Genomic DNA, 46,997 nt, shown 5'->3' with positions numbered 1-46,997 from the left:
TCGGGCTTGCGGGCTCATCGGCATGTCGCGAGCCACACCCAGCTATAAGCCCCGCCTGCCGGCCAAGGATGCGCCGGTGGTCGAGGCGATGAGGGAGTTGTCGGCCCAGTACCCCCGCTACGGCTACCGGCGCATCCGCATCTTCCTGCGCCGACGCGGCTTCGAGCTGAGCTGGTCGCGCACGCATCGGTTGTGTCGCCAGGCGGGCCTGCTGGTGCCCAGGAAGCGTTCGCGCAGGCGGATTGCGTCCAAGCGGCCGCGCGTGCACTCGCCCTTCAAGGCCAACATGGTCTGGGCCTATGACTTCGTCTTTGACACGACAGCCACCGGCCAGCAGCTCAAGTGCCTGACCGTCATCGACGAGTACACCCGCGAGTGCCTAGCCATCGACGTGGCCGGCTCCATCCGCTCCAAGCGCGTGATCGAGGTGCTGTCGCGGCTGGTGAGCGTGCACGGTGGGTGCTCCGCTGTTCGTTCGGACAACGGGCCGGAGTTCGTCAGCCTGGCGATTCTGGAATGGATCGCCGGCGCAGGCATCGCGACCGTGCTTAACGATCCTGGCAAGCCCTGGCAGAACGGCGCCGACGAGAGCTTCAACGGCAAGTTCCGCGACGAGTGCCTGTCCGTCGAATGGTTCCGCTCGCGCCGCGAGGCCAAGGTCGTCATCGAGTCCTGGCGTCAGCACTACAACGAGGTGAGGCCGCACAGCAGTCTGCAATACTTGACCCCGATGGAGTTCAAGCAGCAACTCCATCAAAACCTGCAACCCGCCGTCTTCTAGGAATTACTGTCTCGGAGTTCCCCAGCAGGTCAGATTCAGCGCGGCGGTGGCTACCAAATCTGGGTGCCTGATGCGAGGAACGCGATTCCTCTGAGCGCTGTGAAAACGCAACCTACGCCATGGACGGAACCATGATGCACAACTCTCGTTACTCGCTCTGGCTTGAAGTTGCCAATGAGTTGGTGACGCTGCATGAGTTCGCCTACTCAGGCGAAGGGCCATTCGCTAGCTTCGCGAACTCTCCGTGCATGCCTACGGGAATCGAGGCAGCAGATTGGATTCGAAAAAAGTGCCAAACCGGTCGGTGGTACTGGTGGGATAAAACGTCGCTCGCAGCGAAGGCGCACGAACCACTGCACAGCATGTTGCGTGTCATCGGAGATGGTGGCGGTCGTTACGAAGACTCCGAAGTGGGCAAAGAGATGCTTGCCAGGATTCGGCGGCTAGATGCCCGAATTGCGGAGGTGGCCGCAGCGTAGCAATGGGCTGAGGCTCCTCGCGCGTATTGGCCGGGTCGATGGCTACAAGATGGATGCATGCCCAACCCTTCCCCGCCTGGTACCTCTACACCCTCGATGCCGATGAGCCCGTCCACTTGCTCACCGACGAGGGCCAGCCCTCGCCGGAGCTGAGCACCGAGCCTGCGCGGCTCCTGGCCGAGCTGGCTGCAGCCATCCACGCCACGGCCTGGCGACTGGGCGAGCCCGCTGCGGGTGCCGGAGCAGTGCATCGCGCTGCAGCGCTGGCGGCGCTGAGCTGGCCCCCCTGAATGACCGGACGCAGCCCATCGCTTATCTTACGGATTGGAATAGGACTGTGAGTATGACTAGGCATACGGACACGATCGAGGTGATCACCACGGATCAGCGCCGCAGGCGTTGGTCGCTGGCCGAGAAGGCTGCGCTGGTGAAGCGCACGTACGAGCCGGGCATGAGCGTATCGCTCGTGGCCCGCCAGGAGGGCGTCTCTGCCAGCCTGCTGTTCCAGTGGCGCAAGCTCGAACGGCAAGGCGCTCTGACCGCCGTCTCCGCCGGCGAGGCCGTGGTGCCCGCATCGGAGTTGGCCGCGGCCCGCGCGGAGATCGCCAAGCTGCAGCGCGTACTCGGCAAGAAGACCCTGGAGAATGAGATCCTCAAGGAAGCAGTGGAGTACGCCGCCGAAAAAAAGTGGATTGCGCGCTCGCCCTTGTTGCCCGGGGGCGAGGAATGACGCGCGTGTGCGAGGCCCTGGGCGTTGCGCGTTCGAACGTCCATGCGCGTGGCAGCAGGCCTGCGTCGTGGGTCGACGGCCGCACGCAGCGTACGCCCACCGATGACGACCAACTGTTGGCGGAGATCCGAGAGGAGATCGCCACGTTGCCCAGCTACGGCTATCGCCGAGCTTGCGCGCTGGTGAATTGGAAGCGGGAGAGCAGCTGCGAGGCATCCCGGGTCAATCCGAAGCGGGCCTACCGGGTGATGCTCGGCGACGGCCTGCTGCTGCCCAAGGCACCGAAACGTCGCCACAGCAGCCGCCCTCACAAGGGCAAGGTCGAGGTTCAGGCGAGCGATCTGCGCTGGTGCTCCGACGGCTTCGAGATCAAGTGCGAATCTGGCGAGACGGTGACGGCGACGTTCGCGGAGGACTGCTGCGACCGCGAGATCCTGGCGTACCGCGCGTGGAACGGCAAAGGGCTGCTTGGCGAGCCCGTGTGCGAGATGCTCATTGAGGCGGTGGAGAAGCGCTTCGGCGTCGTCGAGGCGATCCCGGCGACCCATACGTTGGAGTTCCTCAGCGACAACGGCAGCGCCTACATCGCGCACTCGACCCGCAGCCTTGCCCGGGCACTGGGGCTCAAGCCGATCAACACGCCGGTCTGCAGCCCGCAGAGCAACGGCATGGCCGAGAGCTTCGTGAACACGTTCAAACGGGACTACGTGGGCCGGATAGGGACAGGATGTCTACCTGACCAGGGGCAGTCCAGTCCAATTGGCGGTGCCATCGGCTACTTCGGTGGCAGCTATGCGTCAGTTGGAATTGCGACCGACGTTGGCCTCTTGCCTCCAGGCACCCCTCGGTGAGTGACACAAGGATTGAACATGAAGTCCAACACGAACGAATTGTTGCTGCGGCTGGAGAACGCCGATTGGTTCTGCAACGCTGGTCAACCTCTGGAGCCGAGTCCTGATGTGGTGCGGGTCAGTACCTGGGCAGAAGCCCTTGAAGTCTGTGCGACGCAGGCATCTGATGACGCTCGCTTGGAGGCTCAAAATGAGTTGACCGTGCAACTGTCAGCTCGCCACAGCGCGGTCTTTAAGTTATGGAACACCAAGGTGGCAGAGTTCAAACCGTTGGTGGGCAAGCTCATGGACAAGAAGCTGGCGATGCCTGCAGTGCAAGCCCGAGTTCCCAATGAGGCCGGAAAGACCTTCCTTGGTGCGCTACGTTGGGAATTGCTCGGCATGTGTATGGTTCATGAGTACGAGGACGTTGTGAGCATCACCAAATACTGCGAGCTGTTCGAGTACTGGTTCTTGGTCGGGCACTTCCCATGCGGTTGGATTGGCGAGGTGCCAGACGACATGGAAGGCGCCTTCGCGATGGGCAAGCTGGCCGTCCTGTAGTTCGGCTTGGCGGCGTGCAGCCGGGTCAAGGCTGGCCGTGAGGCCACCCGAAGAGCTTGGCCTTGAAGCGGCATCACGCCACCCGACGCTGGCCGTGTGCGGTGCCTGGCCGTTGAAGGCCTGGCACCGCTGACGGTAGAGGGCGACTCGCCCCCTTCCCCAGGAAGGGCGGGGGGATGGGCTGGAGCCGCTGCCGAGAGGACAGCGGGCAGCACCGGCCGGCGTCGGTGCTGATGTGAAGGAGCGCCCGCCCCAGCGGGCCGACGCAGCGCCGGGACCGCAGAATACGCAGTGGGCGTGAGGTCCGCCGCTGCCGAAGCGCAAGCGCAGGAAGCCACCCTGGATGGCGGCGAAGCGTCCAGCGCAGAGCCAGGGCAACGGCAAGTTGAACAGGCGCTCGACAGGGGAGCTTACGCATCCACCTGGCGGACGGGCATACGCTGATAGATGAGATGGATTACTACGGCCGCACGACCTGGCACCAGGACCAGGGTCGGTACATTTAGGTCCGGAGGAGGAAATTGATGAGTAGTGTTGAAAGCGTAGCGACAGAGCTGCGGAGCAGTGGAGCAGAGCTGGTTACGGCGCTGCAGTCCACCAAGGAGATTAAGCGGCAGGCCTTCGAGCGCCTGGATCAGGCGTCCAGAGAGTTGGCGCGGCTGTTGAAGGGGTCCGAGCAGTTGCCGCGGCAGATAGTGAACGACCTTTACGTCACTGCAAAGATCCTTGAGAACGAAGCCCCGTACTCGAAGGACAGCGCGGCTGTGGGGCAGATGGCCTCTGCGCTTTATATGACCTTCGATCTCATCCTTCTCGGTGAGTCGCACGAGGACCGCCGCCCGGGTGTTCCACGAATTCGATAGGGGCGATTTACCCGCCGGGCGGCCTAGCCCGGCACTCCCGATGGGCGCGGTAGCGCTCCCTTCCCGAAGAGAGTGAACAATCACCGGTCCTGTGCAATCCGCCCCCCGAAATGCGGGCCAAAGCGTGATTTGCCATGCCGAATTGATTCGCCCATCGCCTATGCTCTCGACATAAGAATCCGGCCATTCAGACGCCCTCAGGGTGCACACCCGCCCAACTCACCTTCAAGGTGAGCACAGTCGCGGGTCCAGGCCGAGTCCAATACGAGGGATCACTTGAAAACCGCTTACCTGATCATGGCGCACACTGCGCCTGTGCATCTGCGCCGCCTGGTGGAGTCGTTGCGCCACCCGGACGCCTGCATCTTCATCCACATCGACGCCAAGGCCGACGCCGCGCCTTTTCTGTCGCTGACAGCACCCAACGTGCGTTTCTGCGATCAGCGGGATCGCGTCAGGGTCCACTGGGGGGACTATTCCCAGTTGGAGGCTACCTACGCCCTGATGCGAACCGCCCTGGCCGCGTCTGAACACTTCGACCGATTGGTGCTGTTGAGCGGTATGGATCTACCAATCCGGCCTGCCGCCGAACTTCATCGATTCTTCGAGGAGCACGCCACAGCGGAGTTCATCAACCTGGTGCAGATCCCCAACGTGGCAGCCAACAAGCCCGAGACACGCCTGACCGACCGGTGGTTCCGGCCCACACTGCCAGGCAAGATTCTTCGGCGGCTGGTGCGCCACGGCGTGCTTCCGTCCTCACGGGATTACCGCCCCGCCTTTGGCGACTTGAAACCGTTCGCAGGAAGCCAATGGTGGGCCCTGACGCGGGCCTGCAGCGAGCACGTCCTTGCACAAGTGGCCGCTCGACCCGCATGGGTACGTTTTATCAAGGGTACCTCCTGTGCAGACGAGACCCTGATCCAGACCCTGGTGGGGAACTCCCGCTTCGCAGCAAATGCGGTCCGGGCGCTCACCTATACCCGCTGGCGCCCAGGAGCGTCCAGCCCGGACATGCTTGGCCGCGAGGATATGCTCCAGTTGCTGCAACAGCCGGAACATCCCGCGAGCAGCGTGTATGGCGGCGGCCCCATCGTCTTCGCGCGCAAGTTTGATGAGGCCACCTCTGCAGAGGCCTTGGAATTGATGCGAGCCACCTTTGCCGACGCCCATCCGCACGTGACGCATTCAGCTCCCCGCACGCCAACACTGGAGCCGGAACTGACCTGAGCCTCAACCCTTACCGGAAATCATCCAGCTGAATCCCATGCCGATGCAGCTTGTCATAAAGCGTCTTCCTCGGCGTCCCCAGCAGCTCCATCGCTGCTGGCACCTTCCCTTGAGTCCGCCTGAGCGCCTGCTCGATCAACGCTTTCTCCACCAGCTCCATCTGCCGTGCCAGATGCAGGCTCGGTAGATCCCTCAGCGCGGCCTGGCTGTCCAGGTCATCCAGTGCCAGCACAAACCGGTCGGCCGCATTGCGGATCTCCCGCACATTCCCCGGCCAGTCATGCGCCATCAGCTCCCGCAGCTTCTCCGGCGTCAGTTCCGGGGCAGGGCGCTCATACCGCGCACAGGCCTGCACCACAAAGTGTTCAAACAGCAGCGGAATATCCCCCCGCCGCTCCCGCAGTGGGGGCAACTGCAAGGTCGCGATGTTGAGCCGGTAATAGAGGTCGTTCCGGAATTGGCCCTTGTCCCCCAGCTCCTTCAGATCCGCCTTGCTCGCGGCAATGAAGCGCACATTGATCGGCAGTTCTTCGTTGGACCCCAGCCGCTCGATGCGCCGCTCCTGCAGCACCCGCAGCAGCTTGATCTGCAGCGGCACCGGCATGGTCTCGATCTCGTCCAGCAGCAAGGTCCCACCATTGGCATGTTCAATCTTGCCAATGCGCCGCTTGGCCGCCGACGTGAACGAGCCCGGCTCATGCCCGAACAGCTCGCTTTCAAACAGTGCCTCCGGCAAGCCCCCGCAATTGATCGCCACAAAATGCCGATCCCGCCGCGGGCTCTGGTCATGCAGGCACCGCGCCACCAGCTCCTTGCCGGTACCGGTCTCCCCCAGAATCATCACGTCCGCCGACGTCCCCGCCAGGTTCAACACCTGCCGCCGCAGTTGCTGCATCGCGGCCGACCGCCCCAGCAGCGCCGCCTCGATCCCGCTGGCCCGCTGCAACTGCGCGCGCAGCTCTTCTGCGGAATGCCGCAGCATGCGCAGGTCCAGCGCCCGCATCACTGCATCCAGCAGGCGCTCGGGCGCAAACGGCTTCTCGATGAAGTCATAAGCGCCGGTGCGCATGGCCTGCACCGCCATCTGCACGTCCCCGTGCGCGGTGATGAGGATCACGGGGATGTCCGGATCCGTGGCCCGCACATGGTCCAGCAGTGCACGCCCGTCCATGCCAGGCAGCCGCACATCCGTCACCACGATGACCTGTGCACCAGGCTGGATGTGGGGCAACGCCTCCTCCGCACTGCGGCAGGGCTGCACCTCCAGCCCCTCCAGTTCCAGCGTTTGCGTCAGGCTCACCCGCACCGGCAGGTCGTCCTCCACAAACACGACCTTGTAGCCCTCAAACATGGACAGTCTCCTCGGCATCCCAGGTGTCGACCGCCAGGTCGAACTCCAGGCTCATGCCCGGGTCCAGCCGCCGCGCGCGCAGCGTGCCACCAAACTCGTGCACGATCTTTGATGAAATCACCAAACCAAGCCCCAGGCCTTCGCCGGCTGGCTTGGTGGTGAAGAAGGGTTCAAACAGGCGCGGCAGTAAGGCTTCGTCTAGGCCCGGGCCGCTGTCCTGCACCTTGATGAGCACCCGCTGACCACTCTCCAGCGATTCAATGCAGACCCGCAGCCGCATCTCCCGCCCGGGCTCGGCCTCCGGTTCGGCGTCCTGCAGCATGGCATCCAGCGCATTGGCGAACAGGTTGACCAGCACCTGTTCCAGTCGATTGGCCTCGGCCCGCACACGCAGGCCCTCCGGCACATCCACGTCAAACCACAACGCCAGCCCCTGCGTGCGGTGCTCCAGCAGCAGGTAGGCATTGCGGACACTGGTCAGCAAGGGCGACGCGCCATCCACCCGCTCCGCCTTGCGAGCAAAGCTCTTGAGCTGCCGGGTGATGCGGCCCATACGTTCCACCATCTCGTCCATGGACCGCAGGTTGTCCGCCACCGCTTGCGTACGGCCAGCTTCCAGCAAGCGCTGCGCGTTGCGGGCCAGCGCTCGCAGTGCCGTCAGGGGCTGGTTCACTTCATGCGACAAGCCCGCCGACATCTGCCCCAGCACCGCCAGCTTGCTGGCCTGCAACAGCTCACCTTCGGTCTGCTCGCGCTGCGTGATCTGTTCCTTCAAGGCCTCGTTGGAATGGCGGAGTTCCGCCGTGCGGTCATCCACCGTGCGTTCCAGGCGGGCATGGGCATCCTGCAGTTCCGCCTTGGCCAGAAATAGCTGGCGCACCGCACGCCGGCGTGCCGCCAGGTAGAGCAGCAGCATGCCAATGGCCGCACCAAACGCTGCGCCACTCCAGGCGGCCAGCCGCGCTTGGCGGCGGACTTCAGTCAGGTCGGACAGCGCCAGCAGCCGCAGGCCCAGCGGCAGCAGTTGCCGTTCCTGCGCCAGCACCGTCGTGTTGGCCGGCGCTGGTGCCTGCACCAGCATGCTGTTGTAGGCCTCCAGCACCGCCGGCAAGCCCAGGTTGGGGCCCACCGCCTGCGGATACCGCGCGCTGGCCTGCAGAAGATCCCGCTGGGTCGCATCGGCCTCGCTCAGCACGGCGTACTTCCAGGCCTGCACGCTGCTCATGATGACCACGCCCTGGTCGTCCGCCACCAGGATGCGTTCCCCCTGGGAGCGCAGGCCCAGGTCCACCCAGGTGGCCTCCAGCGGCGCCAGGTTGAGCTTGACGACGATCACGCCCAGCAGGCGCTGCTGGCGCCGCACCGTCTGCAAAAGGAAGAAGTTGATGCTGCCCGTGGCTTGCCCATCCACCGGGCTGGCGTCCGCCGCAAAGAAGTGATGGCGGTCCTGGCTGATGGCTTGCGACAGGCGCGACGGGGGCAGCAGCGGTTCACTGGCGGCCAGCACCTGACCATCGGCATCCGCCACAAAGATCTGGGTGGTGCCGGCCCGCACGCTCACCCGGGCCAGGGACTGGCTGACCTGGTGGCGTAGCGCCTCGTTGTCCGGCGCCTGCATCAGGCGGCCCACGCTGTCGTCAATGGCCAGCAGGCTGGGCAGATAGGCGTGGCGGCTCAGCTCGGTGGAGAGATTGGCCGCATACAGCTCCAGGCGCTCGGTGGCCAGGGCGGAGAGCTGGTCCAGGCTGGCGCGCTCGCTCAGGCGGTGGCCCAGCACCAGGCCCAGCATCATGAGAACGCCGGTGAAGTAGAGGTAGAAGCTGGGCCGGCTCAGATGGAGCGAGGCACGTTGCCTGAAGGTGGAGAGCGAGAACACGGGTCCGGATCGGGGCGCAGTGGCCGGGCGGTGAAGCGCCTTGGGGTAATTGCTAGGACGGGCGGAGATTGAAAGCGGATGATGAGATGGCGGGCAGCGGTGTGGGCGAGCAGGCAAACGCGGCAGGGGCCGAAAAGGCCGCCCAGTGTGCCCAAAGTGCCCCTCTCCGTGCGAGCCCTCGCCCTGAAATTTGTAGCTGGCGGGGAATCGCCCAGATGTCGAGGCGGTTTGTGCGGATTTTCGCCCAGCGCACGCTCACGGAGACTGCGCAAATCGCACTGAGTCCGGTCCCTCGGCAGCCATGGAGGCTGATGGGGGTCAGTGAATACCCTTGAAACGGAGAGGCTGGCACGGGGGTTGCACCCTCGGTCCGGTCGTTGGCAAACGCCTTCCTCAAACAGATTGCTGGGGCCTTATGGAGATACTTATTCAGCAGATCATCAATGGTCTGGTGCTGGGCAGCATGTATGCGCTGGTGGCACTGGGCTACACGATGGTCTACGGCATCATCAGCCTCATCAACTTCGCGCACGGCGAAGTGCTGATGGTGGGCGCCATCGTGAGCTGGACGGTGGTCACCGCGCTGGGTGACCTGGGCTTGCCGGGCTGGCTGCTCATGATCATCGCGCTGGTCTGCGCGGTGGGGGTGTGCTCTCTGCTCAACTACGCCATCGAGAAGATCGCCTACCGGCCGCTGCGCAACGCACCCCGGCTGGCACCGCTGATCACCGCCATGGGCATGTCGCTGCTGCTTCAGACGCTGGCCATGATCATCTGGAAGCCCAACCCCAAGTCCTTCCCCCAGCTGCTGCCCAGTGACCCGATCCCCATCTTCGGCGCCACCATCACCATGACGCAGATCCTGATCCTGGTGGTGACCGTGGTGATGCTCGCCAGCCTGGTTTTCCTGGTCAACCACACCCGCATGGGCCGCGCCATGCGCGCCACCGCAGAAAACCCCCGCGTGGCCTCGCTGATGGGCATCAAGCCCGATGCTGTGATTTCGCTGACCTTCGTCATCGGTGCTGCCCTGGCGGCGGTGGCCGGCATGATGTGGGCGGCCAACTACGGCACCGTCACCCACACCATGGGCTTCACGCCCGGCCTGAAGGCCTTCTGTGCGGCCGTGCTGGGTGGGATCGGCAACCTCTCCGGCGCCATGCTGGGCGGGGTGCTGCTGGGTCTGATCGAGGCCATCGGTGCGGGCTACCTGGGTGACCTGACCGGCGGCGTGCTGGGCAGCCACTACTCGGACATCTTCGCCTTCCTCTCCCTCATCCTGGTGCTGACCCTGCGTCCTTCGGGTCTGCTGGGTGAGCGCGTGGCGGACCGCGCCTGAGGACCAAGCCATGCAAAAACAACAGAACAAGCTGATCGTCTTCCTGATCGCCGGTGTGCTGCTGCTGGCCCTGCCGCTGTTTGCGCAGCAGATGGGCAACGCGCCGGTGCGCATCATCGACCTGGCCCTGCTGTACGTGCTGCTGGCCCTGGGCCTCAACATCGTGGTCGGTTACGCGGGCCTGCTGGACCTGGGGTATGTGGCCTTCTATGCGGTGGGCGCCTACCTCTTTGCGTTGCTCAACAGCCCGCACCTGACGGAGAACTTCGAGCACATCGCCGCCGCCTTCCCGCAGGGCCTGCACTTGCCCTTGCTGGTGGTGATCCCGCTGGCCGCACTGGTGGCCGGCATCTTCGGGGTGCTGCTGGGGGCGCCGACGCTGAAGTTGCGCGGTGACTACCTGGCGATCGTGACGCTGGGCTTTGGCGAAATCATCCGGGTGTTCCTGAACAACATGGAATACCCGCTGAACGTGACCAACGGCCCGCGCGGCATCGGCCAGATCGACGGTATCCACTTCCTGGGCTTCGAGTTCAGCCGGGCGCACGAGATCCTGGGCTTCAATGTGCAGTCGGTCTCGATGTACTACTACCTGTTCCTGGCGCTGGTGATTGGCTCGGTGGTGATCTGCTACCGGCTGGAGAACTCCCGCATCGGCCGCGCCTGGATGGCCATCCGCGAGGACGAGATTGCTGCCAAGGCCATGGGCATCAACACCCGCAACATGAAGCTGCTGGCCTTCGGCATGGGCGCCACCTTCGGTGGTGTGGCGGGTTCGATGTTCGGTGCCTTCCAGGGCTTCGTGTCACCGGAATCCTTCAGCCTGCAGGAGTCGGTGATGATCGTGGCGATGGTGGTGCTGGGCGGCATTGGCCACATCCCCGGCGTCATCCTGGGCGCGCTGCTGCTGGCGGCACTGCCGGAAGCACTGCGGTATGTGGCCGGGCCGCTGCAGCAGATGACCGATGGCCGCCTGGACGCGGCCATCCTGCGTCAGCTGCTGATTGCGCTGGCCATGATCGTCATCATGTTGGTGCGTCCGCGTGGCCTGTGGCCGGCGCCGGACCATGGCGAGATCCTGCGCAAGCAAACGGCCCCGGGCGGCCCTGGTCCGGATGGCCCGGCGGCAACGCCCACGGCCGCTCAATGATCACCGGCAGGAGCAAGACATGACTGAAACCGTACTGAAAGTGGCCGGTGTCTCCAAGCGCTTCGGTGGCCTGCAGGCGCTGTCCGAGGTGGGGTTGGACATCAAGAAGGGCCAGGTCTATGGACTGATCGGCCCGAACGGTGCCGGCAAGACCACCTTTTTCAATGTGATCACTGGCCTGTACACGCCAGACGCTGGCAGCTTCGAGTTGGGTGGCCAGGCCTACCGGCCTCAAGCGGTGCACCAGGTGGCCAAGACCGGCATTGCGCGCACCTTCCAGAACATCCGGCTGTTTGCGGACATGACGGCGCTGGAGAACGTGATGGTGGGGCGACATGTGCGCACCCATTCCGGCCTTTTCGGCGCCGTGTTCCGCACGCCCGGCTTCAAGGCCGAGGAAGCCGCCATTGCGGCCCGCGCGCAGGAGCTGCTGGACTATGTGGGCATCGGCCGTTATGCCAAATTCAAGGCGCGTACGCTCTCTTATGGGGACCAGCGCCGCCTGGAGATTGCCCGTGCGCTGGCCACGGACCCCAAGCTGATCGCCCTGGACGAACCGGCGGCCGGCATGAACGCCACCGAAAAGGTGGTGCTGCGCGAGCTGATCGACCGCATTCGCAATGACGGCCGCACCATCTTGCTGATCGAACACGACGTGAAGCTGGTGATGGGCCTGTGCGACCGCGTCACGGTGCTGGACTACGGCAAGCAGATCGCCGAAGGCACACCGGCCGAGGTGCAGCGCAACGAGAAGGTGATCGAGGCTTACCTGGGCGCCAACGCGGCGCATGCGCACTGAACCGGCGTGAGGGATGCGCCGTGAATGACAAGGAAACGAACAAGATGGCAGACAACATCCTGCTCCAGGTCCAGGGGCTGAAGGTCGCCTACGGCGGCATCCAGGCCGTCAAGGGCGTGGATTTCGAAGTGCGTGAGGGCGAGCTGGTGAGCCTGATTGGCGCCAACGGTGCGGGCAAGACCACGACGCTGAAGGCCGTGACGGGGCTGCAGGCGCTGCAAACCGGCGACGTGAAGTTTCTGGGCCAGTCCATCCGGGGGCGGGGCGCCTGGGACCTGGTCAAGCAAGGGCTGGTGATGGTGCCGGAAGGCCGGGGCACCTTCACCCGCATGACCATCACCGAGAACCTGCAGATGGGCGCCCACATCCGGCGCGACAAGGAAGTGCCGGCAGACATCGACAAGGTGTTTGCACTCTTCCCGCGCCTGAAGGAGCGTCGCAACCAGTTGGCGGGCACGATGTCCGGTGGTGAGCAGCAGATGCTGGCTATGGGCCGTGCGCTGATGGCGCGACCCAAGCTGCTGCTGCTGGACGAGCCGTCGATGGGCTTGTCCCCCATCATGGTGGACAAGATCTTCGAGGTGGTGAACGACATCCACCAGCAGGGCGTCACCGTGCTGCTGGTGGAGCAGAACGCCAGCCGCGCGCTGGAACTGGCCAACCGGGGCTATGTGATGGAGTCCGGGTTGGTGACCATGCAAGGCGATGGCAAGACGCTGCTGACCGACCCCAAGGTGCGGGCCGCTTATCTGGGTGAATAGGTTGGGGTGAGACCCACCATGAAGAAAGGGCTGCCCGTGTGAACGAGCAGCCCTTCTTGTCTTCTACCGCGGACCTACCGCCGATCTGCCGCTGATCTACCGCCGTTTCAGCGGCGTGCCAGCGCCGTCTGGGCGCCTCATCAGCGGCGGATTTATCAGGCCTGTGCGGCGGGCTTGACCAGCAGCGAGCGGGCCCAGACATCGGCTTCGCGGGCCGGCGTCTGGCCGCTGGCCTTGACGCGGTCCAGCAGCTCGGCCACGCGGATGCGGATCTGGGCGACCTCGTTCATCACGGCGGTTTCTTCACCTTCGTTGCGGTACTCACGCGCCACGCTGATGATGCCGCCAGCATTGACCAGGTAATCCGGCAGGTAGGTGATGCCGCGGGCCTGCAGGGCATCGCCGTCCGCAGCGGTGGCCAGCTGGTTGTTGGCGGCGCCGGCAATCAGGCGGGCACGCAGGGCCGGGATGGACTGACCATTGAGCACGGCACCCAGGGCGCAGGGGGCCACCACATCCACATCGGCCGCCAGGATGTCGCCCACGCTCACCGCGGTGGCGCCAAACTCGGCTTGCGCACGGCTGACCTTCTCGGCGTTCACATCAGCGACGACCAGCCTCGCGCCGGCCTTGTGCAGGTATTCCGCCAGGTGCCAGCCGACCGCGCCCAGGCCTTGCAGGGCCACGCGCACGCCTTCCAGGGACTCACGGGCCAGCACACGCTTGACGCCTTCGTCGATGGAGACAAACACGCCAAACGCGGTCTTGGGGCTGGGGTCGCCACCGAAGGCACCTTCGCGCGGGATGCCGGAGACGTACTGGGTGGTGGCCATCATGCCGGTCATGTCGGCGGTGGTGGTGCCGACGTCTTCAGCCGTGATGTAGGCGCCGTTGAGCGACTGCACGGCGCGGCCGAAGGCGGCGAACAGGGCCGGGCGGTCGATGGTGCCGGCCGGCTTGATGATGACGGCCTTGCCACCGCCGAAGGGCAGGTTGGCCAGGGCGTTCTTCAGGCTCATGCCCTGCGAAAGCCGCAGCGCATCGTTGAGCGCGGCCAGCTCGTTGTCGTAGCTCCAGAAGCGGCAGCCACCGAAGGCCGGGCCACGGGCGGTGCTGTGCACGGCCAGGATGGCGCGCAGGCCGGTCTGCGGATCGGCGGCCAGCACGACTTGTTCGTGCGGTGCCTGGTCGGGCAGGCCGAACAGCGAGGTGGGGAGGGAGTCAGGGGTGCCTGCAGCCAGGGCGCGGGCGATGTCGGTGGGAGCGTTCATAGGGAACCTGCACTTGTGATGCTTGAAGAGAATGGCTGGCACGCGGGGTGGCACAGCCGGTTGGGCCTCCTGCGCTTGTGGCGAGGGAGGTTGCGTCAGTGTAGGAGATCAGCCTGCGTCAATGGCGCATTCAAGTGGCCACTTCAGGGCCTACTTCAGGGCTTACTTCATGGACCCCTCAAGGGCCCATGAAGGCATCGGCGCGGAGCGTGACCACCAACGTGTCGCGGTAACCGGCGTGATGGGGTTCCAGCGGCTGAATGGGCGTGGTTTCGTGAATCACCCGCTCGTCGTCCAGCAGCAGCAGGGTCCATGGCTCCATCATCGTGAAACGCTGGCCACGCGGGCCATCCGCCTCGAAGACCCGGGATTCACCACCCTTGATGCCGTTGCGCCCCATCATGAAGACCGCCACCAGGTCCACACCGTCCCGGTGGGCGCCCTCCGGCGTGGGGCGGCCAATGCCTCCGGCCGTGTCGATACGGAACTGGTGAGCCTCGACGAACCACGGCCGCACGCCCTTGAGCCTGTCGGCAACGCTGGCCAGGCCCAGCAGCAGGCGCGGCCAGATGGGCAGGTCGATGGCCGCCGGCGCCATGGGCTCGAACATGCGTTCAATGCCGCCGTGCAGCGCGTTGTAGTCCAGCGGTTGCCAGTGCGCCCGATGCGGCGCCAGACGGACCGCCGGGTCGGCCTGGGCATCCACCACGAAGCTGGAGTGGCGGCGGAAACGGTAGTGGCCGCCGTCACGCAGATAGGCGTCCGCAGGCAGGTCGTTCCAGAAGCCCTGCAACTGGCGCAGATCATTCGCCTGGCAGTGCAGCCAATGCGTCAGGCTCTCGGGCGCAATGACGGTGTGCCCCAGGTCCGAGAGCTGCTGCTCGAACTGGGCGGCGCTGGAGTAGGGCGGCGGGAAATGCTTCATGTCAGGCAGTATGGCGCGGCGCGCCGCGCGGCGCATGTCTTGAGATGCGAAGCGGGGCTTGCTTGTGCGGCCAGCAGGTGCGTTGGATCAGGCGGGGTGCTTGTCGGCCTCGGAGGTGAACGCGTCCGCGTAGAACTCCTCGGCGGGCAGGCCGCGCTGGGCCACGAAGTCCCGCTGGGCGGACTCGACCATGATGGGCGCGCCGCAGGCATAGACCTGATGGCGGGAGAGGTCCGGCAGGTCCGCCATCACGGCCTGGTGGACCAGGCCGGTGCGGCCCGTCCAGCCATCTTCCGGCTTCGCATCCGACAGCACCGGCACATAGGTGAGCGAGGGCAGGGCCTCGGCGGTCTGGCGCGCCCAGTCGTCCAGATACAGATCCGAGCGCGAGCGGCAGCCCCAGTACAGATGCACCGGGCGGGTGATGCCTTCGTCCTGCAAGCGCTCGACGATGGCCTTGATGGGCGCAAAGCCGGTGCCGGAAGCCAGCAGCACGATGGGCTTGTCGCTGTCCTCGCGCAGGAAGAAGCTGCCGAACGGGCCTTCCATGCGGAGGATGTCCTTTTCCTTCAGCGCCGAAAACACGTGGTCGGTGAACTTGCCGCCGGGCATGTGGCGGATGTGCAGCTCGATGGCCGGCGGCGTGCCCAGGCGGCTGGGTGCATTGGCCATGGAGTAGCTGCGCCGGGCCCCGTCACGCAGGATGAATTCGACGTATTGGCCGGCGCGGTATTGAAGCTGCTGGTTGGCGGGCAGCTGCAGCTTGATGACGGCGACGTCCGGAGCCGGCAACGCCTTGGTGATGACCCGGCTGGGCAGCTTCAGCACCGGGAATTCACCGGCCCCGGGCACTGTGCGGGCCTCCACCGTGCAATCGGTATGCGGGCGGGCGCAGCAGGTGAGCACAAAGCCCTGCGCCTCTTCCTCGGCAGAAAGCGCCTTGCTCTGGTGCTCACCATGCGTCACCTGGCCCTCGACCAGCTTGCTCTTGCAAGAGCCGCAGGCGCCGTCCTTGCAGCCGTAGGGCAGGCCGATGCCTTGGCGGATGGCGGCGGCCAGCAGGGTTTCGTCGGGATCGACGGAGTAAGCGCGGCCGCTGGGCAGGACGGTGACCTGAAAACTCATGATGGACAACAGGCCGGCGGCAAACCGGCCGAACAGGGAGAGGGAGGAAGATGGAGCGTCCCCGAGGGGGATGCCTCGGGGAATCCGGTATTTTGCCTGAGCCTGTCATCAACGGGCAGTGGCGGGCAGTGATGGGTAGTGATGGGCAGTAGCGAGTGGCAGCAGGCGGCGAGAGCAGGCGCGGAGGGCAGCAGGCGGGCAGGTCGGCGACGCGCCACCCCCTGCCTCTACACTGCATGGCCACTTCCCGCCGCCATTGCTGCGCCGTTTTCATGCCTGTCTCCTCTCCCTCGCGCGCGTCCCGCCAGCGCCGCCAACGTCTGTTGATCATCGGATGCGGGGACGTGGGCCTGCGTGTGGTGCGCTTATTGAAGCGGCGGTGGCAGGTATGCGCTCTGACCAGTTCCCCGGACAGGGTGGCGGCGTTGCGCGAGCTCGGCGTGGTGCCGCTGGTGGGCAACCTGGACGACGCGGCCACGCTGGGGCGCCTGGCCGGCCAGGCGGACCGCGTGCTGCACCTCGCACCACCTGCGCGAGAGGGGCTGCAGGACGAGCGCACCCGCCGGCTTCTGGAAGCCCTGTCTCGCGGCTCGGCACCTGCTCATTTGGTCTATGCCAGCACCACCGGTGTCTATGGCGACTGTGCAGGCGAGCGGTTCGACGAGACCCGCGCGGTGAACCCCCGCAATGACCGCGCCTGGCGGCGGGTGGATGCCGAGGCGCAGTTGAGGGCCTGGGGCCGCCGCACCGGCAGTGCCGTGACGATTCTGCGGGTGCCTGGCATCTATGCGCTGGACCGGGTGGGTGGGGACCCGCGTGAACGCGTCGCGCGAGGCACGCCGGTGCTACGCCGCGAGGACGACGTCTATACCAATCACATCCATGCGGATGATCTGGCGCGGGCATGCGTGCTGGCCTTGCTGCGAGGCCGGCAGCAACGGGTGCTGCATGTCAGTGACGACAGCGAAATGCTGATGGGGGACTACTTCTCGTTGGTGGCGTCCTTGGCAGGGCTGCCCATGCCCGAACGCTTGAGCCGGGAGGAGGCGCAGCAGCGTTTCTCCGCCATGCAATGGAGCTTCCTCGGTGAATCGCGACGCCTTGATAACCGGCGGCTCACGCACGAGCTCGGGCTTCGCCTGCGTTACCCGACGCTGCGGGAAGCCCTGGCTGCAGGGGGTGTGGCCTGACCGGGCACCAGCACCGCCTGTCAGCACCGCCTGCCAGCATCGCCGCTCAGCGGCGCCTCAGCGCCGACGGCCACCCCGCCAATAATTGATCATCAGCCACGCCCCCAGCATGCCGCCCAGATGGGCAAAGTGGGCGATGCCGGTGACGCCGGAGATGCCTAGCAGCAATTCCAGTGCGCCGAAGATGGCCACAAAGACCTTGGCCTTCATCGGGATGGGCGGGAACAGCGGCATGATGACCCGGTCCGGGAACATCAGCCCGTACGACAACAGCAGGCCGAAGAGCGCGCCGGAGGCGCCCACCGTGGGGCCGTTGGTGCCGACGATCAGGGTGAAGACCAGTTGCGCGGCTGCCGCAGTCAGCGCGCTGGCGACCAGCAGCTGTGCGTAGCGCTTGCCACCCCATACGGTTTCCAGTTCCGAACCAAACATCCACAGGCCCAGCATGTTGAAGAACAGATGCAGGGTATTGCCGTGCAGGAATGCGTAGGTGAGGGGCTGCCAGAAATTGAACTGGCCGGAGTTCAATGGCCAAAGTGCCATGCCGAACTGCAAGGGTGCCAACTGGGCCGGGGCCAGGTTGAACAGGCAGAACAGGCCGACACAGATCAGCATGAACGCCTTGGTGACCGGTGGGATGAAAGGCATTGGTCCGATATCTCCTACTCGCCGGGAAATCCGCCGCCAGTGTAGCCGCGTGTACAAGCCCGGTCGGGTCGCCGTGCGCGCGCTCGGTGCGGTATGGGAAGAGGCGGGGTTCGGAACTTCGCAGAAAGGCCGGCCGTATGGGGAGGTGCCGGGATGAGCTGAGAAAGCGCGAGAAGAGCCGTGAAGTATCGGGGAGGGGGGGGCGTGGCCGGGAGAGTGACCTGGGAGGTGGTCTGCAGAATGGCCAGGAGATTGGCCTGCAGATTGGCTTGAATTGCCAAAAGCAGAGGGGCTGTGCCCATGCTCAACTGCTGATGTAGTTGGTGCCCGGAGCCGGACTCGAACCGGCACACCTTGCGGCGGGGGATTTTGAGTCCCCTGCGTCTACCGATTTCGCCATCCGGGCTACATCAGAAAAGAAAGGCATTATGCCACGCAAAGCATTCGGCTCACTGAGAGAATGCGCCCATGAGTGATGCAAAAGCTTTCGAGGGCCCCAGCTACCCGACGCTGGAGGACGTGATCGGCAATACACCGATGGTGCGCTTGCAGCGCGTGCTGGGGCCGGAGCTGGCCGCTCGCGGCAATGTGCTGCTGGCCAAGCTGGAGGGCAACAACCCGGCTGGCTCTGTGAAGGACCGCCCCGCCATCAGCATGATCCGCCGCGCCGAGGAGCGTGGGGAGATCAAGCCCGGCGACACCCTGATCGAGGCCACCTCCGGCAATACCGGCATCGCCCTGGCCATGGCCGCCGCCATCCGCGGCTACCGCATGGTGCTGATCATGCCGGAGGACCTGTCGGTCGAGCGGGCCCAGACCATGAAGGCCTTCGGCGCGGAACTGCTGCTCACCCCGCGCTCCGGTGGCATGGAATACGCCCGCGACCTGGCCGAGCAGATGCAGCGCGACGGCAAGGGCCGCGTGCTGGACCAGTTCGCCAACAACGACAACCCCCGCATCCATTACGAGTCCACCGGCCCTGAAATCTGGCGCGATACGCAAGGGCGCGTCTCGCACTTTGTCAGCGCCATGGGTACCACCGGCACCATCACCGGCACCTCGCGCTTCCTCAAGGAGCAGAACAGCGAGGTGCGCATCATCGGCGCCCAGCCTGCCGAAGGCTCGCGCATCCCAGGCATTCGCAAGTGGCCGCAGGCCTACCTGCCCAAGATCTACCGCCCGGAAACCGTCGATGAACTGGTGCTCGTGAGCCAGTCCGACGCCGAAGACATGGCGCGCCGCCTGGCGCGGGAGGAGGGGCTGTTTGCCGGCATCTCCGCCGCTGGCGCCTGCTGGGTGGCGCTGCAGATCGCGCGGCAGGTGTCCAACGCGACCATCGTCTTTGTGGTGTGTGACCGGGGGGATCGATATCTCTCCACGGGCGTCTTTCCTGCGTGACCCTTGGCCAAGCCTTGCCAGACCTTTGTCTGACCTTGTCGTCAGCGGCCCTTGATGCCCTGCATGCCCCCGGACCTGTGAGGAACCTGCCATGAGCTTCCGCTTCTGCCCCCAGTGCGCCACGGAACTGCAATGGATCGAGCGGCCGGAAGATGGCGGCCCCAAGACACGGCTGCGTTGCCCCGCCTGCGACTTCTCGCACTGGGACAACCCCACGCCTGTACTGGCGGCGGTGGTGGAATGCGTGGACCGGGAGGGCCAGGTCTTGCTGGCCCGCAATGCCGCCTGGCCCATGCCGTTCTACGGCCTGATCACCGGCTTCATGGAAGCGGGCGAGACGCCGGAGGCGGGCATCCGGCGGGAGGTGCTGGAAGAGACCTCGCTGGAGCCGCTCGGCTGCACGCTCATTGGCGTCTACGACTTCCAGAAGAAGAACCAGGTCATCATTGCCTACCATGTGCCGGCCCGTGGCGACGTGCATCTCTCGCCGGAGTTGGTGGACTACCGCCTCACGCCTCCCGAACAGCTGGAGTGCTGGCCTGCAGGCACCGGCCATGCGCTGGCCGACTGGCTGAAGGGTCGAGGCCTCACACCGCGCTGGATGCCGCCGCGCTCTTAAAATCTGCACATCGGCGACAAGGACAGATCCATGGATATTCACAAGGAACTCGATACCCGCGGGCTCAACTGCCCGCTGCCCATCCTCAAGGCCAAAAAGGCCCTGGCGGAGATGGAGAGTGGCCAGCTGCTGAAGGTGGTGGCGACCGACCCTGGCTCCAACCGTGATTTCCAGGCCTTTGCTCGCCAGACGGGCAACGAGTTGGTGGAGCAGAGCACGGTGGGCGAGGAGTTCGTTCACGTGCTGCGACGCCGCTGATCCGCTGCACCTACGCAGCGGCCCGGCGCCTAGCCAGACTTGCCGCAAGAATGACAAAGGCCACGCACTGCGTGGCCTTTTTTCGTTCAAGCTGTCTAGGCTGAACCGGCTGAACCGACCGAGGGCGTCAGATCTCCAGCGCCTTCAGATAGGCGCGGAAGCTCGCGCCCAGTTCCGGGTGATCCAGCGCCAGTTCGACGTTGGCCTGCAGGAAGCCTTCCTTGCTGCCGCAGTCGTAGCGCTTGCCTTCATAGCGATAGGCGAACACCTTCTCGCGGCGCAGCAGCGCGGCAATGCCGTCCGTCAACTGGATCTCACCGCCCACGCCGCGCGGCTGCGTGGCGATCTCGCGGAACACGCCCGGGGTGAGGATGTAGCGGCCGGCCACGCCCAGGCGGGACGGCGCATCTTCCGGTGCGGGCTTCTCGACCATGTGCGAGAGGTCCATCAGGCGGTCGCTGATGGGCGTGCCCGCCACAATGCCGTAGCGCTTGGTCTGCTCGGCCGGCACTTCCTGCACCGCCAGGATGGAGGCCTGCCATTCGGCGAACTGGTCCACCATCTGCTTGAGCACAGGGGGCTTGCCCACCATCAGGTCATCCGCCAGCAACACGGCGAAGGGCTCGTTCACCACCACGCACTGGGCGCAGAGCACCGCATGGCCCAGGCCCAGGGCCTTGGGTTGACGGATGTAGATGCACTCCATGTCGTCCGGCTTGATCGAGTGGACCAGGGACAGCAGTTCGCGCTTGTTGGCGTTCTCCAGTTCGGTTTCCAGCTCGAAGGCCGTATCGAAGTGGTCAGGAATGGCGCGCTTGTTGCGGCCGTTCACGAAGATCATTTGCCGGATACCGGCCGCGTAGGCTTCTTCCACCGCATATTGGATCAGTGGCTTGTCCACCACCGGCAACATTTCCTTGGGCTGGGCCTTGGTGGCGGGCAGAAAGCGCGTCCCCAAGCCTGCGACGGGAAAGATTGCCTTGTTGATCAGGGCCATTTACGTAAACTCCCACGGTTGTTGCGCTGGCATTGTTGCATGGCAGCATTGCAAGAAAGTCAAACAAACATCTCCAAACCCCTCATGTCAGTGCTGATCCTGGAGCCGCTGGAAGCGGACATTCTGGAGTGGCTGGCCGAGCGCCACCAGCTTCAGCTTATGCCGGAGTTGGTGTCGGACCCGCTGGCATTGAGGGATGCGGTCGCGCAGGCCAAGGCAATTCTCTTGCCCGCCTCTGTGGCGCTGGATGTGAACCTCATCCATCACGCCCCGCGCCTACGGGCTGTAGGCCGCATCAATGCGGGTGCGGAGAACATCGACATGGAAGCGTGTCGACTTGCAAACATCGAGGTCGTGCGCGCACCGACCGCCACGGCATCGGCCGAAGCCGAGTTCATCGTGGGGGCGCTGTTGTCGCTGTTGCGGCGCGTACCGATTGAAACACTTGATGGGTCATTGGTCGGCCGCGAACTCGGTTGTGCCACCGTCGGCCTGGTTGGCCTGGGCCCTTCGGTGCGCCAATTGGCGACCGTGCTGCCAATCTTTGGTGCGCGCGTGATCGGTTATGACCCCGGGCTGCACCATGCTGATCCTTTATGGGCGCAGTGGGGCATCGAGCCCTATGGGCTGCGCGAGCTGATGCAGGCCTCGGACGCCGTGAGCGTTCAGTTGGCCTACTTCCCGCGTTATCGCGGCCTGATGGGGGAGCGGGTGCTGGGTTATTGCAAGCCCGAGCAGGTGCTGGTGTCCACCTCGCACTCCGCGCTGTTTGATGAGCAGGCACTCGCCGAGGCGCTGCAAAGCGGCCGGTTGCTGGCCGCATGGCTGGACCTGATGGAGCCGGGCCTGCTGGAACCCGGCCGTCCGCTTCACGGGGTGCCCGGCCTGCAGGTCACGCCGCGTCTGGCGGCCACCACGCGGGAATCCCGCATGCGGGCCGCCTGGAGCGTGGCACGGCGGATCTCGGAGATCCTGTCCGTGCCGGAGCCCCATGGCGACTTCAGGCCGACGCTGCCAGGCGTTGAACCTGATCTTGCAGCCGAACCACGGTGGCGCTGAAGTCGGCAATGCGCTGACGTTCCTGTTCCACCACGGCCGCCGGCGCACGCGCCACAAAGCTCTCGTTGCCCAGCTTGCCTTCCGCCTTGGCGATCTCGCCCTGCAGGCGGCTGATCTCCTTGCCGATACGGGCCTGCTCGGCCGCCACATCCACTTCCACCTTCAATGCCAGGCGGGCCTGGCCGTGCACCAGCACCGGCGAGGTGGCGCTGGCGCGGTTGAAGGCGGCCTCGTCCTCGATCAGCTCCACCGTCTCCAGCTTGGCCAGCACCCGCAGCACGGGTGCGGCTTCACGGATGAATTCCAGCTGCCCGGTGGCCAGCAGCGGCACGCGGTCCGAGGGGCTCAGGCCCATCTCGCCCCGGAGGCTGCGGCAGGTGCTCACCACCGACTTGAGCTGCTCCACCCAGGCCACGGCCTGCGGGTCAATACGCTCCGGCGCGGCGATGGGGTAGGCGGCCGTGACCAGGTAGTCGGTCTGCTTGCGGCCGGCGATGGGGGCCACCGTCTGCCACAGCTCTTCGGTGATGAAGGGCGCGATCGGGTGCAGCAGGCGCAGCACCGTCTCCAGCACGCGGATCAGCGTGCGGCGGGTGCCACGCTGAGCGGCCTCGTTGCCGGCGGCCTGGGCCACCTGCAGCTGGACCTTGGAGATCTCCAGATACCAGTCGCAGTATTCGTCCCACACGAAGGAGTAGATGGCATTGGCCACCTGGTCCAGCCGGTAGTCGGCGAAGCCCTGGGCCACCGCCTGTTCCACCTTCTGGAGTTCGCTGACGATCCAGCGGTCCGCCTGGCTGAACTGCAGGTAGCCATGAGCGGCACCGCCGGGGGCGCACTGCTCCTTGGTGTGCTCCATCAAGCCACAGTCCTGGCCCTGCGTGTTGGTCAGGACGAACTTGGTGGCATTCCAGAGCTTGTTGCAGAAGTTGCGGTAGCCCTCGCAGCGCTTGCTGTCGAAGTTGACACTGCGCCCCAGCGTGGCCATGGCGGCAAAGGTGAAGCGCAGCGCGTCCGCGCCGTAGCCGGGAATGCCGTCCGGGAATTCCTTCTCGGTGGCCTTGCGCACCTTGGGCGCGGTCTCGGGCTTGCGCAGGCCCTGGCTGCGCTTGTCCAGCAGCTCGGGCAGGGCGATGCCGTCGATCAGGTCCACCGGGTCCAGCACATTGCCTTCGGACTTGCTCATCTTCTTGCCCTGCGCATCCAGCACCAGGCCGTGGATGTACACATGGCGGAAGGGCACCTGGCCGGTGAAGTGCTTGGTCATCATGATCATCCGGGCCACCCAGAAGAAGATGATGTCGTAGGCGGTCACCAGCACGGAGGAGGGCAGGAACAGGTCCTGCTCCACGGTCTTGTCCGGCCAGCCCAGGGTGGAGAAGGGCACCAGGGCGGAGGAGTACCAGGTGTCCAGCACGTCCTCGTCACGGCGCAGCGCGCCGGTGTAGCCCGCGGCGTCGGCCTTGGCGCGGGCTTCAGCCTCGTCATGCGCGACGAAGATCTGCCCGGTCTCGCCATACCAGGCCGGAATCTGGTGGCCCCACCAGAGTTGGCGCGAAATGCACCAGTCCTGGATGTTGTTCATCCACTGGTTGTAGGTGCTGACCCAGTTCTCCGGCACGAACTTCACTTCGCCATCGGCCACCACGTCGATGGCCTTTTGCGCAATGCTCTTGCCGTCGGCGCCAGGCTTGCTCATGGCGACGAACCACTGGTCGGTCAGCATCGGCTCGACGATCTGGCCGGTGCGGGTGCAGCGCGGCACCTTCAGCTTGTGCTTCTCGACCTGGACCAGCAGGCCTTGCGCTTCCAGCGCTGCCACCAGGGCCTTGCGGGCCGCAAAGCGGTCCATGCCGCGGTAGGCCGCCGGGATCTCGTCCAACGTGTCCACCACCGTCGCATCCAGCGTGAAGATGGTGATCATCGGCAGCTTGTGGCGCTGGCCGACCTGGTAGTCGTTCGTGTCATGCGCCGGGGTGACCTTCACCACGCCGGTGCCGAATTCCTTGTCCACGTATTCATCGGCGATCACCGGCACCAGACGGCCGGTGATGGGCAGGCGGACCTGGCGGCCGATGAGGTGCTTGTAGCGCTCATCTTCGGGGTGGACCATCACGGCGGTGTCGCCCAGCATGGTCTCGGGCCGGGTGGTGGCCACCACCAGCGACTCATCGCCTTCCGCCATCGGATAGCGGATGTGCCAGAGCGAACCATCTTCCTCTTCGCTTTCGACTTCCAGGTCGGAAACGGCGGATTTCAGGATGGGGTCCCAGGACACCAGGCGCTTGCCACGATAGATCAGGCCTTCATCGAACAGCTTGACGAAGGTGTCCACCACCACCTTGGACAGTTTCTCGTCCATGGTGAAGTACTCATGATCCCAAGAGACCGAGGCCCCCATGCGGCGCATCTGCCGGGTGATGGTGTTGCCGGACTGCTGCTTCCACTCCCACACGCGGGCGACAAAGTTCTTGCGGCCCAGGTCATGGCGGCTCTGGCCCTGGCCTTGCAACTGGCGTTCCACCACGATCTGGGTGGCGATGCCGGCGTGGTCCGTGCCGGGCACCCATAGCGTGTTGTCGCCGCGCATGCGGTGATAACGCGTCAACGAGTCCATGATGGTCTGGTTGAATGCGTGCCCCATGTGCAGCGTGCCGGTGACGTTGGGGGGCGGCAGCTGGACGCAGAAGGATTCGCGGGCGGGGTCCAGCGTGGGCTTGTAGAGGCCCTTGGACTCCCACAGGGGGCCCCAATGGGCTTCCAGGGCGGCAGGTTCGAAGGACTTCGCGAGTTCGGTCATGAGGGCGCGCGCCAACACCTTTTCAGGCGGGCGTCTAGGCTTTGAATTCGAGTGGACGGACATTGTAGAGGGCGAGCCTGGCGCTTCCCGCTGCAACGAGGGTGGGGCCGACCCATACCGCGGCGGCATAACAGCTAGTGCGGGTGTGCGCTAGCCGCCCGCAATGGGCCGGCTCCAGAATCGCGCCCGATATTGCATCCAACGATAAGCGCCGTACAACGTCCGCGGCCTCCCGCACGGACCCGCCACCAGGCGCGCTGAGCACCGCCCCATCGGCGCCGACGCAGACAAGGAGACAGTGATGATCGAAGCCCTGCCAGGAGCGGCTCCTGCGGTGTGTGCACCGCCATCAGCCCGGTCGTTGATGAAGGCGTCCGCGCTGGACCTGACCGGTCGCGAGGTCCAGTTGCTCGGGCTGCTGGCCCAGGGCTGGCCCAACAAGCGGATCGCCGAGCACCTGTCGCTCACCCTGGGGACGACCAAGCAATACCTGAACCGTCTGTTCAGCAAGCTGGGTGTCGAGAATCGCGGGCAAGCCGTGCAGGCGGGCCGGCAACTGGAACTGCTGTCCTGAACCGCGCGCGGCCGCTGGCCGGGTTTTCCCCTGGACGGCACGTCTGTGTGGAGGTGGGTGCGCATGATGGATCTGGCACAGGGTGCTGAATACGGGGCGGAGATCGACCGCAAGGACCTGATCGAGGGCCTGGGCAAGGGCTTGCGGGTGATGGAGGCGTTTGATGACGACCATCCCCGGCTCACGCCCACCGAGGTGGCGCGGCTGACCGGGCTCACCCGCACGGCGGCACGCCGCTATCTGCTGAGCCTCGTGCACTTCGGTTATGCCGGGACCGACGGCAAGCTGTTCTGGCTGACCGCCCGCGTGTTGCGCCTGAGCCAAAGCTACCTGGGCGCCTCCCGGCTGCCCCGCCTGGTCCAGCCCTTCATCCAGCGCATTTCCATGCAGTGCGGCGAGACGGTCAACGTCAGCATCCTGGACGGGCATGAGGTGGTGTACGTCGCGCGCAGCAACTCACCGCGTGTGGTCTCGGTGGGGTACCAGCCGGGGTCGCGCATTCCCGCCCATGTGGTGGCCCCAGGCGTGGTGCTGCTGGCCGCCATGACGGAACCGGAGTCCGAGCAGTGGCTCGCCCGGCACGACTTCCGCGCCTTCACCTGCCACACCGTGGTGGCCCCGGAGGCGTTTCGCCAGCACGTGCGGGCGGCGCGGGCGCTGGACTTCTGGATTGCCTCCAAGCAACTGGACCCGGGCCTGTGCGGCATCGCCACCGTCTTGCGGGACCGCAAGGGCACCTGCAAGGGCGCCGTGAGCATGACACTGCCGGCGGCCACCTACAGCGAGGACGAGATGCGCGCCAAGCTGCTGCCGCTGCTGTTCGACACCGCCCAGACACTGCGCCCGCTGCTCTGAACTCGTTCTGAAACGTTGTTTTGAAACAGCGTTTCATCTCCGGTATTACCCGCGTTTCGAGCGATGATCGCGCAAATCGAGCGTTTGTCGCTCGTTTTGGGCGGCAGGTTAGTTCCGCTCGGCCCCGCAGATCGCTGAAATAGCTCCCAGACCCCCGGTGTGGAGGTCCTACAAGAGGAGACAGGATGAACAACAGATCTCAGCCCAAGCATGGCTTGCAGTGCGGCTTCACGGGCGGGCGCCAGCGCGCCATCAGCGGCGGCATTTCCCATGGTGGCGCCCCGTGTCGCCTCCCGGTCCGCTTCGCCACCCTGTCCATGGGGCTGGCCCTGCTGGGGGCCGCCACGGCGGTGCAGGCGCAAAGCACGGTGACCATCTATGGCTCGCTCGATCAGTACCTGAACTACATGCGCAGCAGCTCGGGCGCCCGGATCAAGTCGCTGAACGACGGTGAATTCCTGCGCAGCCGCTTTGGCGTGCGCGGTACGGAAGACCTGGGCGATGGCCTGAGCGCCAAGTTCCAGCTCGAAGGGGGGCTGGGTGCCGACACCGGCACCCTGGCCGACACCTCGCGTTTCTTCGACCGCCAGACCTGGGTAGGCCTGGCCGGCAAGTTCGGCGAGGTGCGCATCGGCCGGCAGAACAGCGCGGTCTTCTACCGGGGTGACTACATCGACTACAACGCCCGCACGCTGGGCTCGGTGGTCAACACCTTCGGGGTGCCGTCCCGGTTCGACAACGACGTGGCCTACATCTCGCCGCGCGTGGCGGGGTTCCTCTTCGAGGCCCACTACGCCCTGGGCGAGTCCGGCAAGGTCTCCAGCCAGGCGGTCTATCAGGCGGGGCTGGAATACCTGAACGGGCCGTTCCGGGTCGGATATGCGGGCCTGCGTGCCAACCCGCCGGCCACCGCCCCGATCCGCACCAAGGTCAAGTACGACAACTTCTATGGCAACTACGACTACGGTGCGGGCAAGGTCTACCTGGTCTACATCCGCAGCAACAACAGCGCCGCTACCGCGGTGAGCAACAACGCCGGCACGGTGCTGGGCAACACTGGGGTGCTGATGACCGGCACGGTGGCGGACGTGAATCGCTACTACGACATCTGGCAGATCTCGGCGGACTACAACGTCACGCCGCAGCTGCGGGTGGGCGCGCTGTGGGGGTCCATCAAGGACACCGGCCACGATTCCCACGGCATGACCGGCGCTGCGGTGGGGGGCTATTACTCGCTGTCCAAACGTACCACCCTGATTGCCGCGTGGGAGATGCTGGACAACGAGGCCAATGGCGGCTTCCGTCCGGCCGGTTCCGCCGGGGTGTCGCCCAACTTTGCCACGCCGTTCGACGTCAACGGCCGGCGGATCAGTGGCGTGCAACTGGGCATCCTGCATCGCTTTTGATGGCGCATGAGAGTGCTTTCACTGGCGGCGCTGACGGTGCTGGAGCTCTCCCCGGTGGACATGGTGCTGTGTGCGGCGCAGGCCGGTTATGCAGCCGTCGGGCTGCGGCCGGTGGCGGGAACCCCGCAAGAGCCGCAATGGTCCTTGCTGGGGGACACGCCGCAGCGCCGGGATGTGCGGGCCGCCCTGGCCGATACCGGGGTGAGTGTGCTGGACGTGGAACTGCTGCGGCTGCATCCGCAGACGGATGTGGCCACGGCGGAGCCGCTGCTGGAGACCGGTGCAGCGCTGGGCGCGGCCTTTGTGATCGTGGCGGGCCACGATCCCGAACGGCAGCGCCTGGCGGACAAGCTCGGCCAGCTGGCGCGTCTGGCCCGGTCCTACGGCCTGCGGCCGTGCCTGGAGCCCATGCCCTGGACGGCGGTGCGGGACTTCTCCCAGGCGCTGGCCCTGGCGCAGGCCTCGGGCAGCGACGACGTGGGGGTGCTGGTGGACCCGCTGCATTTCGACCGGGGCGGCAACCATTCGGAGCAGTTGCTGTCCGTCCCCGCCCAGCGGCTGCCGTACTTTCAGTTCTGCGATGCGCCGCATGAGCGGCCCGCCACCACCGAGGCCCTGATCCGGCAGGCCCGAGAAGCCCGGTTGCCGCCCGGCGATGGCGAGCTGGACCTGCTGGGCATCCTCAGCGCGGGCCCGCCGGGCGTGCCCTTGAGCCTGGAGGTGCCGATGGCGGGCGGCGCGGGCACGGCCCTGGCGCGGGCCACGCAGGTGCGGCAGGCGGCGGCGCAGTGGCTGCTGCGGCATGGGCTGGCGGTCTGACCCACAAGGAGACATCGCTTCATGACGATCTCTGGCAGTACCCGTGTGTTCCTGATCCTGGGCGACCCGGTCGCGCAGGTCCGGGCGCCGGAAGCCTTCAACCACCTCTTTGCCCGGCACGGCATTGACGCCGTGCTGGTGCCCGCCCAGGTGCCGGCTTCCCGCCTGCATGAATTCATGCGCACGACGCTGGCTGCCCAGAACATCGGCGGCTTCTGGCTGGCGATTCCGCACAAGACGGCCGCCATCCAGGTGCTGGACCACTGCGACCGGCTCGGCCAAAGTGCCCAGGCCGTCAATGCGGTTCGGCGCAACGCGGACGGCACGCTCGAAGGGGCTCTCTTCGATGGGGTGGGTTTCACCAAGGCGCTGGACCACTTCGGTATTTCCATCACGGGCAGCCGGGTGCTGGTGGTGGGGGTGGGCGGCGGCGGGGTGGCCATTGCCACTTCGCTGGCAGCGCGCGGGGCGCGGGCGGTGGCGCTCTTTGATACCGCCACCGGCCGCACGGCTGCCATCGCCCAGCGGCTGACGGAAGCCTTCGGGGTGACGGTGACGCCGGCACCATCCGCCGAGCCGGCCGGCTACGACCTGGTGGTGAACGCCACGCCGCTGGGGCTGCAGCCCGGGGACCCGTTGCCCTTCAATGTCGATCACCTCGATGCCGACACCGTGGTGGTCGACATCCTGATGAAAAACCAGCCCACGCCGCTGCTGCGCGCCTGCCAGCGGCGTGGCACGACCGCGCATCCGGGCTTCGAGATGCTGGTGCAGCAGGTGCCGGAGTACCTGTCCTTCTTTGGTTATGACGAGGCGGCCCGGGCGGTGCAGGCGGACCCGTCCGAGGTTCGCCGCCTGCTGGCGGGCCCATGAATCCGTGGAACAGCGCGGAGATCGGGCGCTGAGACCGCGCCACAAGCGCAGGCGGTGAGGCCAGGCGATGAGATCTGGCAAAAAGACCTGACAAGAAGACCTGGCCATGAGACCAGGCGAGGACACACAACAAGGAGACCACCATGGAGACAACCATGAACATGCATCGGAACACTTTGCTGCGCGGCCTGCTGGCTGGCGTGGCCACGGCCGCCATGGCCACCGCAGGCCTGATGCCGCTGGCCGCGCAGGCCCAGCAGGCCATCAAGATCGCCGTGCTGCAGGAACTCTCCGGCGCGGGGGCGACCGCCGGCACCAATGCCAAGAACGGCATCGAGCTGGCGGTCAAGGAGATCAATGCGGCCGGGGGCATCCTGGGCAAGAAGATCGAAACCATGGTCACGGACACCCAGTCCAACCCGGGCGTAGCCAAGGGCCTGGCCACCAAGGCGGTGGATGACGAGGTGTTTGCCGTGCTGGGCCCGACCTTCTCCGGCTCGGTGCTGGTGAGCATGGCCGAGACACGTCGGGCCCGTATTCCCAACTTCACCGGCGGCGAGGCGGCCACCATCACCCAGCAAGGCAACCCCTACATCTTCCGCACCAGCTTCACCCAGACCACGGCCATGCCCAAGCTGGCGCGCTACATCGCGCGCGGCCTGAAGGCCAAGACGGTGGCGGTGATCTACGTGAACAACGACTTCGGCAAGGGCGGCCGGGATGCCTTCGTCAAGGCGGCGGATGCCAACGGCCTGAAGGTGGTGGCGGACATCTCCTCGGAGTCCGGCCAGGTGGACTTTGCAGCGCCCGTGCTCAAGGCCAAGCAAAGCGATGCCGACGTGCTGTTCGTCTACACCAATGAAGAGGAGTCCGCCCGCGCGCTGCGCGAACTGCGCAAGCAGGGGTGGACCAAGCCCATCATCGGCGAGACCACGCTGGTGGGCCAGAAGGTGATCGACCTGGCCGGCGAGGCCGCCAATGGCGTGAGCGCCCATGTGGGCCTGACGGTGGATGCCCCCAGCCCGGTGATCCAGGGCTTCAAGGCGCGCTTTGAAAAGGAATACCGCTATGTCTCGGACCACAACGGCATGAAGGGCTACACCTCCGTGTTCATGCTCAAGGCGGCCATCGAGAAGGTGGGCAAGCTGGACCGGGAGGCGGTGGCCAAGGCGCTGCATGGGCTGACCATTGCCGTGGCCAGCCAGCCCGGCGTGCTCATGGACGTGACCATCGACGAGAACGGCGATCTGGACCGTGAGAGCTACCTGGTGGAGGTGAAGGGGGGCAAGCAGGTGGTCAAGGAGACGCTGCCCGCCCTGGGCAAGAAGAGCTGACGGCCGGGACGGCATGCGATGGCCGACTTTCTTCAACTGCTGTTCTCCGGCATGGCCACCGGGAGCATCTATGCCATGGCCGCCCTGGGCTTCACCCTGCTGTGGCAGGCCTCGGGCACCATCAATTTCGCGCAGGGCGAGTTCGTCATGCTGCCGGCCTTCGTGATGCTGATGCTGCTGGGCGCTGGCCTGCCGCTGTGGGCCAGTTTCATCGCCACCTGCGTGATGGCGGTGGGGGTGCTGGGCTGGGGCTTCAAGCGGGGCATCGCCGACCCGCTGCTCCGGTTCGGCCTGATGCCGGTGGTGGTGGCCACCTTCGGCCTGGCGATTGCGTTGCGCAATGGCGTGCGGGCCGGTTATACGGCGGAGGCGCATCCGTTTCCTGCGCTCTTCCCGGACCGGCTCTTCCACCTGCTGGGGGCCACCTTCACGCTGGCCGACCTGGGCACCCTGGGCATGGCCCTGGTGCTGGTGGTGGGCACGCAGACCTTTCTGGCGCGCACGGTGACCGGCCGGGCCATGCAGGCGGTGGCGCAAAACACCGACAGCGCCACCGTGCTGGGCATCAACGTGCCGCGCATGGTGCTCTACACCTTCGCGGTGAATGCCCTGCTGGCCTGCGCCACCGCGCTGCTGATCGCGCCCAGCTACCTGGTCAAGTTCGACATGGGAGAGCCGCTCGGCACCAAGGCCTTCTTCGCCGCTGTCATCGGCGGCTTCAACAATTCCCGCGGTGCGCTGCTGGGCGGGGTGATCGTGGGCGTGGCCGAGAACCTGGCGGCCGCCTACATCTCACCGGCCTACAAGGACGCCGTGGCCCTGGTGGTCTTCATGCTGGTCATCCTCTTCAAGCCGCAAGGCCTGCTGGGGCGGCGCGAAGAACGGAAGGTGTGAACCCCATGCGCAAGAACATGTTCACGTGGCTGGGGCCGCTGGCCGGGCTGGCGGGCCTGGCCGTACTGGTCGCGGTGCCGCCCTTTCTCAAGAGCTACGGGCTTTATCTGCTGAGCTACTGGCTGGTCTTCGTGATTGCCAACATGGGGCTCAACCTCACGGTGGGTTATGCCGGCCAGAAGTCCCTGGGTCATGCGGCCTTCCTGGGCATTGGCGCCTATACGGTGGCCATCCTGCTGAAGGCCGGGATCAGCTTCTGGCTGGCCTTCCCGGCGGCCATCGTGGGCTGCTTTGTGGTGGGCATCGGGCTGGGCTTCCCGGCGTTGCGGGTGCAGGCCATCTATCTGGCCTTCACCACGTTGGGGTTCAACTCGGCCGTGTGGCTGGTGATGCGCAACGAGGAGTGGCTCACCGGGGGCACCTTCGGCATCAACGGCATCGCCCGGCCGGGCCTGTTCGGTTTTTCGCTGGAGGGAAACCTGGCCTATTACTACTTCATCCTGGCCACGGCCGTGCTGCTGGCGCTGCTGCTGTGGCGGCTGCTGCGGTCACCGTGGGGCAAGGCCTTTACCGCGCTGCGGGACAACCCGATCCGGGCGGAGAGCCTGGGCATCCATGTGCAGCGCTATACGCTGCTGTCGTTTGCCATCGGTGCGGCCTATGCCGGGGCGGCCGGGGCGCTGTTCGCGCCACTGGTGCAGTTCATCGAGCCGGCCCCCTTCACAGCCGGGGCATCGATCATGATGTACCTCATGGTGGTGGTCGGCGGGGCGGGCTACTTCTGGGGGCCGCTGCTGGGTTCGGCGGTCGGGGTGTTGCTGCCGGAATGGCTGCGGTTTGCGCAGGGCTGGTATCTGTGTGCCTTCGGGGCGGCGGTGATCGTGTTGATGCTGTGGCTGCCGGACGGGCTGCTGAGCCTGCCGGACCGCTTGCGGGCCCGGAAGCGGGCCCGGGCGGCGGCGCTGGCACGGGCGGCCAGCGCCGCCAGCGCACCTGTGGTGCCGGCGGGAGGTCGCCCATGACCCCCGCCACCGTGGCGCCGTTGCTGAGCGTCAGCGATCTGCGCAAGTCCTATGGGGCCATTCGTGCTGTCGACGGGGTGAGCTTCGAGGTGATGCCGGGTGAGATCTTTGGCGTCATCGGGCCCAACGGCTCCGGCAAGACCACCATGTTCAACAGCGTGCTGGGCCAGATCCGGCCCAACAGCGGCACGGTGGCGCTGCAGGGGCGGGACATCACCGGCCTGTCGCCGCTGGCCTTGAACCACCGCGGGGTGGGGCGCACCTTCCAGACCCTGCAGGTGTTCGGGAAGATGAGCGTGCGGGACAACCTCCTGGTGGCTGCCCAGGAGCACAAGGGCAGCGCCTGGGGGCGGCTGTTCTCGCCCGGGGACTCCGGCCTGGGGGCGAAAGCCGACGCGCTGATCGAGAAATTCCGCCTGGGGCACGTCGCGCATCAGCGGGCCGGCGAGCTGAGTTATGGCCAGCAAAAGCTGGTGGACATCGCCATGGCCTTCATGAGCGAGCCGGTGCTGGTGCTGCTGGATGAGCCTTGTGCCGGCGTGAACCCCAGCCTGGTGGGCGGCATCAGCAGCCTGCTGAAGGAACTGAACCGCGAGCATCAGGGCAGCTTCATCGTCATCGAGCACAACATGGACTTCGTCATGGACCTCTGCCACCGCATCCTGGTGATGGTGGAAGGGCGGGTGCTCGCCGTGGGCACGCCCACGGAGATTCGACGCAACAAGGCGGTGCTGGACGCCTACCTGGGGAACTGAGCATGCAGGACGTTGCCATCGAATTCGAGGATGTCGTGGCCGGCTACGGCGATTTCATGATCCTCAACCGGCTCAGCCTGCAGGCCGCGCGCGGCAAGATCACCTTGCTGCTGGGCCCCAACGGGGCGGGCAAGTCCACCGTGCTCAAGACGCTGTTCGGCATGCTGCGGATCCGGCAGGGGCGAGTGCGGCTCTTTGGTACCGACATCACCGGGGTCGGCGCGAAGGCGCTGCTGGTGCAGCATGGGGTGGCCTTTGTGCCGCAGGGGCGCAATCTGTTCGGCCAGCTGACGGTCTGGCAGAACCTGGAGCTGGGTGGCATTACCCTGGGCATGAAGACCACCCGGGCCCGGATTCCTGAAGTGCTGGACCGCTTTCCCCGCGTCAAGGAGCGGCTGGGCAGCCAGGCCAGCGCCTTGTCCGGCGGGGAGCAGAAGCAGCTGGAGATTGCGCGTGCGCTGCTGCTGCGGCCGCGGGTGTTGTTGATTGACGAGCCGTCCATCGGCCTGTCGCCCCTGGTGGTGGCCGATGTGTTCACGCTGCTGCGCCAGTTGGCAGAGCAGGGCACCACGGTGCTGATGGTGGAGCAGAACGTGAAGAGCGCGCTGAAGATGGCGGACGAGGCCATGGCGCTGGAGTCCGGGCGGCTGGTGTTGCACCGGCGTGCAGAAGAACTGCTGGCCGACCCGGATATCGAGCGCCTGTTCCTCGGGGGCGCGCAGGCGTTGGCGCAGCAGGTGGCCTGACCGCCTCCGGCGTAGGGGGTGATCAGCAGGTGATCAGCAGCTAATGAGCAGCTCATGAGCAGCTGATTGGCATCCGATTGGCGACGGGATCGTGACCTGGAGACCGACCATGGAACTGAATCTGGAACGCGAAGGCCTGCAGGCGGGCCTGAACCCGCTGGGCATGGAAGGCGTGGAGTTCATCGAGTACACCACGGCGCGGCCGCAGGCCTTGGGGCGGCATCTGGAGGCAATGGGCTTTCAACTGATCGCTCGCCACCGCTCCCGGGAGGTGCTGCTGTACCGGCAGGGCGGGATGAACGTCATCGTCAATGCCCACGGGGCGGAAGCCTCGGGCGGGGATGCCGCGCACCCGGCGTCCCCCAGCATTGCGGCCCTGGCGTTCCGGGTGCGGGATGCGGCCAGTGCCTATCGCCAGGCCATCGAGCGCGGCGCCTGGGCGGTGCCGACCCAGGTGGAGGTGATGGAGCTCAACATCCCCGCCATCCATGGGGTGGGCAGCAGCCGCATCTACTTCGTGGACCGCTATCGCGAATTCTCGATCTATGACGTGGACTTCATCCCGATTCCCGGCGTGGAACGTCACCCGCCTGCGCTGGCCGGGTTGCATCTCTTCGGCGCTGTGCAATACATCGCCGAGAACCGCACCAATGACTGGACCGAGTTCTATGCCGAGCTGTTTGGTTTCACCGACCTGCCGGATGAGCAGCGCTTTGGCATCCTGCCGCGGGGCCGGGTCTTGCGCAGCCCGTGTGGCAGCTTTCATCTGCAGTTGATCGAGCCCTGGGTGGAAGAGCCCGAGTTCGGGCTGGACGAGTACTACGCACGGCTGGGGCTCGGCACGCCCGATGTAATGGCGGCCGTGCAGGCGCTCACGGCGCGTGGTGTGCGTTTCTTCGATGCGGACGCCGCTGCCGTCGGGCCCCGAGGCGCGCTGACCCATACCGAGCTGGGGTCCGTGTCGTTCGAGCTGGTGCCGTCCTCGGCCTCTACCCCACCGGGGGCAGTCCCGCCGAACACAATCCCGCCGAGCACAATCCCGCCGGGCACGCTGGCGTCGGGCGACCAGGCCCCCGGCGCCGCCGTCCCATCGGCGGGGAGGGCGTCGCCATGAGCCGTTTTACCGGCAACACCGATGACTTCGGCATGGACACCATCACCCTTGCCGGGCCGCTGGAGACCAAGCTCCAGGCGGTGCGCCAGGCGGGTTTCACGCAGATCATGCTGTCGGCCCGCGACCTGGTGCACCACCCGGACGGGGTGGAGGCGGCCGTGGCGGCCGTGAAGGCCAGCGGCCTGCGGGTGACGGGGTTCCAGGTGCTGCGGGATTTCGAAGGCCTGGGCGGCGAACTGCGGGACTACAAGTGGGACGTGGCCAAAGGCATGCTGGCGATGTGTGCGTCCGTGGGCAGCCGGCTGCTGCTGGTGTGTTCCTCCACGTCCGCGCACGCCACGGCCCATCTGGACGACATTGCCCGAGACCTGCGCCGGCTGGCCGTGCTGGCGGTGCCCAGCGGCATCCGCATTGCCTTCGAGGCGCTCTCGTGGGGGCGCACGATCAACGAGTTCCCCACCGCCTGGGAGGTGGTGGCCCGGGCGGACATGCCCAACCTCGGCCTGGGCCTGGACTCGTTCCACACCCTGGCCACCCGGACCTCGTTGGACGGGCTGGAAGCCGTGGACCCCGAGAAGATCTTCCTGGTGCAGCTGGCCGACTTCATGTGGCGGGAGATCCGTTCCGTGGAGGAGCGCATCGAGACGGCGCGCCATTTCCGGGTGTTCCCCGGGGAAGGCGCCCACAGTGCGCAGTTGGCGGACCTGGTGCTGCGCCTGTCGCGGCTGGGCTATCGGGGCGACTACAGCTTCGAGGTTTTCAATGACGACTACCAGCAGATGCCGCCACCCCTGGTGGCCCAGCGTGCCTACCGCTCGGCTCTCTGGCTGGGCGAAACCATCCTCCGGCGCGCGGTTCCTCTACCAGGACAGATGCGGTTGAAGCGGTCATGAGGCGCCCATAAACCGGCTCATACAGCGACGCCCATACATCTGCGTGTAGCAGCGCTCCTGTAGCAGCGCCCATACGGCAGCGCCCATACGGCAGCGCTCATACGGCAGCGTTCATACGGCAGCGTTCATCCAGCGCGGCCATGAGGAGGGCTGGGCCGCGCGCCCCCGGCGGCGAAACAAAACGAAAAACAGCGATACGGCGCTGAGATGCCCCCGGCGGCGTCAGCGGGAATGATGCAGACATGTTTTCACCGCCCGGACACCCGGGCTTTACCAAGGAATCTCAACATGCATCTGTTTCGTCGCTGGAGCCGCCACCATGAACGTCATCGTCACCACGGCTTTGATGGCCGGTTCGGTCCTTTCGGCCCTCACTTTGACGCTGGCCCCTGCGGCCAGCTGCCTCCCGGCCCCGCTGCCGGTGTCTGGCCCTTCTCGGCTTTCGCTCACTGGCATGGACATCGCCATGGCGCAGGCCACCACCACGGTCACCACGGTCATGGGCACGGCTTCGGTCCAGGCCTGGGTGCCGACGGCCACCGCCACAAGCGCCTGCAGGCCCGCATCAGCGCCTTCCTGGACCTGAGCGAGAGCCAGCAGGCCACACTGGCCCAACTGCTGGACCAGGTTCGTGCCCGCCGCCGGGCCCTGCGTGGCCTGGCCGGTGGCCAGGACGTCGGCCGCCTCGTGGAAGGCGACACCTTTGCCCGGGACGCCGCCCAGCAACTGCTGGAGGCCCAGATCGACGCCCTGCGCAGCGCCGTGCCCTCGCTGGTCCAGGCGCTGGGGGACTTCTTTGATTCGCTGGACTTCGACCAGCAGCAGGCCTTGCGCTTCATGATGCGGCGCATGCGTCGCCGGGCGGGCCGTCGCGGTGATGGTGGCCGGGGTGGCGACCGAGGTGAACACCGCGGTGACCACGACGCTGACGGCCTCGGCCCGTTCTGACATGAACGGGACCACGGATCGCCACGGGTCCGGCATCAGCGCACTGCTCACTGGCGACAGCTGCCGCCAGCCCCCCGGCCGCCTGGTGCCCGCCATCGACCGCAACCGCTGCGAGGGCAAGGGCGACTGTGTGGTCGTCTGCCCCTACGGCGTCTTCGAGATCGGTGTGCTGGCCCGCGAGGACCGCACCGGGCTGCGCCTGGTGGGCAAGCTCAAGGGCATGGCCCACGGCTGGCGCCAGGCTTTCACCCCCAACGCCCAGGCCTGTCGGGCCTGCGGCCACTGCGTGACCGCTTGCCCCGAACGGGCCATCACCCTGGTGCGCGCCGGGCACAATGGACGCCAAGATGCATCGACTGCTGTTGATTGATGACGACGAGGCCCTGGCCGGGCCGCTGGCGCAATACCTCGCCCGCTTCGATTTCGAATTGGGCGCGGTGACTCGCCCGAGCCTGGCCTTGCAGCGCCTGGCCGCCGAACCCTTTGATGCGCTGATCCTGGACGGCATGCTGCCGGAAATGGACGGCTTTGCCTTCTGCCGGCAGATTCGCGCCAGCCAGGACCGGTGGCGGGACATCCCCATCCTGATGCTCACGGCCCGGGGGGACCTCACCGACCGGGTCGTCGGCCTGGAGCTGGGGGCGGACGACTATCTGGCCAAACCCTTCGAGCCGCGTGAGCTGGCGGCTCGCCTGCAGACCATCCTGCGGCGCACCCGGCTGACACCGCCCTTGGCGGCCGTACCCGCTGCGCCTGCGCAGAATGGGGCCGCGGGGACGATGCGCTTCGAGGGCCTGGACATCGACACCAGCCGCCGCGAGGTGCGCACCCCGCAAGGGGTGGTGGAGCTGACCAGCACGGAATACGAGCTGCTGGCCTTGCTGGCCCGTGAGCCGGGCCGTGTATTCACCCGCGACGAGATCCTCAACCGACTGCGTGGTCAGGAAGCGGATCTCTATACGCGGGCGGTGGACATCCTGGTGAGCCGGCTGCGCAAGAAGCTCGAGCCCGTGGAGCCGGTGAAGACGCTGCGAAATGCGGGCTACTGCTTTGCGTTGCCGGAGCGGGCAGCGTGAGGTGGACAGCATGAGGCCGAATCGCCGTGACGGCGGCCGCGAAGGCCGTGGAGGCCCTGGTGGCCGCGGTGTCGCTGGTGATTCCGCGGTCCCTGGAGACGCTGGTGACGCTGGTGAGGTGGGTCATGCGCCCGAGGCGCGCGAGGCGCGTGGTTTCTCCAGGCGTCTTCGCGAACGGCGCCTGCGCCAGCTGCAGTGGCTGGCGCACATGGAACGATGGGAGGACTGGCCCCATGGGGATGGCGCGCCGCCGCATGCGGGTGGCTTCGACCCGCGGACCATGGACCCGCGCATGCACTACCGCAGTTGGCGCTGGAAGATGCGTGCGCGCCACCGGTGGCACCAGCGCTGGCACCGGCATCACGCGGAGTTCAAGCATTCGCTGGGTGCGCGGCTGATTGCCATCTTCATCGTGCTGGCCGTGCTCAGCAGCCTGGTGGTGTGGGGCGCCATCAGCCACGCGTTCGGATTGATCCTGGCCGTGCCACTGCTGCTGCTGCTGACCGGCCTGGCCTATGGCGGCATCCGCCACATGGTGCGGCCGCTCAGTGCACTGGCCGTGGGGGCGGAGGCGTTCGGGCGGGGCGAGCTGGACCACCGGGTGCCGGTGTTTCACCGCGATGAGATCGGTGACCTGGCCATGCGCTTCAATCAGATGGCTGCCGACATCCAGGCGATGCTGGACGGCAAACGCGCCTTGCTGCTGGCCATCAGCCATGAACTGCGCAGCCCGCTCACACGGGCGCGTCTGCATGCGGAGCTGGTGGAGGAGGGCGCGTCGAAGGAATCGCTGCTGGATGAGTTGGGCCAGATGCGGGATCTGATCTCCGCCTTGCTGGAAAGCGAACGGCTGGGGAGCGGCCATGCGGCCTTGCAACTGGCCCCCTGCGATCTGGCCACCCTGGTGCGGGCGCTGGCCCAGCCCGGCGTGACGCTGGACATCCAGCCGGATCTGCCCCCCGTATCGGCCGACCGCATGCGCATCCAGCTGCTGCTGCGCAACCTGGTGCACAACGCCTTGCGGCACAACGAGCCCGCGCAGGGGCCGGTGGTGGTGTCCTTGCGCGCAGACGGTCAGGGAAGTGGCGCGGTGCCAGGCGGCATGCCCGACGCCCGCGCTGCAGGTCTCAGGCTGACGGTGCGCGACCACGGCCCCGGCGTTCCGCCGGAAGCCCTGTCGCAACTGGGGCAGCCCTTCTTCAGGCCGGATGAAGCCCGCACGCGCGCCGAAGGGGGTGTGGGCCTGGGCCTGTCCCTGTGCCGGCTCGTGGCCGAGGCACACGGGAGCCGGTTGGTGCTGCGCAATGCGGCACCGGGCTTCGAAGCGTCGGTGGTGCTCCGCCCGATGCGGGACGAGATCACATGAACAAATGTTCCCCGGCGTTCTCGCCACCGAGGACCACATAGTTCACCTTGCGCAGGTCGCCCAGCGAGGTGCCGCCCGCGTAGGAGATGGAGCTTTGCAAGTCCTCCTCCATCTCACGCAGCGTGTCCGCCAGCTTGCCCTTGACGGGTTCCAGGATGCGCTTGCCCTCGACGTGCTTGTACTCACCCTTGTTGAAGTCGGAGGCGGAGCCGTAATACTCCTTGAACAGCTTGCCGTCCACTTCCACCGTGTGGCCCGGGGACTCCTCATGGCCGGCGAACAACGACCCCACCATCACCATCGCGGCGCCAAAGCGCACGCTCTTGGCGATGTCGCCGTGATGGCGGATACCGCCGTCGGCAATGATGGGCTTGGTAGCCACCCGTGCACACCACTTCAGCGCCGAGAGCTGCCAGCCGCCCGTGCCAAAACCGGTCTTGAGCCGGGTAATGCAGACCTTGCCCGGGCCGATGCCCACCTTGGTGGCGTCCGCGCCCCAGTTCTCCAGGTCGATCACGCCCTCCGGCGTGCCCACATTGCCGGCGATGACAAAGGTCTGCGGCAGCTTCTGCTTGATGTGGGCAATCATGCGCTGCACGCTGTCGGCGTGGCCGTGTGCAATGTCGATGGTGATGTAGTCCGCGCCCACGCCTTCGGCGGCCAGGCGGTCGATGAGGGCGTAGTCCGCCGGCTTGACGCCCGCGCTGATCGAGACGAACAGGCCACGCTCACGCATGTGGCGGGCATAGGCGACGGCGTCCAGGTCGAAGCGGTGCATGACGTAGAAGTAGCCGTTGGCCGCCAGCCATTCGGTGATGGATTCGTCCACCACGGTCTTCATGTTGGCGGGCACCGCCGGGAGCTTGAAGCGCCTGGGGCCGAACGCTACCGAGGTGTCGCATTCGCTGCGGCTTTCCACGCGGCACTTGCGGGGAAGCAGCAGGATGTTGTCGTAGTCAAAGATTTCCATGGTCCAAAGTCGCAAATTCGGGATGCGTTGATGCAGTGCATACCCTGAGCTGCGAGCGCTTGACTTGGGACCGGAGAAGACCGGCCCCTAGATTTGGGCCCGGTGTCCCATTCTACGCATCTCGACGGTGCACGCCCGCAGCCCCGGTCTTGGCCCTGGGCCGGACCCCGAGAACGGCGCTCACAGGGCGGAATGCCAGGCTGCCAGCCAGGGCCGGGTGCCGTTGGTGCACTGCACCAACGTGGGGCTGGGCATGTCCCACTAGTGGGCCGGGGCCCGGTGCTCGCTAAAATCGGCATCTTGGGCCCGCTCCGGGCCGACATCAGCACAGCCAACATGTACTCCGTCGTCATCAGCGGTACCGGCCTTTACCAGCCGCCCCATGTCATCACCAACGCCGAACTGGTGGAGGCCTTCAACCGCTACGTGGATCTCCAGAATGCCGAGCATGCCGAGGCCATCGCCGCCGGCAGCCGCGAGCCGCTGGTCTACTCCAGCGTGGAGTTCATCGAGAAGGCCTCGGGCATCAAGCAGCGCTATGTGATCGAAAAGGCCGGTGTGCTGGACCCGACGCGCATGTACCCGCGCTTCGAGGAGCGTGGCGACGACCAGCTCTCCCTGATGGCCGAGATCGCCGTGGACGCCGCCCGCAAGGCGCTGGCGGCCGCCGGCCGCAAGCCGGAAGAGGTGGACGCCGTGTTCTGCGCCGCCGCCAACATGCAGCGCGCCTACCCCGCCATGGCGGTGGAGATCCAGGCAGCGCTGGGCGCGGGGGGGTATGGCTTCGACATGAATGTGGCCTGCTCCTCGGCCACCTTCGCGCTGGAACAGGCCTACAACGCCGTCCGCTCCGGGGCCTCGAAGTGTGTGCTGGTCGTCAACCCGGAGATCACCTCCGCCCACCTGGAGTGGAAAGACCGCGACTGCCACTTCATCTTTGGCGACGTGTGCACCGCCGTGGTGGTGGAACGTGCCGACACCGCCACCGGTCCCGAGCAGTGGGAAATCCTGGGCACCCATTCGGCGACCCAGTTCTCCAACAACATCCGCAACAACTTCGGCTTCATGAACAAGGCCGAGGACAGCGACCCGGATGCGCGTGACAAGACCTTCCGCCAGGAAGGCCGCAAGGTGTTCAAGGAGGTGGTGCCCATTGCTGCGGCCCATATCGAGAACCACCTGGCCACGCTGCATGTGCTGCCGACCGATGTGAGCCGGTTCTGGCTGCACCAGGCCAACCTGGGCATGAACCAACTGGTGATCAAGAAGCTGGTGGGGGGCGAGGCCGGCGCCCAGATCGCGCCGCTGATCCTGGACACCTACGCCAACACCGCCTCGGCCGGCTCCGTCATCGCCTTCCACGAACACCGTGCCGACCTGCGCACGGGTGACCTGGGGGTGATCTGCTCCTTTGGCGCCGGTTATTCGGTGGGCAGCGTCATCGTCAAGAAGCGCTGAGGAAGCGCTGCACTCACCCGCCGCGGTCGCCCGCCCACCATGACGAGGGCGGCGCCGAGGCGGGCCGCCCCGGCACCAGCGGTACCGCCGAGGCCGCCGCCCCCGGCAAGGCGCCGGAGGCTGCTGGCACGCCCGGCAGCAGGGCGCCGGTCGCCGGATCGGTGGTCGGCTCCGTGGGCATGGGCCCCAGGGTCTTCAACCCGGCATCACCAGCAAACTCCTCGAAGACCCAGTCCGGACCATTCGGACCTTCCACCTGCACCACGCCCTCGGCGGGCGGCGCAATCTCCGACGGCGAGAAGCCCTTGAGCGCCACCTGCATGTAGTCGATCCAGGCGGGCAGGGCGATACCGCCGCCCGACTCGCGGTCGCCCAGGCTGCGCGGCTGGTCATAACCAATCCACACCACCGTGGCCACATGGCGCTGGAAGCCGGCGAACCAGGCGTCCACGGCGTCGTTGGTCGTGCCGGTCTTGCCGTAGAGGTCATACCGCTTGAGGGCCGCGCTGGCGCGGTAGGCGGTGCCGCGCACCGCCACCTCATGCAGCAGCGAGCCGGTGATGAAGGCATTTCGCTCGCTGATGGCGCGGCGTTCCTCAGTCAGCTTCTCCGGCTCGGCCTGGAACAACACCTGGTTCTGCGCGTCGGTGATCTTGGTGATCAGCAGCGGCTTGAGCAGGTAGCCGCCATTGGCGAACACCGAGTAGCCGCTGGCCATCTGCAGCGGGGTGACCGCACCGGAGCCCAGCGCCAGGGTCAGGTTGGCCGGCTGCTTGTCCACGTCAATGCCGAACTTGCCGGCCCAGGCGCGCCCGCGCTCCGGCGTGAGCTGCTCCAGCAGGCGGATGGTGACCATGTTCTTGGACTTGGCCAGCGCCTGGCGCAGGGTCATGAGGCCGTCGTACTGGCCGTCGGAATTGCGCGGGGACCAGTCGCCAATGGTGATGGGGGCGTCATCCACCAGCGTGGCGGGACTGGCGCCCAGCTCCAGCGCCCCGGAGTAGAGATAGGGCTTGAAGCTGGAGCCCGGCTGCCGCCAGGCTTGCGTGGCATGGTTGAACTGGTTGCGGGCAAAGTCGAACCCGCCCACCAGGGCCAGCACCTTGCCACTGTCCGGTTCCACGGAGACGAGGGCGCCCTCGGCTTCCGGTGGCTGCGTCACCACCCAGGCTCCCTTGGGGAACTCCTTGGTGGGCGCGCCCTTGAGCACGCGGATGATGGCGCCGCGCTGGATGCGCAGATTGGGTTTGGCCTTCTCGGAGAGGGCGGAGAGCACGCTTCGCACGCCTTCGCCCTTGATCTCGATGTCTTCGCCGTCCTGCAGCGTCGCCCGGATGCGGTTGCTTGCCACCTCGGTCACCACGGCGGCGCGCAGGTCGTCGTTGTCCGGGTGGTCGGCCAGGGCCTGGGTGACCGCGTTGTCCAGTTCGGTGTCGCTCAGGTCGGTCGGCAGGTCCACCGTGTCTTCAGGGCCGCGCCAGGGCTTGCGGCGTTCATAGTCCAGCAGGGTGCGGCGCAGCGCCTTGTAGGCGGCCACCTGGTTGTCCATGTGCAGCGTGGTGGTGACGTTGATGCCACGGCTGTAGGCGTCTTCGCCATATTGCGCATGCACCACCTGACGAACCATTTCAGCGGCGTACTGGCCGTACGGCAGCCGCTGCTCCTGGGCGGTGCGGAGTTTGAGGTTCTCTTCCCGGGCGGCCTTGGCCTGTTCGGGGGTGATCATGCCCACATCCTGCATGCGGCCGAGCACCACCAACTGGCGGCGCTTGGCGGCCTTGAAGTTGCTGATGGGATTGGCGCGGTAGGGGTTTTGCGGCAGGCCGGCCAGCATGGCGGTCTCGGCCGTGGAGAGCTCCTTGAGCGGCTTGCCGAAATAGGCTTCCGCCGCCGCTTCGAAGCCGTAGGCCCGCTGACCCAGATAGATCTGGTTCATGTAGACCTCCAGGATCTTGTCCTTGGAGAGCTGGCTTTCCATCTTCAGCGCCAGCAGGATCTCGACGAACTTGCGGGTGTAGAGCTTGCGCTTGGTCAGGTAGAAGTCCCGCGCGAGCTGCTGGGTGATGGTGGACGCGCCCTGGCTGCGGGAGGAGGAGAACAGGTTCACCCCGAAAGCCCGGATCATGCCCGGCACGTAGATGCCCTGGTGTTCGTAGAAATTGGTGTCCTCCACCGCCAGCAGCGCCAGCTGCATCTGCTTGGGGATCTGGTCCAGCGGCAGGTAGTGGCGGCGCTCGGTGCCGTATTCGGCCAGCAGCTCACCTTCGGCGGTGAACACACGCAGGGGCTGCTTGGGCTGGTAGTCGGCCAGCCGGTCCAGATCGGGCAGGCCCGGCCAGACCACGGCAGCGGCGCCCGCCACCGCCAGCACCAGGGCCAGGGCGGAGGCACCGCCCCACAGCAGGATGCGCTTCCAGGTCGGCAGCCGGGCCAGCGCCTGGCGTAACGGGGCGGTTTTGGCCCAGACGGCGCGCAGGGTGTGCAGGACGTGACGAAGGATTTTGAGGAGAAGCTGCATGCGGCTCGCACGAGTCAAGAACCGGGCGATTATCCTCAGTCCCCGCCTGACACCCGCCTCCGCGTGCAGGTGGACACGAACTACCTACATATTCAGAACAAATGTCCGACTTGTTGCTGTGGCTCCAACGCCCGCCGCCATGCGCCCGAGCGAGGCTGGCTGCCCTGATGTCCGCACCGCAGAACGAACGCTTTGCCTGGCGCTCGCCCGGCGTCGGGCTGAGAAACCGCCATCCGTTGTGCGCATGCCGATCGTTGCGGTCTGACGGAGGTCGGCATGCAGCGCCGTGAGCTGTTGGCCGCCGCAGGGGCCCTGTGGGGGGCGGTGGTCCCCCTGGTCCATGCCGAGGACCGGCCGGGTCGGTTTCCGAGCCGCCCGGTCGTCCTGATCTGCCCCTGGCCTGCCGGTGGTTCCAGCGATGCGGTGATGCGGGCCTTTGGCGACAGCCTCTCGCGGCAACTGGGCGTGCCGGTGGTGGTGGAAAACCGCCCTGGGGCAGGGGGGACGCTGGGCGCATCGCTCATGGTCTCCGCCAAGCCGGACGGCTACACCATCACCCAGTTGCCGCTGGGGGTGTACCGCCTGCCGCACATGCAGAAGATGCCCTTCGACCCCCTGCGGGACCTGCAGCACGTGATCGGCCTGACCGGCTACACCTTCGGCATCGTCTGCACCTTGGATGCGCCGTTCCGCAGCCTGACCGAGATGGTGGCCTGGGCGCGGGCCCGGCCCGGCCAACTGACCTATGGGCATACCGGTACGGGCACCACGCCGCACCTGGCCTTCGAGGAGTTTGCCCACAAGGCCGGTTTCAGCACGCAGGACGTGCCGTACAAGGGCTCGGCGGAGATCATGCAGGCCATTCTGGGCGGCCATGTGCCGGTGATGTGCGGCACGCTGGAGTTCGTGCCGCATGTCAAGGCCGGCAAGCTGCGTTTCCTCGCCACCCTGGGCCGGGAGCGCAACCGCAGCTTCCCGGACGTGCCGACGGTGCGCGAGTCGGGGTGGGACACGGTCAGCGAGTCGCCGTTTGGCATTGGCGCGCCGCGTGGCACCGACCCTGCCGTGGTGCGGGTGCTGCATGACGCCTTCCGGAAGACGCTGGACGACCCCCGGGTGCTGGAGACGCTCGAGCGCTACTACCAGCCCGTGCTCTATATGAATACGGAGGCCTATACCAAGTACGCGCAGCGGACATTCGAGGCCGAGCGTGCGACGGTGGAGCGCATGGGACTGGCCCACAAGTCATGAGAGGGCACTGCTCAACGCCGCCTCACCCGCCGGGCGTGGCTCCGACAGGCCCTGGGCTGAGGTATCGTGCCGCCCCATGCAAGATCTGACTTTCTACTGGCACGACTACGAGACCTTCGGCCGCGTGCCGCGCCGGGACCGTCCGGCGCAGTTTGCCGGCATTCGCACCGATGCAGCGCTCAATGAGATTGGCGAGCCGCTGATGGTCTACTGCCAACCCATGGTGGACAGCCTGCCGGACCCGGAGTCCTGCCTGCTCACCGGCATCCTGCCGCAGACCTGCGCCGAGCAAGGGGTGCGTGAACACGACTTTGCCGCCGCCATCCATGCGGAGCTGTCCAAGCCGGGCACGATCGGGCTGGGCTACAACACCATTCGTTTCGACGACGAGGTGACCCGCTTCCTGTTCTGGCGCAATCTCATCGACCCGTATGCCCGCGAGTGGCAGAACGACTGCGGCCGCTGGGACCTGCTGGATGTTGTGCGCTGCACCTGGGCGCTGCGGCCGGAGGGCATCGAGTGGCCCCGCCATGAAGACGGCCGGCCCTCGTTCAAGCTGGAGCACCTCACCAAGGCCAATGGCCTGGCGCACGAGGCGGCGCACGATGCCTTGTCCGATGTGCGCGCCACCATTGCCCTGGCCCGGTTGATCCGGGAACGTCAGCCCCGGCTGTGGGATTTCTGCCTGAAGCTGCGCCGCAAGGAAGCGGTCTGGCAGGAAATCGGCACGCACCGACCTTTCCTGCATGTCTCCGGCATGTATGGCGTGGACAAGGGCTGCATCGCCCTGGTGTGGCCGCTGGCCTCGCACCCCACCAACAAGAACGAGCTGATCGTGTGGGATCTGGCCCATGACCCGAGCGAGCTGCTGGCCCTCGACGCCGCGACGATTCGCACGCGGCTGTACACCCGCCAGGACGAACTGCCCGAAGGCGTGACCCGGCTGCCGATCAAGACCATTCACGTCAACAAGTCGCCCATCGTCATTTCCTCGCTGAAGATCCTGTCGCCGGAGATGGCACAGCGCTGGAGCCTGGATGTGGCGCAAGGCCTGGCCCATGCCGAGCTGCTGGCGCAGCGCG

At 66.3% G+C, this 46,997-nt stretch carries 44 protein-coding genes, 1 tRNA gene and 1 pseudogene (1 of these 46 running past the window's edge); 35 read left to right on the top strand and 11 right to left on the bottom strand.

Annotated elements, in window-relative coordinates; translation table 11 throughout:
• The 7 genes and pseudogenes from BMY53_RS20810 to BMY53_RS20780 form a co-directional block, all read left to right on the top strand.
• Positions 1-781 (top strand): IS3 family transposase (locus tag BMY53_RS20810; RefSeq protein WP_143074171.1); only part of this gene is annotated, 781 nt, incomplete at its 5' end.
• A 131-nt stretch (positions 782-912) separates the two neighbouring features.
• Positions 913-1,260 carry a hypothetical protein gene (locus BMY53_RS26195; RefSeq protein ID WP_218151277.1) on the top strand — a complete coding sequence of 116 codons (348 nt, stop codon included), beginning with the start codon at positions 913-915 and terminating at the stop codon, positions 1,258-1,260.
• Between the two features lie 53 nt (positions 1,261-1,313).
• Complete coding sequence (locus BMY53_RS20800) at positions 1,314-1,550, top strand: hypothetical protein (protein ID WP_092948398.1); 237 nt, start codon at positions 1,314-1,316, stop codon at positions 1,548-1,550.
• Positions 1,551-1,603: 53 nt separating this feature from the next.
• Positions 1,604-2,709, top strand: a pseudogene (locus tag BMY53_RS20795) (IS3 family transposase); the annotation flags it as partial.
• Positions 2,710-2,859: 150 nt separating this feature from the next.
• Positions 2,860-3,384 (top strand): hypothetical protein, encoded by a 525-nt coding sequence (locus tag BMY53_RS20790; protein ID WP_092948397.1) that lies wholly within the window; start codon positions 2,860-2,862, stop codon positions 3,382-3,384.
• A 524-nt stretch (positions 3,385-3,908) separates the two neighbouring features.
• Positions 3,909-4,247 (top strand): hypothetical protein, encoded by a 339-nt coding sequence (locus tag BMY53_RS20785; RefSeq protein ID WP_092948396.1) that lies wholly within the window; start codon positions 3,909-3,911, stop codon positions 4,245-4,247.
• A gap of 297 nt (positions 4,248-4,544) precedes the next feature.
• Complete coding sequence (locus BMY53_RS20780; RefSeq protein ID WP_092948395.1) at positions 4,545-5,477, top strand: beta-1,6-N-acetylglucosaminyltransferase; 933 nt, start codon at positions 4,545-4,547, stop codon at positions 5,475-5,477.
• A 10-nt stretch (positions 5,478-5,487) separates the two neighbouring features.
• On the opposite strand, the gene BMY53_RS20775 is transcribed toward BMY53_RS20780, so the two are convergent.
• Complete coding sequence (locus BMY53_RS20775; RefSeq protein ID WP_092948394.1) at positions 5,488-6,828, bottom strand: sigma-54-dependent transcriptional regulator; 1,341 nt, start codon at positions 6,826-6,828, stop codon at positions 5,488-5,490.
• A complete protein-coding gene (locus BMY53_RS20770) occupies positions 6,821-8,704 on the bottom strand; it encodes a sensor histidine kinase (protein WP_092948393.1) in 1,884 nt (627 codons plus the stop codon). The genes BMY53_RS20775 and BMY53_RS20770 overlap by 8 nt, the downstream gene beginning before the upstream one ends.
• A 415-nt stretch (positions 8,705-9,119) precedes the next feature.
• Between BMY53_RS20770 and BMY53_RS20760 the strand changes: the two genes are divergently transcribed.
• The 4 genes from BMY53_RS20760 to BMY53_RS20745 are packed head-to-tail and all read left to right on the top strand — an operon-like array spanning position 9,120 to position 12,753.
• Positions 9,120-10,043 carry a branched-chain amino acid ABC transporter permease gene (locus BMY53_RS20760; protein WP_092948391.1) on the top strand — a complete coding sequence of 308 codons (924 nt, stop codon included), beginning with the start codon at positions 9,120-9,122 and terminating at the stop codon, positions 10,041-10,043.
• 10 nt (positions 10,044-10,053) lie between these two features.
• On the top strand, positions 10,054-11,193 hold the full coding sequence (locus BMY53_RS20755) for an ABC transporter permease subunit (RefSeq protein ID WP_092948420.1): 1,140 nt from the start codon (positions 10,054-10,056) through the stop codon (positions 11,191-11,193).
• A gap of 19 nt (positions 11,194-11,212) precedes the next feature.
• Positions 11,213-11,992: an ABC transporter ATP-binding protein gene (locus BMY53_RS20750; protein WP_092948419.1), complete on the top strand. Its 780-nt coding sequence runs from the start codon at positions 11,213-11,215 to the stop codon at positions 11,990-11,992.
• A 44-nt stretch (positions 11,993-12,036) separates the two neighbouring features.
• Positions 12,037-12,753 carry an ABC transporter ATP-binding protein gene (locus tag BMY53_RS20745; protein ID WP_092948418.1) on the top strand — a complete coding sequence of 239 codons (717 nt, stop codon included), beginning with the start codon at positions 12,037-12,039 and terminating at the stop codon, positions 12,751-12,753.
• Positions 12,754-12,908: 155 nt separating this feature from the next.
• Here BMY53_RS20745 and BMY53_RS20740 read toward each other — a convergent pair whose 3' ends face one another.
• The 3 genes from BMY53_RS20740 to BMY53_RS20730 all read right to left on the bottom strand — a co-directional run bounded on the left by BMY53_RS20740 (position 12,909) and on the right by BMY53_RS20730 (position 16,074).
• On the bottom strand, positions 12,909-14,024 hold the full coding sequence (locus BMY53_RS20740; RefSeq protein ID WP_092948390.1) for a Leu/Phe/Val dehydrogenase: 1,116 nt from the start codon (positions 14,022-14,024) through the stop codon (positions 12,909-12,911).
• A 178-nt stretch (positions 14,025-14,202) separates the two neighbouring features.
• Positions 14,203-14,949: a 2OG-Fe dioxygenase family protein gene (locus BMY53_RS20735; protein ID WP_092948417.1), complete on the bottom strand. Its 747-nt coding sequence runs from the start codon at positions 14,947-14,949 to the stop codon at positions 14,203-14,205.
• An 87-nt stretch (positions 14,950-15,036) separates the two neighbouring features.
• Entirely contained in the window at positions 15,037-16,074 is a 1,038-nt protein-coding gene (locus tag BMY53_RS20730) for a CDP-6-deoxy-delta-3,4-glucoseen reductase (protein WP_092948416.1), read from the bottom strand.
• A 272-nt stretch (positions 16,075-16,346) separates the two neighbouring features.
• Between BMY53_RS20730 and BMY53_RS20725 the strand changes: the two genes are divergently transcribed.
• Complete coding sequence (locus BMY53_RS20725) at positions 16,347-17,264, top strand: SDR family oxidoreductase (protein ID WP_092948389.1); 918 nt, start codon at positions 16,347-16,349, stop codon at positions 17,262-17,264.
• Positions 17,265-17,321: 57 nt separating this feature from the next.
• Here the strand turns inward: BMY53_RS20725 and BMY53_RS20720 are convergent, their stop codons facing one another.
• Positions 17,322-17,912: a rhomboid family intramembrane serine protease gene (locus BMY53_RS20720; protein WP_092948388.1), complete on the bottom strand. Its 591-nt coding sequence runs from the start codon at positions 17,910-17,912 to the stop codon at positions 17,322-17,324.
• A gap of 321 nt (positions 17,913-18,233) precedes the next feature.
• Positions 18,234-18,318: transfer RNA gene (locus BMY53_RS20715), tRNA-Leu, on the bottom strand.
• 62 nt (positions 18,319-18,380) lie between these two features.
• Between BMY53_RS20715 and cysM the strand changes: the two genes are divergently transcribed.
• From cysM to BMY53_RS20700, 3 genes are all read left to right on the top strand, one after another.
• The gene (gene cysM, locus BMY53_RS20710; protein ID WP_092948387.1) at positions 18,381-19,310 is read left to right on the top strand and encodes a cysteine synthase CysM; all 930 of its coding nucleotides are present in this window, start codon (positions 18,381-18,383) and stop codon (positions 19,308-19,310) included.
• A 91-nt stretch (positions 19,311-19,401) separates the two neighbouring features.
• Positions 19,402-19,929 (top strand): NUDIX hydrolase, encoded by a 528-nt coding sequence (locus tag BMY53_RS20705; protein ID WP_092948386.1) that lies wholly within the window; start codon positions 19,402-19,404, stop codon positions 19,927-19,929.
• 30 nt (positions 19,930-19,959) lie between these two features.
• Positions 19,960-20,187: a sulfurtransferase TusA family protein gene (locus BMY53_RS20700; protein ID WP_092948385.1), complete on the top strand. Its 228-nt coding sequence runs from the start codon at positions 19,960-19,962 to the stop codon at positions 20,185-20,187.
• Positions 20,188-20,314: 127 nt separating this feature from the next.
• On the opposite strand, the gene galU is transcribed toward BMY53_RS20700, so the two are convergent.
• Positions 20,315-21,184, bottom strand: coding sequence for a UTP--glucose-1-phosphate uridylyltransferase GalU (galU, locus tag BMY53_RS20695; RefSeq protein ID WP_092948384.1), 870 nt, complete (start codon positions 21,182-21,184; stop codon positions 20,315-20,317).
• Between the two features lie 84 nt (positions 21,185-21,268).
• Here galU and BMY53_RS20690 point away from each other — a divergent pair, with 84 nt between their 5' ends.
• Complete coding sequence (locus BMY53_RS20690; protein ID WP_092948383.1) at positions 21,269-22,243, top strand: NAD(P)-dependent oxidoreductase; 975 nt, start codon at positions 21,269-21,271, stop codon at positions 22,241-22,243.
• Here BMY53_RS20690 and BMY53_RS20685 read toward each other — a convergent pair.
• A complete protein-coding gene (locus BMY53_RS20685; protein ID WP_092948382.1) occupies positions 22,185-25,043 on the bottom strand; it encodes a valine--tRNA ligase in 2,859 nt (952 codons plus the stop codon). The genes BMY53_RS20690 and BMY53_RS20685 overlap by 59 nt on opposite strands.
• Positions 25,044-25,344: 301 nt before the next feature.
• Between BMY53_RS20685 and BMY53_RS20680 the strand changes: the two genes are divergently transcribed.
• From BMY53_RS20680 to BMY53_RS20605, 16 genes are all read left to right on the top strand, one after another.
• On the top strand, positions 25,345-25,617 hold the full coding sequence (locus tag BMY53_RS20680; RefSeq protein WP_092948381.1) for a helix-turn-helix domain-containing protein: 273 nt from the start codon (positions 25,345-25,347) through the stop codon (positions 25,615-25,617).
• Positions 25,618-25,680: 63 nt separating this feature from the next.
• On the top strand, positions 25,681-26,472 hold the full coding sequence (locus BMY53_RS20675) for an IclR family transcriptional regulator domain-containing protein (RefSeq protein WP_255370306.1): 792 nt from the start codon (positions 25,681-25,683) through the stop codon (positions 26,470-26,472).
• Between the two features lie 317 nt (positions 26,473-26,789).
• The gene (locus tag BMY53_RS20670; RefSeq protein ID WP_092948414.1) at positions 26,790-27,878 is read left to right on the top strand and encodes a porin; all 1,089 of its coding nucleotides are present in this window, start codon (positions 26,790-26,792) and stop codon (positions 27,876-27,878) included.
• Between the two features lie 6 nt (positions 27,879-27,884).
• Positions 27,885-28,697, top strand: a complete 813-nt coding sequence (locus tag BMY53_RS20665; protein WP_092948380.1) for a sugar phosphate isomerase/epimerase family protein — start codon at positions 27,885-27,887, stop codon at positions 28,695-28,697.
• Positions 28,698-28,718: 21 nt separating this feature from the next.
• Positions 28,719-29,570: a shikimate dehydrogenase family protein gene (locus tag BMY53_RS20660; protein WP_092948379.1), complete on the top strand. Its 852-nt coding sequence runs from the start codon at positions 28,719-28,721 to the stop codon at positions 29,568-29,570.
• Positions 29,571-29,731: 161 nt separating this feature from the next.
• Entirely contained in the window at positions 29,732-30,904 is a 1,173-nt protein-coding gene (locus BMY53_RS20655) for an ABC transporter substrate-binding protein (protein WP_092948413.1), read from the top strand.
• Positions 30,905-30,922: 18 nt separating this feature from the next.
• Positions 30,923-31,798 (top strand): branched-chain amino acid ABC transporter permease, encoded by an 876-nt coding sequence (locus BMY53_RS20650; RefSeq protein ID WP_092948378.1) that lies wholly within the window; start codon positions 30,923-30,925, stop codon positions 31,796-31,798.
• A gap of 5 nt (positions 31,799-31,803) precedes the next feature.
• Entirely contained in the window at positions 31,804-32,820 is a 1,017-nt protein-coding gene (locus BMY53_RS20645; RefSeq protein ID WP_092948377.1) for a branched-chain amino acid ABC transporter permease, read from the top strand.
• Complete coding sequence (locus tag BMY53_RS20640; protein ID WP_177200984.1) at positions 32,817-33,575, top strand: ABC transporter ATP-binding protein; 759 nt, start codon at positions 32,817-32,819, stop codon at positions 33,573-33,575. The genes BMY53_RS20645 and BMY53_RS20640 overlap by 4 nt, the downstream gene beginning before the upstream one ends.
• 2 nt (positions 33,576-33,577) lie before the next feature.
• Positions 33,578-34,321: an ABC transporter ATP-binding protein gene (locus BMY53_RS20635; protein ID WP_092948376.1), complete on the top strand. Its 744-nt coding sequence runs from the start codon at positions 33,578-33,580 to the stop codon at positions 34,319-34,321.
• A gap of 109 nt (positions 34,322-34,430) precedes the next feature.
• Positions 34,431-35,435 carry a 4-hydroxyphenylpyruvate dioxygenase gene (locus BMY53_RS20630; protein WP_092948375.1) on the top strand — a complete coding sequence of 335 codons (1,005 nt, stop codon included), beginning with the start codon at positions 34,431-34,433 and terminating at the stop codon, positions 35,433-35,435.
• Positions 35,432-36,328 carry a sugar phosphate isomerase/epimerase family protein gene (locus BMY53_RS20625; RefSeq protein ID WP_092948374.1) on the top strand — a complete coding sequence of 299 codons (897 nt, stop codon included), beginning with the start codon at positions 35,432-35,434 and terminating at the stop codon, positions 36,326-36,328. The genes BMY53_RS20630 and BMY53_RS20625 overlap by 4 nt, the downstream gene beginning before the upstream one ends.
• A 288-nt stretch (positions 36,329-36,616) precedes the next feature.
• Positions 36,617-37,276, top strand: a complete 660-nt coding sequence (locus BMY53_RS26030; RefSeq protein WP_092948373.1) for a Spy/CpxP family protein refolding chaperone — start codon at positions 36,617-36,619, stop codon at positions 37,274-37,276.
• 1 nt (position 37,277) lies between these two features.
• Positions 37,278-37,646 (top strand): 4Fe-4S dicluster domain-containing protein, encoded by a 369-nt coding sequence (locus BMY53_RS20615; RefSeq protein WP_092948411.1) that lies wholly within the window; start codon positions 37,278-37,280, stop codon positions 37,644-37,646.
• Positions 37,624-38,352 carry a response regulator transcription factor gene (locus BMY53_RS20610; RefSeq protein ID WP_092948410.1) on the top strand — a complete coding sequence of 243 codons (729 nt, stop codon included), beginning with the start codon at positions 37,624-37,626 and terminating at the stop codon, positions 38,350-38,352. The genes BMY53_RS20615 and BMY53_RS20610 overlap by 23 nt, the downstream gene beginning before the upstream one ends.
• A gap of 10 nt (positions 38,353-38,362) precedes the next feature.
• Complete coding sequence (locus tag BMY53_RS20605; protein WP_255370305.1) at positions 38,363-39,718, top strand: sensor histidine kinase; 1,356 nt, start codon at positions 38,363-38,365, stop codon at positions 39,716-39,718.
• Here the strand turns inward: BMY53_RS20605 and BMY53_RS20600 are convergent.
• Positions 39,711-40,688: a GMP reductase gene (locus BMY53_RS20600; RefSeq protein ID WP_092948372.1), complete on the bottom strand. Its 978-nt coding sequence runs from the start codon at positions 40,686-40,688 to the stop codon at positions 39,711-39,713. The genes BMY53_RS20605 and BMY53_RS20600 overlap by 8 nt on opposite strands.
• A 336-nt stretch (positions 40,689-41,024) precedes the next feature.
• On the opposite strand from BMY53_RS20600, the gene BMY53_RS20595 reads away from it, so the two are divergent.
• Positions 41,025-42,146: a beta-ketoacyl-ACP synthase III gene (locus tag BMY53_RS20595; RefSeq protein ID WP_092948371.1), complete on the top strand. Its 1,122-nt coding sequence runs from the start codon at positions 41,025-41,027 to the stop codon at positions 42,144-42,146.
• Positions 42,147-42,159: 13 nt separating this feature from the next.
• Here the strand turns inward: BMY53_RS20595 and BMY53_RS20590 are convergent, their stop codons facing one another.
• On the bottom strand, positions 42,160-44,664 hold the full coding sequence (locus BMY53_RS20590) for a penicillin-binding protein 1A (RefSeq protein ID WP_092948370.1): 2,505 nt from the start codon (positions 44,662-44,664) through the stop codon (positions 42,160-42,162).
• Between the two features lie 276 nt (positions 44,665-44,940).
• On the opposite strand from BMY53_RS20590, the gene BMY53_RS20585 reads away from it, so the two are divergent.
• Positions 44,941-45,915, top strand: a complete 975-nt coding sequence (locus BMY53_RS20585; RefSeq protein ID WP_092948369.1) for a tripartite tricarboxylate transporter substrate binding protein — start codon at positions 44,941-44,943, stop codon at positions 45,913-45,915.
• A 76-nt stretch (positions 45,916-45,991) separates the two neighbouring features.
• Positions 45,992-46,997 carry the 5' portion of an exodeoxyribonuclease I gene (sbcB, locus tag BMY53_RS20580; protein ID WP_092948368.1) on the top strand. The gene runs 452 nt beyond the window's last position, so the window shows 1,006 of its 1,458 coding nt (coding positions 1-1,006); the start codon lies at positions 45,992-45,994; the stop codon falls past the right edge of the window.

This window comes from Roseateles sp. YR242, from assembly GCF_900109745.1.
GTDB lineage: Bacteria > Pseudomonadota > Gammaproteobacteria > Burkholderiales > Burkholderiaceae_C > Roseateles.
The sequence above is the reverse complement of the archived record's forward strand: the minus strand, read 5'-3'. Positions and strand labels throughout refer to the sequence as shown.

Coding starts and splice junctions, on each gene's coding strand:
- BMY53_RS26195 (WP_218151277.1), top strand. CDS start 913: ATGATGCACAACTCTCGTTACTCGCTCTGGCTTGAAGTTGCCAATGAG.
- BMY53_RS20800 (WP_092948398.1), top strand. CDS start 1,314: ATGCATGCCCAACCCTTCCCCGCCTGGTACCTCTACACCCTCGATGCC.
- BMY53_RS20790 (WP_092948397.1), top strand. CDS start 2,860: ATGAAGTCCAACACGAACGAATTGTTGCTGCGGCTGGAGAACGCCGAT.
- BMY53_RS20785 (WP_092948396.1), top strand. CDS start 3,909: ATGAGTAGTGTTGAAAGCGTAGCGACAGAGCTGCGGAGCAGTGGAGCA.
- BMY53_RS20780 (WP_092948395.1), top strand. CDS start 4,545: ATGGCGCACACTGCGCCTGTGCATCTGCGCCGCCTGGTGGAGTCGTTG.
- BMY53_RS20775 (WP_092948394.1), bottom strand. CDS start 6,828: ATGTTTGAGGGCTACAAGGTCGTGTTTGTGGAGGACGACCTGCCGGTG.
- BMY53_RS20760 (WP_092948391.1), top strand. CDS start 9,120: ATGGAGATACTTATTCAGCAGATCATCAATGGTCTGGTGCTGGGCAGC.
- BMY53_RS20755 (WP_092948420.1), top strand. CDS start 10,054: ATGCAAAAACAACAGAACAAGCTGATCGTCTTCCTGATCGCCGGTGTG.
- BMY53_RS20750 (WP_092948419.1), top strand. CDS start 11,213: ATGACTGAAACCGTACTGAAAGTGGCCGGTGTCTCCAAGCGCTTCGGT.
- BMY53_RS20745 (WP_092948418.1), top strand. CDS start 12,037: ATGGCAGACAACATCCTGCTCCAGGTCCAGGGGCTGAAGGTCGCCTAC.
- BMY53_RS20740 (WP_092948390.1), bottom strand. CDS start 14,024: ATGAACGCTCCCACCGACATCGCCCGCGCCCTGGCTGCAGGCACCCCT.
- BMY53_RS20735 (WP_092948417.1), bottom strand. CDS start 14,949: ATGAAGCATTTCCCGCCGCCCTACTCCAGCGCCGCCCAGTTCGAGCAG.
- BMY53_RS20730 (WP_092948416.1), bottom strand. CDS start 16,074: ATGAGTTTTCAGGTCACCGTCCTGCCCAGCGGCCGCGCTTACTCCGTC.
- BMY53_RS20725 (WP_092948389.1), top strand. CDS start 16,347: ATGCCTGTCTCCTCTCCCTCGCGCGCGTCCCGCCAGCGCCGCCAACGT.
- BMY53_RS20720 (WP_092948388.1), bottom strand. CDS start 17,912: ATGCCTTTCATCCCACCGGTCACCAAGGCGTTCATGCTGATCTGTGTC.
- cysM (WP_092948387.1), top strand. CDS start 18,381: ATGAGTGATGCAAAAGCTTTCGAGGGCCCCAGCTACCCGACGCTGGAG.
- BMY53_RS20705 (WP_092948386.1), top strand. CDS start 19,402: ATGAGCTTCCGCTTCTGCCCCCAGTGCGCCACGGAACTGCAATGGATC.
- BMY53_RS20700 (WP_092948385.1), top strand. CDS start 19,960: ATGGATATTCACAAGGAACTCGATACCCGCGGGCTCAACTGCCCGCTG.
- galU (WP_092948384.1), bottom strand. CDS start 21,184: ATGGCCCTGATCAACAAGGCAATCTTTCCCGTCGCAGGCTTGGGGACG.
- BMY53_RS20690 (WP_092948383.1), top strand. CDS start 21,269: ATGTCAGTGCTGATCCTGGAGCCGCTGGAAGCGGACATTCTGGAGTGG.
- BMY53_RS20685 (WP_092948382.1), bottom strand. CDS start 25,043: ATGACCGAACTCGCGAAGTCCTTCGAACCTGCCGCCCTGGAAGCCCAT.
- BMY53_RS20680 (WP_092948381.1), top strand. CDS start 25,345: ATGATCGAAGCCCTGCCAGGAGCGGCTCCTGCGGTGTGTGCACCGCCA.
- BMY53_RS20675 (WP_255370306.1), top strand. CDS start 25,681: ATGATGGATCTGGCACAGGGTGCTGAATACGGGGCGGAGATCGACCGC.
- BMY53_RS20670 (WP_092948414.1), top strand. CDS start 26,790: ATGGGGCTGGCCCTGCTGGGGGCCGCCACGGCGGTGCAGGCGCAAAGC.
- BMY53_RS20665 (WP_092948380.1), top strand. CDS start 27,885: ATGAGAGTGCTTTCACTGGCGGCGCTGACGGTGCTGGAGCTCTCCCCG.
- BMY53_RS20660 (WP_092948379.1), top strand. CDS start 28,719: ATGACGATCTCTGGCAGTACCCGTGTGTTCCTGATCCTGGGCGACCCG.
- BMY53_RS20655 (WP_092948413.1), top strand. CDS start 29,732: ATGCATCGGAACACTTTGCTGCGCGGCCTGCTGGCTGGCGTGGCCACG.
- BMY53_RS20650 (WP_092948378.1), top strand. CDS start 30,923: ATGGCCGACTTTCTTCAACTGCTGTTCTCCGGCATGGCCACCGGGAGC.
- BMY53_RS20645 (WP_092948377.1), top strand. CDS start 31,804: ATGCGCAAGAACATGTTCACGTGGCTGGGGCCGCTGGCCGGGCTGGCG.
- BMY53_RS20640 (WP_177200984.1), top strand. CDS start 32,817: ATGACCCCCGCCACCGTGGCGCCGTTGCTGAGCGTCAGCGATCTGCGC.
- BMY53_RS20635 (WP_092948376.1), top strand. CDS start 33,578: ATGCAGGACGTTGCCATCGAATTCGAGGATGTCGTGGCCGGCTACGGC.
- BMY53_RS20630 (WP_092948375.1), top strand. CDS start 34,431: ATGGAACTGAATCTGGAACGCGAAGGCCTGCAGGCGGGCCTGAACCCG.
- BMY53_RS20625 (WP_092948374.1), top strand. CDS start 35,432: ATGAGCCGTTTTACCGGCAACACCGATGACTTCGGCATGGACACCATC.
- BMY53_RS26030 (WP_092948373.1), top strand. CDS start 36,617: ATGCATCTGTTTCGTCGCTGGAGCCGCCACCATGAACGTCATCGTCAC.
- BMY53_RS20615 (WP_092948411.1), top strand. CDS start 37,278: ATGAACGGGACCACGGATCGCCACGGGTCCGGCATCAGCGCACTGCTC.
- BMY53_RS20610 (WP_092948410.1), top strand. CDS start 37,624: ATGCATCGACTGCTGTTGATTGATGACGACGAGGCCCTGGCCGGGCCG.
- BMY53_RS20605 (WP_255370305.1), top strand. CDS start 38,363: ATGAGGCCGAATCGCCGTGACGGCGGCCGCGAAGGCCGTGGAGGCCCT.
- BMY53_RS20600 (WP_092948372.1), bottom strand. CDS start 40,688: ATGGAAATCTTTGACTACGACAACATCCTGCTGCTTCCCCGCAAGTGC.
- BMY53_RS20595 (WP_092948371.1), top strand. CDS start 41,025: ATGTACTCCGTCGTCATCAGCGGTACCGGCCTTTACCAGCCGCCCCAT.
- BMY53_RS20590 (WP_092948370.1), bottom strand. CDS start 44,664: ATGCAGCTTCTCCTCAAAATCCTTCGTCACGTCCTGCACACCCTGCGC.
- BMY53_RS20585 (WP_092948369.1), top strand. CDS start 44,941: ATGCAGCGCCGTGAGCTGTTGGCCGCCGCAGGGGCCCTGTGGGGGGCG.